The organism is Rhodococcus (subgen. Prescottella) equi (assembly GCF_003013675.1).
Classification (GTDB): domain Bacteria; phylum Actinomycetota; class Actinomycetes; order Mycobacteriales; family Mycobacteriaceae; genus Prescottella; species Prescottella equi.
On record NZ_CP027793.1, the window covers coordinates 2,742,590 to 2,800,260 of the forward strand.

At 69.8% G+C, this 57,671-nt stretch carries 48 protein-coding genes (2 of these 48 running past the window's edge); 31 read left to right on the forward strand and 17 right to left on the reverse strand.

The genetic code is table 11. The annotated features are described in order from the left end of the window. A protein-coding gene (locus C7H75_RS12850) for a lipase family protein (RefSeq protein WP_081206092.1) crosses the window boundary here: on the forward strand, window positions 1-1,162 show its 3' portion. It extends 86 nt beyond the left edge of the window; 1,162 of the gene's 1,248 nt are visible here — the last part of the coding sequence; the start codon falls outside the window, past its left edge; the stop codon is at window positions 1,160-1,162. Window positions 1,163-1,228: 66 nt separating this feature from the next. Here C7H75_RS12850 and C7H75_RS12855 read toward each other — a convergent pair whose 3' ends face one another. Next, the gene (locus tag C7H75_RS12855) at window positions 1,229-1,567 is read right to left on the reverse strand and encodes an RNA polymerase-binding protein RbpA (protein WP_005513150.1); all 339 of its coding nucleotides are present in this window, start codon (window positions 1,565-1,567) and stop codon (window positions 1,229-1,231) included. Between the two features lie 170 nt (window positions 1,568-1,737). On the opposite strand from C7H75_RS12855, the gene C7H75_RS12860 reads away from it, so the two are divergent. From C7H75_RS12860 to C7H75_RS12870, 3 genes are all read left to right on the forward strand, one after another. Then, a complete protein-coding gene (locus tag C7H75_RS12860) occupies window positions 1,738-2,070 on the forward strand; it encodes a hypothetical protein (RefSeq protein WP_022596007.1) in 333 nt (110 codons plus the stop codon). A 100-nt stretch (window positions 2,071-2,170) separates the two neighbouring features. Further along, on the forward strand, window positions 2,171-2,341 hold the full coding sequence (locus C7H75_RS12865) for a hypothetical protein (protein ID WP_005513144.1): 171 nt from the start codon (window positions 2,171-2,173) through the stop codon (window positions 2,339-2,341). A 13-nt stretch (window positions 2,342-2,354) separates the two neighbouring features. Then, window positions 2,355-3,836: a bifunctional aminoglycoside phosphotransferase/ATP-binding protein gene (locus C7H75_RS12870; RefSeq protein WP_233281757.1), complete on the forward strand. Its 1,482-nt coding sequence runs from the start codon at window positions 2,355-2,357 to the stop codon at window positions 3,834-3,836. Here C7H75_RS12870 and C7H75_RS12875 read toward each other — a convergent pair. After that, a complete protein-coding gene (locus C7H75_RS12875; RefSeq protein WP_022596011.1) occupies window positions 3,833-4,801 on the reverse strand; it encodes an Acg family FMN-binding oxidoreductase in 969 nt (322 codons plus the stop codon). The genes C7H75_RS12870 and C7H75_RS12875 overlap by 4 nt on opposite strands. Before the next feature lie 212 nt (window positions 4,802-5,013). Between C7H75_RS12875 and C7H75_RS12880 the strand changes: the two genes are divergently transcribed. Then, complete coding sequence (locus C7H75_RS12880; RefSeq protein WP_081121659.1) at window positions 5,014-5,865, forward strand: universal stress protein; 852 nt, start codon at window positions 5,014-5,016, stop codon at window positions 5,863-5,865. Here C7H75_RS12880 and C7H75_RS12885 read toward each other — a convergent pair. Continuing rightward, entirely contained in the window at window positions 5,857-6,813 is a 957-nt protein-coding gene (locus tag C7H75_RS12885; protein WP_106851424.1) for a universal stress protein, read from the reverse strand. The genes C7H75_RS12880 and C7H75_RS12885 overlap by 9 nt on opposite strands. A gap of 9 nt (window positions 6,814-6,822) precedes the next feature. Next, on the reverse strand, window positions 6,823-9,351 hold the full coding sequence (locus C7H75_RS12890; protein ID WP_106851425.1) for a glycoside hydrolase family 65 protein: 2,529 nt from the start codon (window positions 9,349-9,351) through the stop codon (window positions 6,823-6,825). An 87-nt stretch (window positions 9,352-9,438) separates the two neighbouring features. On the opposite strand from C7H75_RS12890, the gene C7H75_RS12895 reads away from it, so the two are divergent. Genes C7H75_RS12895 through C7H75_RS12910 form a run of 4 tightly spaced genes read left to right on the forward strand, consistent with a single transcriptional unit; the run spans window position 9,439 to window position 13,353 of the window. Continuing rightward, window positions 9,439-9,879: a helix-turn-helix transcriptional regulator gene (locus C7H75_RS12895; RefSeq protein ID WP_013416077.1), complete on the forward strand. Its 441-nt coding sequence runs from the start codon at window positions 9,439-9,441 to the stop codon at window positions 9,877-9,879. A 10-nt stretch (window positions 9,880-9,889) separates the two neighbouring features. Continuing rightward, on the forward strand, window positions 9,890-10,300 hold the full coding sequence (locus C7H75_RS12900) for a VOC family protein (RefSeq protein WP_175280034.1): 411 nt from the start codon (window positions 9,890-9,892) through the stop codon (window positions 10,298-10,300). A 1-nt stretch (window position 10,301) separates the two neighbouring features. Next, on the forward strand, window positions 10,302-10,913 hold the full coding sequence (locus C7H75_RS12905; protein WP_106851427.1) for a VOC family protein: 612 nt from the start codon (window positions 10,302-10,304) through the stop codon (window positions 10,911-10,913). Between the two features lie 49 nt (window positions 10,914-10,962). Then, window positions 10,963-13,353, forward strand: a complete 2,391-nt coding sequence (locus C7H75_RS12910) for an ATP-binding cassette domain-containing protein (protein ID WP_106851428.1) — start codon at window positions 10,963-10,965, stop codon at window positions 13,351-13,353. 1,163 nt (window positions 13,354-14,516) lie between these two features. Here the strand turns inward: C7H75_RS12910 and C7H75_RS12915 are convergent. Continuing rightward, window positions 14,517-14,750 (reverse strand): metallothionein, encoded by a 234-nt coding sequence (locus C7H75_RS12915; protein WP_013416081.1) that lies wholly within the window; start codon window positions 14,748-14,750, stop codon window positions 14,517-14,519. A gap of 430 nt (window positions 14,751-15,180) precedes the next feature. Between C7H75_RS12915 and C7H75_RS12920 the strand changes: the two genes are divergently transcribed. From C7H75_RS12920 to C7H75_RS12930, 3 genes are all read left to right on the forward strand, one after another. Continuing rightward, window positions 15,181-16,206 (forward strand): tyrosine-type recombinase/integrase, encoded by a 1,026-nt coding sequence (locus tag C7H75_RS12920; RefSeq protein WP_233281758.1) that lies wholly within the window; start codon window positions 15,181-15,183, stop codon window positions 16,204-16,206. A gap of 503 nt (window positions 16,207-16,709) precedes the next feature. After that, window positions 16,710-18,083: an MFS transporter gene (locus C7H75_RS12925; protein ID WP_005513132.1), complete on the forward strand. Its 1,374-nt coding sequence runs from the start codon at window positions 16,710-16,712 to the stop codon at window positions 18,081-18,083. A 151-nt stretch (window positions 18,084-18,234) separates the two neighbouring features. Then, complete coding sequence (locus C7H75_RS12930) at window positions 18,235-19,608, forward strand: NAD(P)/FAD-dependent oxidoreductase (RefSeq protein ID WP_081184900.1); 1,374 nt, start codon at window positions 18,235-18,237, stop codon at window positions 19,606-19,608. 11 nt (window positions 19,609-19,619) lie between these two features. On the opposite strand, the gene C7H75_RS12935 is transcribed toward C7H75_RS12930, so the two are convergent. Continuing rightward, a complete protein-coding gene (locus tag C7H75_RS12935) occupies window positions 19,620-20,081 on the reverse strand; it encodes a PaaI family thioesterase (RefSeq protein WP_013416083.1) in 462 nt (153 codons plus the stop codon). Between the two features lie 291 nt (window positions 20,082-20,372). Continuing rightward, entirely contained in the window at window positions 20,373-21,104 is a 732-nt protein-coding gene (locus tag C7H75_RS12940; RefSeq protein WP_064078736.1) for a hypothetical protein, read from the reverse strand. Between the two features lie 171 nt (window positions 21,105-21,275). Between C7H75_RS12940 and C7H75_RS12945 the strand changes: the two genes are divergently transcribed. The 3 genes from C7H75_RS12945 (at window position 21,276) to C7H75_RS12955 (ending at window position 24,699) form a co-directional block, all read left to right on the forward strand. Continuing rightward, entirely contained in the window at window positions 21,276-22,754 is a 1,479-nt protein-coding gene (locus tag C7H75_RS12945) for a FecCD family ABC transporter permease (RefSeq protein ID WP_081184902.1), read from the forward strand. A gap of 104 nt (window positions 22,755-22,858) precedes the next feature. Further along, entirely contained in the window at window positions 22,859-23,854 is a 996-nt protein-coding gene (locus tag C7H75_RS12950; protein WP_226347398.1) for a FecCD family ABC transporter permease, read from the forward strand. Further along, window positions 23,851-24,699 carry an ABC transporter ATP-binding protein gene (locus C7H75_RS12955; protein ID WP_013416087.1) on the forward strand — a complete coding sequence of 283 codons (849 nt, stop codon included), beginning with the start codon at window positions 23,851-23,853 and terminating at the stop codon, window positions 24,697-24,699. The genes C7H75_RS12950 and C7H75_RS12955 overlap by 4 nt, the downstream gene beginning before the upstream one ends. Before the next feature lie 6 nt (window positions 24,700-24,705). Here the strand turns inward: C7H75_RS12955 and C7H75_RS12960 are convergent, their stop codons facing one another. The 3 genes from C7H75_RS12960 to C7H75_RS12970 all read right to left on the reverse strand — a co-directional run bounded on the left by C7H75_RS12960 (window position 24,706) and on the right by C7H75_RS12970 (window position 28,159). Further along, window positions 24,706-26,601, reverse strand: a complete 1,896-nt coding sequence (locus tag C7H75_RS12960; protein WP_069854830.1) for an alkyl/aryl-sulfatase — start codon at window positions 26,599-26,601, stop codon at window positions 24,706-24,708. A 118-nt stretch (window positions 26,602-26,719) separates the two neighbouring features. After that, window positions 26,720-27,331 (reverse strand): AAA family ATPase, encoded by a 612-nt coding sequence (locus C7H75_RS12965; protein WP_106851430.1) that lies wholly within the window; start codon window positions 27,329-27,331, stop codon window positions 26,720-26,722. An 84-nt stretch (window positions 27,332-27,415) separates the two neighbouring features. Beyond that, a complete protein-coding gene (locus C7H75_RS12970) occupies window positions 27,416-28,159 on the reverse strand; it encodes an alpha/beta fold hydrolase (RefSeq protein ID WP_106851431.1) in 744 nt (247 codons plus the stop codon). Window positions 28,160-28,231: 72 nt separating this feature from the next. Here C7H75_RS12970 and C7H75_RS12975 point away from each other — a divergent pair, with 72 nt between their 5' ends. After that, window positions 28,232-28,927, forward strand: a complete 696-nt coding sequence (locus C7H75_RS12975; RefSeq protein WP_081187622.1) for a helix-turn-helix transcriptional regulator — start codon at window positions 28,232-28,234, stop codon at window positions 28,925-28,927. 42 nt (window positions 28,928-28,969) lie between these two features. On the opposite strand, the gene C7H75_RS12980 is transcribed toward C7H75_RS12975, so the two are convergent. From C7H75_RS12980 to C7H75_RS12995, 4 genes are all read right to left on the reverse strand, one after another. Then, on the reverse strand, window positions 28,970-29,590 hold the full coding sequence (locus tag C7H75_RS12980) for an RES family NAD+ phosphorylase (RefSeq protein WP_106851432.1): 621 nt from the start codon (window positions 29,588-29,590) through the stop codon (window positions 28,970-28,972). Next, window positions 29,587-30,120 carry a hypothetical protein gene (locus tag C7H75_RS12985; protein WP_064058886.1) on the reverse strand — a complete coding sequence of 178 codons (534 nt, stop codon included), beginning with the start codon at window positions 30,118-30,120 and terminating at the stop codon, window positions 29,587-29,589. Before C7H75_RS12985 ends, C7H75_RS12980 begins: the two co-directional genes overlap by 4 nt. Window positions 30,121-30,204: 84 nt before the next feature. Further along, window positions 30,205-32,748 carry an MprF family protein gene (locus C7H75_RS12990; protein WP_106851433.1) on the reverse strand — a complete coding sequence of 848 codons (2,544 nt, stop codon included), beginning with the start codon at window positions 32,746-32,748 and terminating at the stop codon, window positions 30,205-30,207. Next, on the reverse strand, window positions 32,745-34,052 hold the full coding sequence (locus C7H75_RS12995; protein WP_106851434.1) for an alpha/beta hydrolase: 1,308 nt from the start codon (window positions 34,050-34,052) through the stop codon (window positions 32,745-32,747). The genes C7H75_RS12990 and C7H75_RS12995 overlap by 4 nt, the downstream gene beginning before the upstream one ends. Before the next feature lie 133 nt (window positions 34,053-34,185). On the opposite strand from C7H75_RS12995, the gene C7H75_RS13000 reads away from it, so the two are divergent. The 4 genes from C7H75_RS13000 to gnd all read left to right on the forward strand — a co-directional run bounded on the left by C7H75_RS13000 (window position 34,186) and on the right by gnd (window position 39,755). Continuing rightward, window positions 34,186-34,638 carry a BlaI/MecI/CopY family transcriptional regulator gene (locus tag C7H75_RS13000; protein WP_106851435.1) on the forward strand — a complete coding sequence of 151 codons (453 nt, stop codon included), beginning with the start codon at window positions 34,186-34,188 and terminating at the stop codon, window positions 34,636-34,638. 27 nt (window positions 34,639-34,665) lie between these two features. After that, window positions 34,666-35,625, forward strand: a complete 960-nt coding sequence (locus C7H75_RS13005; RefSeq protein WP_064058855.1) for a M56 family metallopeptidase — start codon at window positions 34,666-34,668, stop codon at window positions 35,623-35,625. Window positions 35,626-35,914: 289 nt separating this feature from the next. After that, entirely contained in the window at window positions 35,915-38,143 is a 2,229-nt protein-coding gene (locus C7H75_RS13010; protein WP_394342309.1) for a DEAD/DEAH box helicase, read from the forward strand. 151 nt (window positions 38,144-38,294) lie between these two features. After that, window positions 38,295-39,755 carry an NADP-dependent phosphogluconate dehydrogenase gene (gnd, locus tag C7H75_RS13015; protein ID WP_106851437.1) on the forward strand — a complete coding sequence of 487 codons (1,461 nt, stop codon included), beginning with the start codon at window positions 38,295-38,297 and terminating at the stop codon, window positions 39,753-39,755. A 65-nt stretch (window positions 39,756-39,820) separates the two neighbouring features. On the opposite strand, the gene C7H75_RS13020 is transcribed toward gnd, so the two are convergent. Then, window positions 39,821-40,321, reverse strand: a complete 501-nt coding sequence (locus tag C7H75_RS13020) for a nucleoside deaminase (protein WP_013416098.1) — start codon at window positions 40,319-40,321, stop codon at window positions 39,821-39,823. 84 nt (window positions 40,322-40,405) lie between these two features. Between C7H75_RS13020 and C7H75_RS13025 the strand changes: the two genes are divergently transcribed. The 8 genes from C7H75_RS13025 (at window position 40,406) to C7H75_RS13060 (ending at window position 51,316) form a co-directional block, all read left to right on the forward strand. Continuing rightward, window positions 40,406-41,752: a DEAD/DEAH box helicase gene (locus tag C7H75_RS13025; RefSeq protein ID WP_064058857.1), complete on the forward strand. Its 1,347-nt coding sequence runs from the start codon at window positions 40,406-40,408 to the stop codon at window positions 41,750-41,752. Window positions 41,753-41,755: 3 nt separating this feature from the next. After that, window positions 41,756-42,631 carry a DMT family transporter gene (locus C7H75_RS13030; protein ID WP_081206085.1) on the forward strand — a complete coding sequence of 292 codons (876 nt, stop codon included), beginning with the start codon at window positions 41,756-41,758 and terminating at the stop codon, window positions 42,629-42,631. 78 nt (window positions 42,632-42,709) lie between these two features. After that, window positions 42,710-43,735, forward strand: coding sequence for a pirin family protein (locus tag C7H75_RS13035; RefSeq protein WP_106851438.1), 1,026 nt, complete (start codon window positions 42,710-42,712; stop codon window positions 43,733-43,735). 38 nt (window positions 43,736-43,773) lie between these two features. Further along, on the forward strand, window positions 43,774-45,210 hold the full coding sequence (locus tag C7H75_RS13040; protein WP_005513104.1) for a GuaB1 family IMP dehydrogenase-related protein: 1,437 nt from the start codon (window positions 43,774-43,776) through the stop codon (window positions 45,208-45,210). Window positions 45,211-45,498: 288 nt separating this feature from the next. Next, entirely contained in the window at window positions 45,499-46,869 is a 1,371-nt protein-coding gene (locus tag C7H75_RS13045) for a hemolysin family protein (RefSeq protein WP_005513103.1), read from the forward strand. After that, window positions 46,862-47,950 (forward strand): hemolysin family protein, encoded by a 1,089-nt coding sequence (locus C7H75_RS13050; protein WP_022596082.1) that lies wholly within the window; start codon window positions 46,862-46,864, stop codon window positions 47,948-47,950. Before C7H75_RS13045 ends, C7H75_RS13050 begins: the two co-directional genes overlap by 8 nt. Before the next feature lie 5 nt (window positions 47,951-47,955). Then, window positions 47,956-48,834 carry a 3-methyladenine DNA glycosylase gene (locus C7H75_RS13055; protein ID WP_106851439.1) on the forward strand — a complete coding sequence of 293 codons (879 nt, stop codon included), beginning with the start codon at window positions 47,956-47,958 and terminating at the stop codon, window positions 48,832-48,834. Window positions 48,835-48,973: 139 nt separating this feature from the next. Next, window positions 48,974-51,316, forward strand: coding sequence for a LuxR C-terminal-related transcriptional regulator (locus C7H75_RS13060; RefSeq protein WP_106851440.1), 2,343 nt, complete (start codon window positions 48,974-48,976; stop codon window positions 51,314-51,316). Between the two features lie 8 nt (window positions 51,317-51,324). Here C7H75_RS13060 and lplAB read toward each other — a convergent pair whose 3' ends face one another. Together lplAB and C7H75_RS13070 are read right to left on the reverse strand one after the other, a co-directional pair. Then, the gene (lplAB, locus tag C7H75_RS13065) at window positions 51,325-52,374 is read right to left on the reverse strand and encodes a lipoate-protein ligase LplAB (RefSeq protein WP_022596087.1); all 1,050 of its coding nucleotides are present in this window, start codon (window positions 52,372-52,374) and stop codon (window positions 51,325-51,327) included. A 111-nt stretch (window positions 52,375-52,485) separates the two neighbouring features. Next, window positions 52,486-52,842: a VOC family protein gene (locus C7H75_RS13070; protein ID WP_005513097.1), complete on the reverse strand. Its 357-nt coding sequence runs from the start codon at window positions 52,840-52,842 to the stop codon at window positions 52,486-52,488. 583 nt (window positions 52,843-53,425) lie between these two features. On the opposite strand from C7H75_RS13070, the gene C7H75_RS13075 reads away from it, so the two are divergent. The 3 genes from C7H75_RS13075 to C7H75_RS13085 all read left to right on the forward strand — a co-directional run. After that, window positions 53,426-55,609 (forward strand): malate synthase G, encoded by a 2,184-nt coding sequence (locus C7H75_RS13075; protein ID WP_022596098.1) that lies wholly within the window; start codon window positions 53,426-53,428, stop codon window positions 55,607-55,609. 147 nt (window positions 55,610-55,756) lie between these two features. Beyond that, the gene (locus tag C7H75_RS13080; protein WP_081121641.1) at window positions 55,757-57,502 is read left to right on the forward strand and encodes a substrate-binding domain-containing protein; all 1,746 of its coding nucleotides are present in this window, start codon (window positions 55,757-55,759) and stop codon (window positions 57,500-57,502) included. Between the two features lie 2 nt (window positions 57,503-57,504). Next, window positions 57,505-57,671: the 5' portion of a metallophosphoesterase gene (locus C7H75_RS13085; RefSeq protein ID WP_106851441.1), read on the forward strand. 982 nt of this gene lie beyond the right edge of the window; 167 of the gene's 1,149 nt are visible here — the first part of the coding sequence; its start codon is at window positions 57,505-57,507; the stop codon falls past the right edge of the window.

A 57,671-nucleotide genomic window follows, 5' to 3' on the forward strand; every position in this document is an offset into this window, starting at 1 on the left:
CGTCGCGCCCGTCACGGCAGCTGCGCCGGTCACCGCCGCACCCGCCCCGGTGGCGGCCGATCCCGACCCCTTCTACGGCCAACCGACCGACGTCGGCGACCACGCGCCCGGAGACGTGCTGGCGGCACGCCGCATGCCGGCTCTCCCGCAGTTCCCGGGCACCACGGTCTGGCAGGTCCAGTTCCGGTCGACGGGCTCGGAGGGTCGCCCGATCGCCGCGGTGACCACGATCCTCGTCCCCGACGTGCGTGCACCGTCCGGTCCGCTGCTGTCCTACCAGCACATCATCAACGCGCTCGGCACCCACTGCGCCCCGTCCCGGACGCTCTACACCGCCGACCCCGACCTCACGATCCGGGAGGCGCCGGCGCTCAACATCGCCCTCGCCCGCGGATGGACGGTCGCCCTGCCCGATCACCTCGGCCCGTCCAGTGCCTACGGCGCGGCCAGGCTCGGCGGTCAGATCACCCTCGACGGCATCCGGGCCGCGCAACGCGTCCCGGAACTGGGGCTGGCGACGAGCCCGGTCGGCATGGCCGGGTACTCCGGCGGCGGAATGGCCACGGCGTTCGCGGCGGCGCTCGCTCCGTCGTACGCCCCGGAACTGGACATCGTCGGTGCCGCGGCGGGCGGGGTGCCGATGAATCTCGGCAAGATGGCACGAGGACTCGGGACGGCGCCGCACCCCGCGTTCGGTCTCGCGCTCGCCGCGGCCCTCGGCCTCGAACGCGAGTACCCGGACCGCCTGCCGGTGAGCGAGCAGTTGAACGCGCAGGGACTCGCCATGCGGGACGCGGTCGCGGACGCCTGCACCAACGGCATCCTGCTCACCGGTGCCGGGCACAGCGCGTCGGAGATCGCCACCACCACCGATCTGCTGTCCAGCCCGACGGCCCAGGATGTCCTGTCCGACAACAGCATCGAGGACTATCCGGGAGTGCCGACCGCGCCGCTGTTCGAGTGGCACAGTCCGACGGACGCCCTCATCCCGGTCGACTCGATCGACGCCACGCTGCAGCGGTACTGCCGGGCCGGGGCGCGGGTCGAGTCGGAACTGTTCCCGAGCCCGGACCACCTCACCACCGCGGTCCTCGGCGCGCCGCGGGCGCTGGACTACCTCGACGCCCGCTTCCGCGGCGAACCGGCGCCGAGCACCTGCTGACACGCGACGGCGCCGCCACGACAGGTCGTGGCGGCGCCGAGACGATCAGTGTGGAGAGGGAGCCGACTACGCTCCGCGGCGCTTGGCCTTGAGCAGGTCCAGCCGCTCCTTCAGCAGGTCCTCGAGCTCCTCGACGGAACGACGCTCGAGCAGCATGTCCCAGTGCGTACGCGGGGGCTTGACCTTCTTGACTTCGGGCGCAGCGCCCTCGACCAGAGTGCCCTCGAGACCGTTCTTGCACAGCCACGTGCCGGGGATCTCGGCCTCGTCGGCGAAGGGGACGTCGAACTCCTCGCCGTTGTCGCACCGGTAGCGTGCGATGCGGCGGGGCGCCAGGTCGTGGTCACGATCGGTCTCGTAGCTCACCGCTCCGAGTCGACTACCTCGAAGTACGCGATCTGCCATGGTGTGTCCTCTCTTCGTTCGTCACCGCGCCAGTTCGCCGGGGGGCGCACCGAGCGTTCACAACCATCTACAACGTCCCGGACTCCCGGATCGTTCCCGAGACTCCCGTGGATGCGGCCGCACCATCTTACCGGGCAGCCGTCCCGCGACCCGCAGTAAGGTGTGCGTTCATGGCCGCAGCGTCCCGGAGACCCGAATCGTGTGTGTGGTGCGGTCGGGAGGTCGCCCCGGCCGGCATCGGACGGCGCCGCCGCTACTGCCGCCAGTCCTGCCGCCAGCGCGCGTACGAGCAGCGCAACGCGGTCAAGGGCACGTCGATTCCCGCCGACGCCGTGGTGCTCAGCGTGGAGGAGGCCTCCGCACTGTCCGATCGGCTGTTCGAGCTGCGCTGCGCCGCCGAGGACGTCGCCACCGCCGTCGCGGAGGGCGCCGAGGGGCGTGAGCTGTCCGCTCTCACCGAGCGCCTGGTCGCGATGGCCCGCGACGCCGAACGGTTCCGCTGAACCCGACCGTCCCGGCACGCGCGCCCGGAAACGCGTCCGCGCTTACCGAACCGCACTACCGTGGGAGATGTCAGCCCGGAACCGACCGGAGGGAAGAATCATGACGACCCCCGAGCATCACCCGCACGATCCGGCCGATCATCCCCACGTCCACGGCAAGGACTGTGGACACGAGACGGTCCAGCACGGCGACCATGTCGACTACCTGCACGACGGGCACCGCCATGCCGAGCACGAGGGCCACTACGACGAGCACGGCGAAGCCGACTGAGTCCGCAGCGTCGTTGACCGCACAACCGGACCAGCCGTTCGCCGGGCTGCACGAGACCCACTCCGGAGTGGTGATCCTCCTCGGCGACCGCGTCTACAAGATCAAGAAGCCGATCCGTACGGAGTTCCTCGACTTCCGCAGCCGTGAGGCGCGCCTCGCGGCGTGCCGGAACGAGGTCGAGCTCAACCGCCGCCTGGCGCCCGACGTGTATCTCGGGGTGGGGGAGCTCGGCGACCCGGAGGGCGGCGACGGGGAACCGACGGTCGTGATGCGGCGGATGCCGGAATCAGCGCGGCTGTCGACCCTGGCCCGCGCGTCGTCGACCCAATGCCCGTCCGCGGTCGATGCGATCGCCCGGATCGTCGCCGACTTCCACCGCCGCGCGGCCCGCGGACCCCGGATCGACCGGGAGGGGACCGCCGACGCGGTACGTCGGCGCTGGCACGACAACATCCGCGAGACCCGAGAGCTGCCCCGCGCCGTGGTCGCCGAGGACCGCCTGGCCGCGATCGAGCGGACCGTCGACCGCTACCTCGACGGACGCGGCCCGCTCTTCGCGCAGCGGATCACCGACGGCTGCATCGTCGACGGTCACGCCGACCTGCTCAGCGACGACCTCTTCTGCCTCGAGGACGGCCCCCGCATCCTCGACTGCCTCGAGTTCGACGCCCGACTCCGCTACCTCGACCGGATCGACGACATCGCCTGCCTGGCTATGGATCTCGAGTTCCAGGGCAGGCCCGACCTCGCCCGGCGACTGGTGCTCCGCTACCGCGACGCCCTCACCGAGACCGCTCCCGACTCGCTCGTGCACCACTACATCGCCTACCGCGCGTTCATGCGCGCCAAGGTCGACTGCGTCCGGCATCTGCAGGGCCGTGCGGCGTCCGCGGACGACGCGGCGCGCCACACCGCCCTCGCCGAACAGCACCTCGATCGCGCGCGCTGCCGCCTGGTCCTCGTCGGCGGTTTGCCGGCCACGGGCAAGTCCACCGTCGCGGCGCGACTGGCCGAGACCGTCGGCGCGGAACTGATCTCGAGCGACCACGTCCGACGCCACTTGTTCGCCGCCGACCGCACCGCGACGCCCTATCCCGGCTACCGCAGCGGCCGGTACTCGCCCGACTCCACCGGCCGCGTCTACGACTCGATGCTCGACCGGGCCCGAGAGTTGCTCGCCGGGGGCCGCTCCGTGGTCCTCGACGCGTCCTGGACCCATCGGGAACACCGACTGCGCGCCGCCGAGACGGCCGTGGCGGTGTGCGTCGACCTGGTGCAACTCCAGTGCACAGCGCCCGCCGAGCTGACCGAGCACCGGCTGCGGGAGCGGGCCGCTTCCCGCCGGGACCACGACTCCGAGGCGACGCCCGCGGTGGCGGTCGCGATGGCCCACGACGCCGACTCCTGGCCCGCCGCCACGCTGGTCGACACCTCCGGACCGCTCGATGCGTCGCTCTCCGTCGCCGCGGCGGAATGGGACCGCACCCCGGGCTAGATTCCGGCGTCCCGCCACACGTCGTCGACCCGGCGCCGACCCGTCCGCGGCACCTCGTACTCGTCGGCCGACGGCGTCCCCAACCGCACCACGACCTGCGGGAACCTACCGCGAGCCCCGGACGCCGTCGCAGCCTCGCGCACCATCTCCCGGCTGGTCGCTATCTCCGTGACGTGGGTGAGCGGGCACGTCGCCAGTCCCCGGGCCGTCGCCTCGAGCAGCAACTCCGACAGCGCCTCGCCGCATCGCAGCCAGTCCAGCCGGGTGTCGGTGTCGGTGCTCAGGACCGCCAGCGCAGCGCGATCCGCCGTCCCGGGCGGCTCCAAGGCTCCCCGCGGGAACTCCCGGCCGACCGGCACCGTGCCACCGTCCGGCAACACACTCGCGGGGACTCCCGTCTCGTCACAGGAATGCCCTGTCCACCAGAACAACTCGGCCCGGTACGCGGCGTCGTGGCGGCGCACGTCGGCACCGCTTCGGGTGGCTTCGGCCAGCCGGGACGGACCGTCCGCCCCGAGGAACGTGATCGCGACGTCGTGGCGACCGAGCACATCAGCGAGGCCCGCGAGCGCATCCGGAGTGGGCGGACCGAACGCCCGGCGGTCCGTCCACCGGCCCGGGATCGCTTGCCGTAGCGACCGGGTGCGCACCGAATCGGTGCCCGAGACGAACCCGACGGATGCCAGCAACATCGGATTCCCCGGATCGGGCAGCCGATCGATCACCACGCCGAGCCCGTGCTCGGCGACCGCGACCTCGAGATGATGCAGAGCCGTGCCGCAACTGATCACCATCTGCCGAGCCAACGGATCGACGACCGGCAGCGCCCGCATCCGGTCGGCATGCAGTTCCAGGCTCCCGCAACTGAACACCCACGACCACGGCTGGCTGTTGTGCACCGACGGAGCCCGACAGGCGACGGAAACCGCCGCCCGGATCGGCTCGGGAGCCGTTCGGGTGCCCATGCATCGAGTGTGGTCCCACCGGCGTGTCGCGGCAAGATCCGCGCGGCGCAACAGTCCGTCGAGGGCGTCACGGAATCGGGAAAGGAACTATCGGTCGATTCCGGCACCGATGGGCATGACCCGCCACGCGATGCCGGAAACCGCTGTGGGGACCCCGTCCCGGGTGTTTCCTAGGAGGAGTCGACCGAAAAGTCTTCGTCGAGGGGGTCCGCATGGGAACTGCACCGATCGTCGTCGGCGTCGACGGCTCCGCGAGTGCCCGTGACGCGGTGCGCTGGGCCGCGTCCGAGGCGTCCGTGCGTGGTGATCCGCTGCTGCTGGTCACGAGCGTCACCACCGGCGGCATCGGGATGTCGTCGCCGTTCACCGACGACCTGCGCATCGGTGGCGAACACGCGCTCGCGGAGGCCGTGAGTCTGGCCGCGGCCGTCGGGCAGACCGCGACGTCGACGGAGATGGTGACGCTCACCCCCGTCCACGCCTTGATGAACCACGAGGGCACCGCCCGCATGATCGTTCTCGGTACCCGTGGCCTGGGGGAGTTCACCGGCGGACTGATCGGGTCGGTCACCTCCGCGATCGTCCACCACGCCGCCTGCCCTGTCGTCGTCGTGGCGGGGTGGCCGCGGCCGGGCGAGCCGGACTTCGACGGCCCGGTCGTCGTCGGGGTGGACGGCACCGAGACCAGCGAACCCGCGATCGAAGCCGCGTTCACCGAAGCGGCGCTGCACGGAGCCGAGCTGGTGGCCCTGCACGCATGGTCCGATCGTGCGGTCCCCGAGGGAACGCTCGCCGGCTCCTGGTCCGACATCGCCGCCACCGAACAGAGCCGGCTCACCGAGCGGTTGGCACCGTGGCGGGACAAGTATCCGGAGGTGCGCGTCAAACAGGTGATCGTGCAAGACCGTCCGGCGCGGAACCTGCTGACGCGCGGCGCCGGTGCGAGACTGATCGTCGTCGGCAGTCGCGGCCGCGGCGGTTTCCACGGCATGACCCTCGGATCCACCAGCGCGGCACTGCTGCGCACCGTCACCATCCCGTTGATGGTGGTGCGCTCACACTGAGTCGCCGGTCCAGGCTTCGCCGTCGCTCACACCGTCGGAGCTGCTCCGCTCGCCGCGACAGATCATCACCGGGCACGGCGCGTGGTGTAACAGATTCTGACTGGTCGAACCGAGCAGCGCCCCGGTGATCCGGCTCCGGCCCCGGCTGCCCACCACCACGAATCGCGCGCGACCGGCGTACTCGAGCAGCGTTCGCCCCGCACTGTTCTGCTCGAGGACCGTCTCCACCGGGACGTCCGGCCACGCCGCCGAGTGGCCGGACAGACTCTCCGCCACGAGCGCGCGTTCCTCTGCCTCGACAGCCGACCAGTCGACGAGCCGAAAAGCCCCGTACCGCTGGACCGTCCGTGCCGGACCCCACGCGTGTACGGCCACCAGCCGCGCACCCAGCACCGCCGCGTATTCGTACGCCACGCCCACCGCGCGGATGCTCAACTCGCTGCCGTCCACACCGACGACGATCGGACGGTCGTCGGTTGCCGCCGGCGCCCCGCCCCGGCACACCAACACCGGGCACCGGGCGTGGTTGGCTACGCGCTGGCCCGTCGAACCCACCAGCATCGCGCCCACCGTGCCCGCTCCTGTCGCCCCCAGGACCAGCAGACCGGCGCGCGCGCTCAGATCGAGAAGCGTCGCGGCCGGTGGGCCCGGATACTGCGCGAACGTCGAATCGACGTCGGCGAACTCGGCGCTCACCATTTCACGGGCGCGACGCAGCATGCCCTCCGAGTCCGATTCGAGTTTCTCGGTGAACTGCGCCTGGATCAGCACTGCCGCTTCACTCAGATACACCCCTGGGCTGGGGAGCACGTGCACGACGTGCAGGGGAGCGGTTCGGCGCCGAGCCAATCGCGCCGCCCACCGCAGCGCATCGAACGACGACGGCGACCCGTCGACCGCGGCCACCACCGCACCCTCGGCGAAGTCCGTCTCCGGATCGATCTCCATCGAACCTCCTCACGCGTCCGGTGTGGGCTCCAGCGTGCCATCGAAGACGGCGTCGGTGCGGGACCTGCCGTCCGGTCCGCGCGGCACCCGCACCCGGGTGCCCGACGCGAGGACGTGTTCGGTGCCGTCGATGTCGAGTCGGATCGGCGCAGCCTGACTGCGGCGCGTCGAAACCGTCACCGACGCGTGGTCGCACCGCACGTCGATCCAGTGCCCGCGATAGCGGATGTCGAACTCGAGGGTTCGCAGCTCGTCGGGCAGTTGCGGATGCAGCCGCAGAACTCCGCCACGGATCTCGAAACCGGAATAGCAGCGCTGCAGGATGTCGATGCTGCCCGCCATCGCGCCCAGATGGATGCCCTCGCGGGTCGTGCCGCCCTGCGTGTCGGACAGATCCGATTCGAGTGCCTCACCGAGCATCTGCCACGACCCGCGCCGATCACCCCGAACTAGCACCCACGCGTGCGTCACCCGGCTGAGCGTCGACCCGTGCGACGTCCGCGCCAGATAGAACTCGACGGTGGCCGGGATCGACCCCGGATCGAACCGATAGCCCATGTCGCGCACCAGCGCCGCCAGTTCCTCGGCCGAGAACAGGTACAGCAGCATCAACACGTCCGCCTGCTTGGAAGCGCGGTACCGCCGACAGGTGTCGCCCTCGGCCTCGAGGATCAGATCCAGCCGGCCGATGTTCCCGTACCGGGCCCGGTAGCCCGCCCAGTCCAGTTCGCGCAGCGACTCGTACCCCTCGAACTGGGCCGGTAACCCGTTGTCGAGGAAACACAACCGCAACCGCCGTCGCAGATAGTCCCAGTGCTCGATCTCCTCGGTCGTCACACACAGCCGCTCCCACACGCCGGCAGCCTCGTTCTCACCGAGGATCCGGTAGGCGTCGAGCGCCCGGGCCAGGGCCCACGACGTCATGACGTTGACGTACGCGCTGTTGTCGATGCCGCCGCCCGGCCGATCCGGATAGCCGTCGTGGAACTCGTCCGGACCCATCACCCCGCGGATGTCGAACCGATCGTCGGTGGGGTCGTACACCGCCAGACTCGCCCACAGCCGCGCGTTCTCCACCAGCATCTCGGCGCCGAAACTCGCGAGGAAGCCCAGGTCCGCGGACGCCTCCCAGTAGTGCCACACGTTGTAGGCGACCGCGAGCCCCACGTGGTACTGCCGCCGCGAGTGGTCCGCCATCCAGCGGCCGGAACGAGGGTTGAAGAACAGTCGCGGTGTCTCCTCCCGGCCGTCGCTCCCGCTCTGCCACGGGAACAACGCTCCCCGCAGGCCCTGAGCCTGGGCCAACCTGCGGGCCTGCGGCAGTCGCCGGAACCGGTACAGCAGCAGCGCCCGGGTCAGCTCGGGCAACCGAAGATTCAGGAACCCGAACACGAAGATCTCGTCCCAGAAGATGTGCCCGCGATATCCCTCACCGTGCAGTCCTCGGGCCGGCACCCCGACGTCGAGATCCGCGGTGTGCGGCGAAAGCGTCTGCAGCACATGGAAAATCTGTACGTTCGCCGCCAGCCGGGTGCGCACATCGGCGTCGACGGCCACCTCGAACCGCCGCCACAGCGACGCCCAGGCCGCCACGTGATCGGCCAGGATGCGCTCGAACGCGCACGCACCCTGCGCGGCCTCCCGCGCCGCCAGCCCCGGCTCCGAGATCGCCCGATCGTGCGAGGTGAACATCGCGACCGTCTTCTCGATCTCGATACTCCGGCCCGCCTCGACGGTCAGGGAGATCTCGTCGGCAACGGCGTCCGCTTCGAAACCGCGGCGCCGGTCGACCTCGACGAACATCCCGTCCATCCGCACCCGCGTGCGGGCCGCCTGCGCGATGCGGAGACGGGACTGGCTGGTCTCCGCATGCAGCCACACCACATCCGTGCCCGACGGCCCCGTCGTCACCTCGGTCAGATGCCGATCCGCGAACCGGGCCAGATCCGGGACGTTCGTGTTCCGGACGGTCCCGTCCAGCGTCGACCGGATGGTCAGCCGGCCGGACCAGTTCTCCGGCCGCAGCAGCGTGTCGACCACCCCGAGATGCGGGTCCGCCATCGACACGAGGCGACGCTGCCGCAACCGCGTCCGGCGTCCCGCCGCGTCGACCAGCACCGTCTCCCGCAGCAACAGGCCGCCCCGGACGTCCAGACCCACATGGTGGTGAGCGACGGCGTCGCCGCCCCCGGGGGAGAACCACGCCCCGTCGTCGATCCGGAACGTCACGCCCACCCAGTTCGGCAGATTGACGATGCTCTCGTCCTCGTGCCGGACGTCGTCGATCATCGAGTCGAGACGGTTGTAGCAGCCGGCGACGTACGCGCCGGGGTAGTGCACCCCGTCGGCGTGGGACTCCGACAGCGCACCCCGGACGCCCTGGTAACCGTTCGCGAGCGTGAGCAGCGCCTCGCGCCGGCCCTCCACGAGGGGATCGAACCCGAGATACGTCAGCAGCCACGCCCCGCTGTCCCCGTCCGACGCCGTGAGCGAACACAGGTCGCACCCGGGATCGGGTCGTGCACCGACGGCGGACACGGCGTCATTCTCCCACGCGAACCCGCGCCCCGGCCGGATGTGCGGAGCCCTGGGCAAGCCGCGACCCGACGTGGCAGCATCACGCACGTGGCCAGCAGACCCGTCGCAGAACAACAACTGCGCGACCTCGCGCAGCTACGCCGTGTCCGGGATCGGATCGACCGGGAGTACGCGCAACCGCTGGACGTCGAGGCGCTGGCGCGCGGCGTCAACATGTCCGCCGGGCACCTCAGCCGCCAGTTCAAACGCGCATACGGCGAACCGCCGTACGCCTACCTGATGACCCGCCGCATCGAACGCGCGATGGCACTGCTGCGCCGCGGCGACCTGAGCGTCACCGAGGTGTGCTTCGAGGTCGGATGCTCGTCCCTGGGCACCTTCAGCACCCGCTTCACCGAACTCGTCGGCATCTCGCCCAGCGCGTATCGCGACCAGGTGCGCGCCGACGAGGAGATGCCGTCGTGCGTGGCCAAGCACGTCACCAGACCGATCAGGAATCGAGAAGCGCAGACCTCACGCCCCGCCTAGCGTGATCGTCATGAACATCACCATTCACTCCGCCTTCCTCCCGCACACCGACCGCGACGCGGCCCTCGCTTTCTACCGCGACCTCCTCGGGTTCGAGGTCCGGAAGGAAGTGGGATACAACGACATGTACTGGATCACCGTCGGCCACCCCGACCAGCCCGACACCTCGCTGGTACTGCATCCGCCGGCCGCCGACCCCGGCATCACCGACGACGAGCGCCGCACCATCACCGAGATGATGGCGAAGGGCACCTACGCGATCCTCACGCTCGCCACCCCCGACCTCGACGGCACCTTCGAGAAGCTCGCGGCCGACGGCGCCGAAATCGTCCAGGAACCGATCGAGCAGCCCTACGGCATCCGCGACTTCGCCGTCCGTGACCCCGCAGGCAACCTGCTCCGCATCAACGAGGTGCGCTGACATGGTCACCATCGGATCCCTCACCCTCGACGTACCGGACACGTCGGCCGCGAAGTCCTTCTACAACCAACTCGGGGTCGACGCCCACGTGTCCGTCGCCGAGGCGCCGACGCCCGGCACCGGGTTCCGCGGCTACACCCTCTCGCTCGTGGTGTCCCAGCCGAACATCGTGGACGCGTTCGTCGAGGCCGCACTCGGCGGCGGCGCCACCGTTCTGACACCGGTGAAGAAGAGCCTGTGGGGGTACGGCGGCGTCGTACAGGCCCCCGACGGGGCGATCTGGAAGGTCGCGACGTCGTCGAAGAAGAACACCGGGCCTGCCGAACGACGGTTCGACGACATCGTCCTGCTGCTCGGCGTCGACGACGTCAAGGCGAGCAAGCAGTTCTACGTCGACCGGGGTCTGGAGGTGGCGAAGAGCTACGGACGCAAGTACGTCGAGTTCGCCACCGAACCAGGCACCGTCAAACTGGCGCTGTACGGGCGTCGCGCCCTCGCCAAGGATGCCGGAGTCGCGGAGCCCGGAACCGGCGCCCACGGGATCACCATCGGCAGCGACCTCCCGGCCTTCACCGACCTGGACGGCTTCATGTGGGAGACCACCGCGCGATGACGGCACCCTCCGGTAGACATGGAGGCCGCACACCACAGAGGGAGACACGATGACCACGACCGCCCGGCCGGCCACGCAGTCACCGGCGCGGCACACAGCCGACAGCCACGACCTGATCCGCGTCCACGGAGCGCGGGAGAACAACCTCAAGAACGTCAGCGTGGAGCTGCCGAAGCGTCGGCTGACCGTGTTCACCGGAGTGTCCGGCTCGGGTAAGAGCTCCCTGGTCTTCGCCACGATCGCCGCCGAATCGCAGCGGATGATCAACGAGACGTACAGCGCCTTCGTCCAGGGCTTCATGCCGACCCTGGCGAGGCCGGACGTCGACGTCCTCGAGGGCCTGACCACAGCGATCATCGTCGATCAGGAACGGATGGGCGCCAACCCGCGCTCCACCGTCGGCACCGCAACCGACGCCAACGCGATGCTGCGCATCCTGTTCAGCCGTCTCGGGCAACCGCACATCGGCTCGCAGCAGGCGTTCTCGTTCAACGTCGCATCGATCAGCGGCGCCGGGGCGGTCACCGTCGAGAAGTCCGGGCGCACCGTCAAGGAGCGGCGCAGCTTCTCGATCACCGGCGGCATGTGCCCGCGGTGCGAGGGCATGGGCAAGGTCTCGGACTTCGACCTCACCGCGCTGTACGACGACAGCAAGTCCCTCGAAGAGGGGGCGCTGACCATCCCCGGCTACAGCATGGACGGCTGGTACGGACGGATCTTCCGCGGCTGCGGCTTCTTCGACCCCGACAAGCCGATCGCCAAGTTCACCAAGAAGCAGTTGAACGACCTGCTGTACAAGGAACCCACCAAGGTCAAGGTCGACGGGGTCAACGTCACGTACGAGGGCCTGATCCCGAAGATCCAGAAGTCGTTCCTGTCCAAGGACCGGGAGGCGATGCAGCCCCACATCCGGGCATTCGTGGACCGCGCGATCACCTTCCAGACCTGCCCCGACTGCGAGGGCACCCGCCTGAGCGCGGAGGCACGGTCCTCCAAGATCGCCGGGCTCAGCATCGCCGACGTCTGCGCCATGCAGATCAGCGACCTCGCCGAGTGGGTCCGTGGCCTCGACGAGCCGTCGATGGCCCCACTGCTGAAATCGCTGGGGGAGACACTCGACTCGTTCGTCGAGATCGGGCTCGGCTACCTCAGCCTCGACCGACCCGCCGGCACACTGTCCGGCGGAGAAGCGCAGCGCACCAAGCTGATCCGACATCTCGGCTCGTCACTCACGGACGTCACCTACGTGTTCGACGAACCCACCATCGGCCTGCACCCACACGACATCGCGCGGATGAACGACCTGCTGCTGCAGTTGCGCGACAAGGGCAACACAGTCCTGGTCGTCGAGCACAAGCCGGAGGCCATCGCGATCGCCGACCACGTCGTGGACCTCGGGCCGCGCGCCGGGACCGAGGGCGGTGAAATCGTGTTCGAAGGTTCCGTCGACGAACTGCGCACGTCCGGCACCCTCACCGGCAAACACCTCGACGACCGCGCGTCGGTCAAGACCTCGGTCCGGACGGCGTCGGGCGCCCTCGAGGTGCGAGGCGCCGACACCCACAACCTCAGGGACGTCGACGTCGACATTCCGCTCGGGGTGCTCACCGTGGTCACCGGCGTCGCCGGATCCGGAAAGAGCTCGCTCATCGGCGGCTCGGTGGTGGGCCGGGACGGTGTGGTCTCGATCGATCAGGGCGCGATCAAAGGCTCACGCCGCAGCAACCCGGCGACGTACACGGGCCTGCTCGAGCCGATCCGCAAGGCATTCGCGAAGGCCAACGGTGTCAAGCCGGGTCTGTTCAGTGCCAACTCCGAGGGCGCCTGCCCCAACTGCAACGGCGCCGGCGTCGTGTACTCGGACCTGGCGATGATGGCCGGTGTGTCCACGCCGTGCGAGGTGTGCGAGGGCAAGCGGTTCCAGGCCGAAGTGCTCGACTACAAGTTCGGCGGCAAGGACATCAACGAGGTCCTCACCATGTCGGTGGCCCAGGCCGAGGAATTCTTCGGCGCCGGGGACGCGAAACTACCTGCCGCCCACAAGATCCTGGCACGTCTGGTGGACGTCGGGCTCGGCTACATCAAGATCGGTCAGCCGCTCACCACACTGTCCGGCGGCGAGCGCCAACGCCTCAAGCTCGCGACACACATGGGGGAGAAGGGCGACGTCTACATCCTCGACGAGCCGACGACCGGTCTGCATCTCGCCGACGTCGAGAATCTGCTCGGCCTGCTGGACCGGCTCGTCGACTCCGGTAAGACGGTCATCGTCATCGAACATCACCAGGCTGTCATGGCCCACGCCGACTGGATCATCGATCTGGGTCCCGGCGCCGGCCACGACGGCGGCCGCATCGTCTTCGAGGGCACGCCCGCGGACCTCATCGCGGACCGTTCGACCCTCACCGGCAAGCATCTCGCGGAGTACGTCGGTAGTTGAGCATCCACGTCCTACCCATCAATACGTCACTGTGACGTATTGATGGGTAGCTACCGGGACGGCAGGAGAGCGCCCAGCGGACGGGGTCGACCACCGGAGGGCCCGCCGATGCGCCGCGAACTCGACTCGGACGGCGCAGACGTGGCATGGCAATGGACGGCGGGGTCGAATCAGCCGTCCCGAAGGATCGGCGGATCTCGACAGCCGGGCAGCATTGGCTACCCGGTGCGGCCACTCGGTGACGATGCCGGCTGCGCACGGCGCGTGCCTGCGATCCGCCCGGGCGTGCGTGCCGGACACCTGCAGCGCGCAGCCGACCACACGGCGGCGCGGTTCGGTCTCGCAGTTGCCATCAGGTCGATCCGGCTGCGCAGGCAGAATCGTGAAGTCCGGCGGGCTCATCCGCGATATTCATGCCGCGTTATCCCAGCTTCCCGTTTCGCCGATAATCCACATTATGTCAAGTAATCGAGATTCGGGGCTCCCCACGGAAGCCGGGTGGATCCTGATCGGCAGCCAGTGTGGGCCAGCTTGCGCACGCAGCGTCGGCCCACACACGCGGTCCGACGGACCCCGCGCGATCCTGGCCTCCCGCGTGCACAACTGCGCGGGCGGGACGTCAACCTGCGCGCGGCGGCCCACCCACCGCGGTTCGGTACCACTCACAGGCGGCCCCGACGCCGGACGGCCACCGACGCTCATGGCCCGATATCGTGCATCCGAGTCGGCGGCGTCGCCCAGACGCCTGCGCTCTGCGACGACACCCGGTGAGAACGCGCCCGCGCACAAGCACGACATCGCGTACGCAATCCGCGCAGCGCATCCGCACCGGTCGCTGTACTGTGTCATGAGATCCGACCACGCTGCCCCGCCGGTTCCGGCGGACACCTCCACCACCGTCATGGATAATGACGAATATCCATGTCCGCGAGAAGGTTTCGCGATCCCCGACGTTCTGCGCCGGCTCACCCCGAGCGACCCGGATATCCACCGTCCCGCTGGGCTGCGTCGCCGTGATGACGCCGCATCCCGCTGCCTGCACGAACCCGCCCAAGCCCGGGCGGCCGCCGCCGATCCAGAAGTCGGCAGTGCACGTCCGCGGCCGAGTCCTCGGTCACTCCCCTCCCCGCTCGGCGCATACCCGGGGCGCCCCATGCCTCTCGTCAGGCGCGGTCGACGAGTTGCTCGTGGCCGGCGGTTCGCGCGCAGTTCGCACAGCAGAAGATGCGGCTCTCGTCCTCCACGCCGTGCCCGAGGATCCGGCAGCCGCAGTGGGCGCACACCGGCGCCATCGCGTGGGCGGCGCATTCGAAACTGTCGAACACTCCACGCCGGTCCCCCATCACCACCGTGAAGGTCTTGTCATAGTCGTTGCCGCACGTCTCACATTTCGCCATCACACGCCTCCACCCGGGCCGCGCCCGACTGGCACCGTGCCGCCGGGGGCCCTGCACTTGGCGGGCTACCCGCAACCACCGCGCTCCATGCATCGGCGACACCGGCCGAGAACGACGGAACCCCCGCCGCGATGAGTCTGCGGCGGGGGTTCCGGAAGTAGATGGTCAGGCACACGTCGGGGGGTGCGCCTGACCTCCTTCAAAATATCCATACCGTGCGGTCAGGAAAAGGCGCAATGGGGTGAAATCGAGGGTGAAGCCTGTCCGTCCCGCGATCCGTCGTGCGCGAATTGTTCGCCGGGAAGCGAAGTTACGTCGTCCCCCGGCGCCGCCGCTCGTTGTCGTAGCCTGCCGATAAGCTTGTTCGGACGCGAGCCCGCCCCGGCTCCGCGCACGACGCAGCCGCGGAAGGACATTGGAGCAGGCCCACGTGAGCGACGATCGACGACTACTCGAGGCCTGGTTCGCCGAATTCCTGCTGCATCGCAGCACGGCGAAGCCGTCCCCGCACACCCTCAAGGCGTACCGCCAGGATTTCGCGGCGATCAGCGGGTTCCTCTCCGAACAGACCGGGGTGCCCGTATCCGCGTTGTCCGTGGAAGCGATCACCAAACCCTCCATGCAGCAGGCGTTCGCTTCGTTCGCCGCCACGCACGAGGTCGCGTCGATCCGCCGCTGCTGGTCCACTTGGAACACGCTGTGCGACTACCTGTTCTCGATCGACACGATCGTGGCCAACCCGATGTCTGCGGTGCTGCGCCCGAAAGCGCCCAAACGCATCCCCAAGGCGTTGCCGGCGGACGCGGTCACGCGGCTCATCCAGACCTTGCAGGAAGACGACACCGACGGGGTCCGGCCGTGGGGCGAGCGGGACTTCGCCATCATCCTCACGGCTCTGCTGACGGGAATGCGGTCGTCGGAGCTGATCGCGGTCGATCTCGGCGACGTGCGCAGCGCTCCTGATCCGGGCGGTGGCTCGGCGCGCGTCATCCGGGTGCGAGGCAAGGGCAGCAAAGAGCGAGTGGCAACCGCGGAGCCCGCCCTGGTGGCGACGCTCACCGGCTATCTGGAGTCGCGCATCGCGCGGTTCCCGGAGACCACGAAGCGCCGCGTGCCCTCGGGCGCCACGCCGTGGCAGCATTTCCGTTCCACCGATCCCCTGTTCGTCGGTGCGGACGGGACCCGGATCACGCGGGGCACACTGCAATACCGGGTACTGCGCGCCTACCGCAGGGCAGGGATCAACGGTGAGCGCGCCAAGGGTGCGCTGACGCACCAGTTCCGCCACACGTTCGCCACCAACATGGCCGACGAGAACGTCAGCATCTTCACGCTCATGCGGATGCTCGGGCACGAGTCCATGAACACGACGCAGGTGTACACCGAGGGGGCGGGTACCGGCGTGCGCGAGGCCGCCGCCCGCAATCCCCTGTACCGGTTCCTCGATGGGGCCTGACCGTTTGTTTTCACCGATTTCAGCTGTTCCGCCCTCATCGGGTGCCTTTCCCTGAGACACTCGGACCGATCGTCCGGTCGCGGTATCCGCTACGCACGAGACGACCCGGAGCGGACAGGGCGTCCCGTTGAACGGGACCACGCCGCCGTGTCGGCCATCCGCTGCTCAGGCCCGCTACCAGGCAGTTTCCCCGTTTCCCCAGGTCCGCTGTGTTGCGCCGGTCACCCATCGGTCCCACTCAGTGCACATCACTCCGATGCCCCCTCAGTGACGCGCCACACTCTGTGACCAACGGAACAGGACCAGCCCACCCACGGCCGCCGGAATCCGTGTAAACGCGACGATCTCGCGGATTTTCGAATTCACGCAGCACAGCCCGGCATTCGGGCGAGTCAAGAGTCTGGACAACTACTTCAGTGACAGCTACTGCAGATACCCGCGGTCCGTCCGCGGTCCCCGCCGCCACGGGCCGTGGGCGGTACAACCGGCAGCGACCGGCTTGGGTGATCATCACCGTCCTCGTGTTGGTCGAGATCATCAGCGCATTCGAGACGTCGATGGTGTACGCCGCCATCCCGACGTTCATCCGGGAGTTCCACAGCGACGCGGCCACGGTCGGCTGGGCCGTCACGGCGTTCCTCCTCGTCGCAGCCGCCTCGGCAGCGGTCTGCGGCCGCCTCGGCGACATGTACGGACGTGAGCGCGTCCTGGTCGTGCTCCTCGGCGCCGCCGCGATCGGCTCGTTCATCAGCGCGATCGGTGACAGCATCGGCAGCATCATCGTCGGCCGCGCCATCCAGGGCGTGGCGGGTGCGATCCTGCCGCTGTGCATCGGGCTCGCCCGCGAACACCTGCCGGCGAAGAAGGTTCCCGTCGCGATCGCGATCATCTCGGGTTCCGCGGTCGCGGCCGGATCGGCGTCCCTGCTCGTAGCCGGCGTCATGCTCGACCACGCCAGCTGGCACATGATCTTCGTCGTCGCCGCCGTGTACGCGGTGCTGGCGCTGCTCCTGGTGCTGTTCGTCCTGCCGTGGCGTCCGCCGACGGGCACCACGCAGAAGGTGGACTACCTCGGCACGATCGCGTTCGCGCCGGCCATCGCGGCGGTGCTGCTCGGTATCAACAAGTCCGGCGCGTGGGGTTGGACCGACATCAAGACCCTGGGTCTGATCATCGGTGGTCTCGTCGTCCTGGCGCTGTGGGTGCTGTGGGAGCTGCGGGTGACGGATCCGATCGTCAACGTGCGCCTGTTCACCGACCGCAAGGTCGCCCTGACGATGGTCGCGACCATGGCGATCGCGGTGGGCCCGATGGGTATCAGCACCATGATCATCCCGATGATCCTGCAGTCACCCACCACGGCGCCGTTCGGTCTCGGTATCTCGGCCACGAACGCCGGCTGGCTGTCGTTCATCGGCTCGATGTTCGGTTTCGTCTGCACCCCGCTCAGCGGACGCATCTCGCGGGCCGTGGGAGCTCGGGCCTCGATGCTGCTCGGCACGGCACTGTTCACGCTCGGCAGCGCGATGCTCATCGTCTTCCACGACTCGGTGGTCGGCATGGTGGCGATGATCATCACGGTCTCGGTCGCCACGGCGTTCGCCTACACGGCGCTGCCGAACCTGATCGTCGAAGCCGTCCCGGAGAGCAACACCAGCGAGGCGACCGGAACCAACTCGGTGTTGCGCACCGGTGGTCAGGGCATCGGCACCTCGATCGCGACGATGCTGCTGGCGTCGTCCGCGACTGCGGCCGGGGGCGTGGCGCCGACTGTCAGCGGCCTCAACACGGTGGCGACGATGATGGTCGTCCTGGGCCTGGTGACGTTCGGCTTCACCTTCCTGATCCGCCGCGGCAGCGTCTTCAAGGACGCATGACGCACGGGCTGTGACATTCCGCGATGGGCGGTGGGTTCTCCCACCGCCCATCGTCGTATCCGGAGGTCCGCCGAGTTGGCAGGACGATGGACCGGGTGGCGGCTACGGTGACAAGAGACAGCACGTTTCGACGAGCTTCGAGGAGCGTGGGATGAGCAACCCCTCGGCACGACCCGAACGGCACCGAGTCGTCGTCATCGGATCCGGTTTCGGCGGCCTGTTCGCCACGCAGGCGCTCAAACGCGCGGACGTGGACATCACCCTGGTCGCCAGAACCACCCATCATCTGTTCCAGCCCCTGCTGTACCAGGTGGCCACCGGCATCCTGTCGGTCGGCGACATCGCGCCGGCGACCCGGATGGTGTTGCGGAAGCAGAAGAACGTCGAGGTACTGCTCGGCGACGTGGAGTCGATCGACCTCGCTGCAGGCAAGGTCACCTCCCGCCTGCTCGAACGCGAAACCGTCACCGAGTTCGATTCGCTCATCGTGGCGGCGGGCGCCGGGCAGTCGTACTTCGGCAACGACCATTTCGCCGAGTTCGCACCGGGTATGAAGACGATCGACGACGCGCTGGAGTTGCGCGGCCGCATCCTCGGCGCCTTCGAGCAGGCCGAGCTGTCCGACGATCCGGAGGAACGGCGTCGCCTGCTCACGTTCGTCGTGGTCGGTGCGGGGCCCACGGGCGTCGAGATGGCCGGCCAGATCGCCGAACTCGCGAACCGCACGCTGGCCGGAGCGTTCCGGCGGATCGATCCGCGTGACGCCCGGGTGATCCTCGTCGACGGCGCGCCGGCCGTGCTCCCCGTGTACGGCGGCAAGCTCAGCCGCAAGGCCGCCGAGCGACTCGAGAAGCTCGGCGTGGAGATCCAGCTGAACGCGATGGTGACCAACGTCGACGTGAACGGGTTGGTCGTCAAGGACAAGGACGGCAACGAGACGCGGATCGAGGCCCAGTGCAAGGTGTGGTCGGCCGGCGTGCAGGCCAGTCCGCTGGGCCGACAGCTGGGCGAGCAGACGGGCGCGGAGGTCGATCGGGCCGGTCGCGTCCACGTCAATCCGGACCTGACGCTGCCGGGCTACCCGAACGTGTTCGTGATCGGCGACATGATGTCCCTCGACAAGCTGCCCGGCCTCGCCCAGGTCGCGATGCAGGGTGGCAAGTACGCGGCCAAGGAGATCCGGGCGGGGCTCGACGGAGCGCAACCGCAGGATCGACAGCCGTTCAAGTACTTCGACAAGGGGTCGATGGCGACGATCTCGCGGCACAGCGCCGTCGCCAAGGTCGGCAAGCTCGAGATCAGTGGCTTCATCGGCTGGATCATGTGGCTCGTGATCCATCTGATGTACCTGATCGGTTTCCGGAGTCGCTTGTCGACGGTGATCTCGTGGACGGTGAGTTTCCTCGGGCGCGGCCGCGCCCAGATGGCCTCGACCGAGCAGCAGGTGTTCGCGCGCAACGCGATCGACGTCCTGCAGGAGCAGAATCGAACGCGTCACGCGACCGAATCACGCGAAGCGGGCTGAATCCGCTCGGGTCACTTGCCGCCGAGCGCCGACGTCTCGGTGATGTTCTGCAGGCGCACCTGGCCGCGCGCGACGAGACGGTCCTGCTCGTCGGTGACGGTGACGGCCCACAGCTGCTGGGTCCGACCGCGGTGCACGGGGTTCGCCTCGGCGTAGAGCGTGCCCTCGCGTGACGCGCGCAGGAAGTCGGTGTTGTTGTTGACACCGACGACGTGGCCCTTGTCGCCGAGCCAGAGGCTGGCGGCGATGCTGGCGACGGATTCGATCACCGCGCAGTGGACGCCGCCGTGCATGATGCCCCACGGCTGGTACAGCGCCGGGGTCACCTTCCACTGGGCGCGGACGCGGTCCGCGGTCAGTTCGGTGAATTCGAGCCCGAGCGCCTCGCCGAAGCCCTTGTTCAGGAAGGCGTTCACCTCGGCGGGGTCGGATCCGTCGCTCAACCCCAGTGCCCGCTCTGCATCGCTCGCCATGACCTGCTCCATCGCTTCACACGGACGGCCCGGATACGGGCCGTCGACCGAATATGTACCTCGTCATAGTGATCCACCCGTGTCGACGCCGCACGCGCGACCCACCGGAGTCGGTGGCGAGCCCCGGTCGGGGGCCTGCCCGCGGACAAAAAAATTCGGCGGGTTCCGCGCGTTGTGCGCGGAACCCGCCGAGGAAGGGACCGGGAGTCACTGCAGCCCTCAGGACTCCGGCACGGTCCAGCGTTTCGATGTCTCGATTATAGGAAAGGCTGCCCTAATCTCGCAACCCGTTCAGCAGGCCATCGCCAGGGCCGTGCGGGTGCGCACCGGAATGCCCGCGGCCTCGAACGCGTCCAGCAGACCCTGACCGCGGCGTACCGCCACCGCATTCGACATTCCCGTCGCCAACGGGATCCGCGTCACCGCACTCAGCACTGCATCCGCCACCAGCATCGCGAAGCGCGACGTGTCGACCGGAGCGCACAGCTCGAGCGCGCGGCGCACCGCGGTGAGTGAGGTAAGGCATCGATGCGCGGTCCAGACGTGGAGCGCACGCTCGCACGGGAGCGTCACGACTCCCCGCGTGTGCGCCAGCTCGTCGTCGGGAAGCACCCGCAGCGTGGTGTCGACGACAGCGGCCCAGTCGATGCCGTTGTCGCTGTCCATGTGGACCCACAGGTTGTCGACTCCGGGATCCCACGCCCTCCCCTCGGTCACGACCAGAGCGGCGACGCGTCCGACGATCGCGTGCACCAGCGCAGCGGCCACCTGAAGGGCGGCGGCATCGGGCGAATGCAGATCCTCCAGCACGCGCGCGAACATGCGGTCCACGCGATGCGCCGGCTGATGGTCGGAGCCGGCGACGCAGGACGCGATCGGCCACCAGCGCCGCTTGCCTTGATGGGCCATGGTCGCGACGGCGTACACGCGGGGGTAGTCGGGAGAGATCTCCCGTAGGCGGCAACACGAGGCGTCGAGCGCTGTCGTCTCCGAACTGAACTGGATATGCGCAGTCGCGGCCATCGTGCCTCCATCGAGAGTTCGAGTTGATCAACAGAAGCGTAGGCTACCCTTACCTATGATGCGACCGAGGGGTCCACATGTGCCGCACAGCGGATACCGCCCTCGCGCGTTCGGTTAGGCTTCCGTAACCTGACGCTCGATAGCGTTACCTCTCATAGGAGCACCCTGCACGTGTCGACGACCCGCCTCCCGGACGTGACCTCGGATGCGTCGAAGCACCGTGTGCCGAGCGCATACGGCAAGGAAGTGATTCCGGAAGGCCCGGCGCCCCGGTCCCGTCGACTGCTGGCCGACCTGCTCGATCTCGGCGTCGTGGCCATCCCGATCGTCATCGGTTGGTACCTCGTCGACTCCCTCGGCGACGCGAAGGGCGGCGGCCAGGCCGACCGGGTCGTGTTCGGAGGCGCCGCACTGCTGATCGCGGTGGCCCTGCTGGTGTGGAATCGCGGCTTCCGGGAAGGCAATGCCGGCACCACCGTCGGCAAGGGCTGGTGCAGCCTCGTCACCCGGGACGCCGCGACTGGTGCTCCGATCGGAGTGCGGCGCGCGCTGCACCGACGGCCATGGCGCTCGTCCGGCACGGAGGTGGTCCACGAGGCGACCGCCCGCGCCGACGGGTTCACGCCGGTCGTGCCGGACTCCTCGCTCGCGGCGGTCCGCCGCCGCAGACTCCTCGGCCTGGCAGTACTCGCCGCCCTGCTGGTGCTCGTGTTGTTCGCGAGTGTCGCCGTCGGCGCGCGGCCACTGTCGTTCGCCGAGGTGTTCCACGCGCTGTTCTCGTCCACCGACAGCGAGACCGACATCATCGTCCACACGTTGCGGATTCCGCGGACGCTGCTCGGGCTCGTCGTCGGCATCGCCCTCGGAGTCGCGGGTGCCCTGATCCAGGGACATACCCGCAACCCGCTCGCCGACGCCGGTCTGCTCGGCCTCAACGCCGGTGCGGCCTTCCTCGTCGTCATCGCGATCTACGCATTCGGCCTCACCGCGCCGAGCCAGTACCTGTGGTTCGCTTTCGCGGGATCGGCGCTCGCCTCGATCACCGTGTTCGGGCTGTCGTCGATCGGCAACGGCAAAGCCAGTCCGCTGAGCCTGGCGCTCGCCGGTGCCGCCGTCGCGTTCTTCCTCCAGGCCATGACCAACGCCGTCGTCATCCTCGATCAGACCACGCTCGACGGCTACCGCTTCTGGGTCGTGGGCTCGGTCGCGGGCCGCGGCTTCGACATCTTCTGGCAGGTGCTGCCGTTCCTGATCGTCGGCCTGGTGATCGCGATCGCGAGCACGCCCAGCCTCAACGTGATCAGCCTCGGCGAGGACGTCGCCCGGTCGCTCGGCACCAACATCGCAATGTCCCGCACGATCGGCATCGTCGCGATCACGTTGCTGACCGGCGCGGCGACCGCGGCCTGCGGTCCGATCGCGTTCATCGGCCTGGTCGTCCCGCACGTGGCCCGGGCCATCACCGGTCCCGACTACCGCTGGCTGGTGCCGTACGCCGGACTGCTCGGCGGCTTGATGCTGGTGATGTCCGATGTCATCGGCCGCGTCGTGGTCCGTCCCGGCGAACTGCAGGTCGGCATCGTGCTGGCCGTGGTCGGCGCCCCGTTCTTCATCGCGCTCGTGCGGCGCAGGAAGCTGGCCAGCCTGTGAGCGTCCTGAATTCTCTGCCCCAATCCGCGGCCGGCGACAGCGCCAAGGTGCCGTCCCGCCCGGCGCTGCGCATCGGTCCCCTGTCCCTGGTACTGCGACCGTTCATGATCGTCGTGAACGTGGCCCTGCTGGTGCTGCTCTTCCTGCTCGTGTGCATCGGCATCGGCCGCGGCGACTTCCCGCTGTCGATCGCGGAGGTCACCAACGTCCTCTTCGGCGGCGGCTCCAAGGTGCAGCGGTTCATCGTCATGGATCTGCGCCTCCCGCGAGCGTTGGTCGCGGTCCTGATCGGCATCGCGCTCGGCATCTCCGGAGCCATCACCCAGTCGATCGCCCGCAACGCGCTCGCGAGCCCCGACATCCTGGGCATCACTTCGGGCGCCAGCGCGGCGGCGGTCGCGCTGATCGTGCTCGGCGGCGGGGGCTCGTTCGTGGGTCTGCTCGCGACACTCGGCATCCCGCTGGCGGCACTGGCCGGTGGCCTGCTGACCGCCGCGGTGATCTACCTGCTGGCATGGCGGAACGGTGTCGAGGGTTACCGCCTGATCCTGATCGGTATCGGGATCAACGCCATGCTCATCGCCGTCACCGGGTGGCTGCTCATCTCCGCCGACATCAACGACGTCTCCCGCGCCAAGGTCTGGCTCAACGGGTCCATCAACGGCGCCGGGTGGGGCCAGGTGTGGCCGGTGGCGATCGCACTCGCGATCATCGGCGGCTGGGCGATCATCGCGACGTTCACCCTCGGAGCACTGCGCCTCGGCGACGACAACGCCCGCTCGCTCGGCGTCCGGCAGCAGTCCGCACAGGCGAAGCTGCTACTCGCGTCGGTGATCCTCGCGGCCGTGGCCACCGCTGCCGCCGGCCCGGTCGGTTTCGTCGCGCTCGCCGCCCCGCAGGTCGCGATGCGCCTGGTCCGCTCCCCCGGCCCGCCGATCATCGCGTCGGCGCTCACCGGCGCGGTGCTCGTCGTCGGCAGCGACATCATCGCCCGCACGATCCTGCCCGTCGAACTGCCCGTCGGCATCGTGACGTCGGCGCTCGGCGGCCCGTTCCTCCTGTATCTGCTCGTCCGCAACAACCGGAAGGTCTCGGCATGACCACCACGGCTCACCCCGCTCCCGCGCCGCGCCTCGTCGCCGAGAACCTCACCCTCGGCTACGGCGACCGGGTGATCGTCGAGGGACTCGACGTCGAGATCCCCAGCGGCGTCATCACGACCGTCATCGGCCCCAACGGCTGCGGCAAGTCGACGATGCTCCGCGCGCTCGGCCGCCTCCTCAAGCCGCGCTCGGGCACGGTCCTGCTCGACGGCAAGGCCATCACGACCATGCGCACCAAGGACGTGGCCCGCACGCTCGGCATGCTGCCGCAGGCCCCCGTCGCCCCCGAGGGGCTCACCGTCGCCGACCTCGTCGCCCGGGGCCGGCACCCGCACCAGTCGTGGATCCGGCAGTGGTCGTCCGACGACGAAACCGAGGTCGCGCACGCGCTGGCCCTCACCGGCGTCGCCGACCTCGCGGACCGTCCCGTCGACCAGCTGTCCGGCGGCCAGCGCCAGCGGGCCTGGATCTCGATGGCGCTCGCGCAGGGCACCGACATCCTGCTGCTCGACGAGCCCACCACCTACCTCGATCTGTCGCACTCGGTGGAGGTACTCGACCTGGTCGACCGGATGCACGAGGAGATGGGCCGCACCGTGATCATGGTGCTCCACGATCTCAACCTCGCCGTCCGCTACAGCGATCATCTGATCGTCATGTCCGAAGGCCGGATCGTCGCGTCCGGCAAGCCGCAGGACGTCATCTCCGCCGAACTCCTCGCGGACGTCTTCGGGCTCGAGGCCACCGTCATCGACGACCCGGTCTCGGATCGTCCGCTGATCGTCCCGATCGGTACCCGGCACGTGTACGGCGCGGTGGGCGGCCCGCACCGCGAACGGTGAGTCTCGTCAGGGCGTGACGATCGCGAAATCCGGATCCGGGGCGTCGAGGTAGCCGATCAGCTCGGTGAGCTTCGCGGCGTCGCCCTCGACCCCGATCCGGCCCGCGCCGACCATGCCGGCAACGTCGCTGCCCCCGACGACGGCGGCGATCAGGTCCGGGCGGGACAGCGACAGGCGGACGTCGGGCTCGGACGCTTCACCGTCGAGGTCGTAGTGCACGAGCAACCCGTTCCGGAGGTGGGTGCGGTGGTCGATGCCCTCGTCGGTGATCCGCCAGTCGATGGTGATGTCGGCGGCCCATGCGCGGGGCCCGTCGATGCGCAGCGCGATCGCGTCGAAGACCTGCTCCACCGACAGGGCCGCTGCGATGTCCGGGGCGTCCGTCCGTGTGGGCGTGCCCACCGGCCCGTTGCGCAGCTCGTAGGCGCCCATGAGGAAGAAGTTCCGCCACGTCCCGTTCTCCGAGCCGAAGCCCAACTGTTCCAGGGTGTCCGCCTGCAGCGTCCGCGCCTCGGCATGATCCGGCTGGGCGAAGATCACGTAGTTGAGGACCTGCGCGACCCAGCGGAAGTCGCCCTCCGCGTACGACTTCCGGGCCTTCGCCACCACCTCGTCGGCGCCGCCCATGAACTCGACGTGCCGGCTCGCCGCATCGACGGGAGGATGCTCCCACAGGGTGGCCGGGTTGCCGTCGAACCAGCCCATGTAGCGCTGGTAGACGGCCTTGACGTTGTGGCTGACCGACCCGTAGTAGCCGTGCGTGTGCCACGCCCGCGCCACCGCCGGTGGCAGCTCCAAGTTCTCGGCAATCTCGATACCGGTTGCGCCCTGGTTGAGGGCCCGCAGCGTCTGATCGTGCAGATACCCGTACAGGTCGCGTTGCAGCGACAGGAACTCGGTGAGCCGCTCGGTACCCCACGTCGGCCAGTGGTGCGACGCGAACAGCACGTCCGAGTGCGCCGCGTACCGGTTGATCGACTCGGTGAGGTACTTCGACCACACGTGCGGGTCACGCACGAGTGCGCCGCGCAACGTGAGCAGGTTGTGCAGCGTGTGGGTGGCGTTCTCCGCCATGCACAGTGCCCGGCGGTCCGGGAAGTAGAAGTTCATCTCCGACGGCGCCTCGGTGCCGGGCGTCATCTGGAACTCGATGCGGACCCCGTCGATGGTGGCGGTCTGTCCCGTGTGGTCGATGTCCACGGTCGGAGTGAGGAGGGTCGGTGTCCCGGTGGAGGTGGTGGGGCCCAGACCCGCGCCGACGGCGCCGAGCGGTCCGCGCGGTAGAGCGGCCCCGTACATGTAGGCCGCCCGCCGCCCCATCGCCGTGCCCGCGTAGACGTTCTCGGCCACCGCGTGCTCGACGAACCCGACCGGGGCCAGGATCGGGCACCGGCCCGCCGCGACGTCCTCGGCGGTGGTGACGCCCTTGACGCCGCCGAAGTGGTCGATGTGCGAATGCGAGAAGATCACCCCCACCACGGCACGGTCGCCGCGGTGCGAGCGGTACAGGGCCAGACCCGCGGCCGCGGTCTCCTCGGAGATCAGCGGATCGATCACGATCACCCCGGTGTCGCCCTCCACCAGCGTCATGTTCGACAGGTCCAGGCCCCGGACCTGATAGATCCCGTCGGTGACCTCGTACAGGCCCTGCATCGCGCAGAGCCGGGACTGACGCCACAGACTCGGATGAACCGTCTCGGGGCAGTCCTCGTCGAGGAAGGCGAACGAGCCACTGTCCCAGACCACCGCACCGTCGGCGTTCTTCACGACTCCCGGCTCCAGCGCGGCAACGAAGCCGCGCTGCGCGTCGGCGAAGTCCTGGTCCTCGTCGAACGGCATCACCTTCAGCGACTCCGCGTGCCGGGCCTGCACGGTCGCCGTGGCCTGTCCCTGATCGGTCATGAGTTCCCTTCCGCCGCACCGCTGTATCCGAACGCAGTCGCAGCGTGACATCTCGGGCGCGGTCGACGCCTCACCCGGCACGGGTGAACAGGCGCAGTCCGACGCTCGGCAGCCCGTCTCACAACCTGACGTGTCGGATCCCGACCGCCGCCCGGCGCAACTGAAAGCGCACCGGATGCAGGCGAGGGCGTTCGAGCTGCAGATTCAGCCTGTCGCCCAGGTGCTCCACGATCTCGTCGACGGTTCGGGTGTCGGTGTCGACGTGCTCTGCGAATCGGTCGGCGGCGAGTGCGGTCACACACCGGTCTATCTGCTGCATGGCCCAGGTTTCGTCTCGGCCGACGGCGCGCCCGAGCCAGTGCCCGCCGCGCGTCCGGAGCCGACGCCGGAGCGTTTCGGGCGATGCGACGAGCGTGAAGTGCCGCACGTCCACCTCTTCTGCCGCCAGGCCGGTCGTGATCTCGTCGAAGTAGTCGGAGTTCACCAACGTCATCGGCACGATCACCGGACCGGCGTCCGCGGCCACCGCGTCGGCGAGGGTGGCAATGACCGCCGACCGCCACTGGGCTCGGTCCTGGAAGTCGTCCCGCGCGGCCGCCGGCAGCATCTTGTGAATCGCGAATCCGATGAGTTCGGGATCGGCCACGTGCGAGCCCGGGATCCGACGGTGCAACTCGAACGCGGTTTGCGTCTTACCCGCACCGAAGGCGCCGTTGATCCACACCAGCATGGGCCGAGCGTAGCGGTGGACGTTCGGGGAGCCACCCACCGAGACGACCGCCGCAGAACCGCGTATGCGATGGGCCTCCTGAGATCAGTCGACCGGTGACGTCGCTGCTGCGGCGACGATGCGGGCGAGGTCGCCGGGCCGGCTCCACATGGGCCAATGCCCGGTCGGGAGGTCGACGACATCGACGTGGTCGAGTTTCGACACCTCGGCGAACATGGGGTGGCCCGCGTCGGCCCACTCCAGCACCTGCGCGCTCGGGATCGAGCAGCACACCAGGGTGGTCGGGACAGCGAGACGCGCATCGTTGGTGAGCGTCACTTGTCGGCGCAGCACTGGGCCCGGTTCCGGAACGGCCCTGTCGCGAAAGCGCTCGAGTGCCTCGGCGCTCAGGCCCTCGAGGCTGGCCTGCCGACCGAGCTCCTCGAACGGCGGCAGTGGGAACTCGGTCAGGTCTTCGGGCGTATCCGGGGCGAAGACACTGCCGTCGGCGACGGGGCCGCTGTCGACCCACACCACTCGGCGGACGAGTTCAGGATGCCGATCGAGGACGAGACTCACCGGCGCGTTGGCTCCGCTGTGCGCCACGATGACCACCGGCCGGGCCGTGGAGGCCGAAACCTGGGTCAGAATCCGTTCGATCGCGGCAACCTGGTCGTCGAGCGTCCTGGATGCACGGTCGGGGTCCTGTCCGTCGAGCCCGGGAAGCGTCATCGGGAGGGCGCGCCACCCATCGGCAGTGAGGTGTTTAAGCACCTCGTCCCACGCCCAGGCGCCCAGCCAGTGGCCGCCGATCAGAATGAGGGTCGGGTTACTCGCGTTTGTCGTCACACGACGATGCTCTCAGGCCTGCTGGACAACGGTATGTCACCATTTTGGCATGATTTTTCGTCGGGCTGAGCAGTGAAGAGGGCCGAGCGGCTCCACGCCCTGTCCGAGATGCTGCGCCGCAGCGGACCACGGGGATGCACCGCCGAACGACTCGCCACCGAGTTCGGTGTGTCCGTGCGGACGGTCAAGAGAGACCTCGCCGCGCTCGAGAACAGTGGCGCGCTGCTCTGGTCACGCCCGGGCCCCGGCGGCGGCTACGGGCTGGTTGCCCGAAGCACCCTGCCACCGGTGAGCCTGTCCCCCGCGCAGGCGGTGGCGCTGCTGACGGCGGTCTCCGCCGCACCCGATGCCCCCTACGCCGATCTCGCCGCGGCCGGCGTCCGAAAGATCATGGACGTACTCGATCCGCGGACCCGGGCGAAGGCCGACGAGCTCGCCGGTCGCATCTGGGTCGACGCCCCTCCCACGCCGCGCACGATCAAGTCGGCGCTGGAGGAAGCGATGTCCGAGCAGCATGTGGTGCGCATCCGCTACACCTCCCGCGACGGCGACACGACCACCCGGGACGTCGAACCGGTGATGTTCGCGGCCAGGAACGGGCAGTGGTACCTGATCGGGTGGTGCCGACTGCGCAGTGAGATGCGGTGGTTCCTCGTGCCCCGGATCGAGCACGCCACTGCGACCCGCATCCCGTGCAGCGGCCACGGCATCGACGAGATCGGCACGCCTCCCCCGACAGCCCGCCCCGTGAACGGCCACGGCGAGTGAGGCGCTCGATCGGCGTCTGCGACCGGCCCGCCGGACGGTCGGTCAACCCGGCGGCTGCACGATCCGTACGGTGCGCGGCACCGACCCGACGGCGAACCCGCAGCGGCGCGCGGCGGCCGCGAACGGTTCCGGGGCGTCGTCCACAGCCCAGCTTTCCCCCGCGCCCGCGTCGTCGAACAGTGCGGCCGCGTTCGCGGCCGTGCCGGTGGTGAACCGGGTCTGGTAGCGCAGGCCGTCGCACGATCGCGCGAGCGCGACAGCCCACTGCTGCGGGATCGTGTACGGAGTGACGGTGCACAATTCGCGGGTGAGTCCGTAGTCCGCGGCCGCCTCGGCGCAGGTGTCGGCCAGGGTCCGGCGGGCGGGGATGCGCAGGCGGGACAGCACCCGCTCGTCGGCGAACTCGCGGGAGATGATGCCGGCGGTCGCGAGCACCTCGCCGACCGTCTCCCGGATCGCGGTGCGCTCGTCGAACGCGACGTAGCAGGTGCCGCGCGGTTCGACGAGATCGAAGCGGCCTCGCCCCGACGACGCGAACCACCACGGACCGTTGCCGGCCTTGTGTCCGCGCCACAGCTGCCGGCGGCTGGTCAACGACCAGGTGGGGAATCCTGTGAGGGAACGGTTTTCGGGCGAGCCGAGCGCGATTACCTCACGGGTCATGCAGCCCACCGCTGCGCGTCGGCGCGGGCGACGGCCCGGACCGGGTCGATCGGCCCGCCCCCGGTGAGCCAGTCGGCCGCGGACCGGCCGTCCAACCCGTCCTGCGGGGTGCACAGCCACAGCGCGGCCGTCCATGGGTCCGCGGCGGCGCGCAGGATGCGCCACACCTCGACGAGTGCCGGGTGCACGGCGCCGCCATCGGTGAACTGCCAGGTCGGGTACACCCATTGGCCGTCGTCCAATCGGCACGCGATGACCGCGTTGGTCGCGACCTTCTTGCTGACCGCCTGCCGACTCACCCGCCACCACCGGGTCAGTCCCGCGGTGTCGTAGAAGGGACCCACGATCTGGTCGTACACGTGACTGGTGGGCAACGCCGCGGACATGGCGTCGGCGATCGCCTCGACATCGGCGAACGTCTCGGCGGGGACTCCGGCCTCGGCGGCCGCGGCGAACGTGTCGTGTACCCGCTGCTTCAACAGCGCCATCAACTCGTGCTCCTGCTCGATCAGCGATGCCCGTGTCGTCATGGCCCAGCCCTCTCGCGCGTCAACCTTGTCAACCACACCCTGCCACCAGCAAGTCAACCACGTCAACCACCGATCGGAGGTGCGTCAGCGCTTGATCAGCGTCCGCACCAGGCGCACGCTCTGCCCCAGCGACACGTCCGGCAAGTAGGCGCGGCCGATCGCATTGCCGATGCTCGGCAGGGCGACAGGGTCCGGGAAACACATGTACATCGGCTCGTACCGCGGCTGGAACTTCGACTTGAACGCCAGCAGCGACCGGAACCCGTACACCGGTTCGAGAGTCTGGCCGAGCACGTCGAGCAACGAGTCCATCGCCTCCGACAGCCCGGGCCGCACCTCGCTCGGCACGTCCGCCTGCTCGCCGTCGCGCACGGTCGCCAACGGGGCCCCGGACAGGCTCACGAACTCGGCGCCCTCCTGCTCGAGGAGCAACGCCGCCGACGCGATGAGGAACTCCATCGCCGGGCGGAAGGCCTCGGGGGTGCCGCGCCGACGCATGAAGTCCAGCGTCCATCCGACCACCCGGCCGTCCCGGTACACCGGCAGCCACGACGTCACCCCGTGCACGGTGCGCTGCTCGTCGACCGCGATGAGGCAACGCACCTCGGGGTCGTCCATTTCCTGCAGGCCGCCGAGCGTGAACCCCATCTCGGGCATGCCCTTGTCGGCCACCCATTCCTCGGAGATCGCGGTGATCTGGTCGGTGATCGCGAGCGGCGCCGTGGGGAAGCTCACCCACTCGGCGGTGATCCCCGACTTCGCCGCCTTGTTCAGTGCGGTGCGCACGTCCTGGAACTTCTTGCCGGTGAACGCGATCGAGCCGAGATCGAGGACCGTCTCCTCGGCCACCTGCACGCCCACCCAGCCCTGTGCGGTCGCCGCGTCCCGTACGTCCCCGGTCACCGAGTAGAAGCACGGCACCCAGCCGTTCGACGCCGCGAACTCCGCGAACCCGACGACGTCGTCACCCACCCGATCCGGTCGGCCCACCGGCCCGCCCGTCGTGAGCGCCACACCGCCGATCACCCGGTAGGCGACGTAGCTGTCTCCTCCGGCGCCGAACCAGTAGGAGTTGCCGCGCCACGTCGTCATCCAGGCCAGCGCACTACCCGAACCGTGCACGAGGATCTCCCGTGCCCGTTCGGCGGCGCCGGTGTCGGCGCCGTGCGCGGGCCGCAGGAACGAGGCGCCGACGAGCACGCACACCACGACCCAGAACACCACGCCGGTCCACTCGTAGAGCAGTGTCGACGCCCAGTCGTCGGGCAGCAGACGCGGGTCGAGCATCTGCAGGTACACCGGCGGCACCAGCCGCTCCGGGAAGTCCGCGAGCAGCGTCCAGGCGGTGGGGCGACGGTCGAAACCGTTGCGCGCCCACAGGCCCCCGAGTACGTACAGCACACCGAGACCCGCGATCAGCACGGCGAGTTTGCCGGCAAGCCTGCGATAGGTCTTCGACGGCGCCTGCACGTCGAACAGTTTGCGGGTCGCCAACAGCAGCACCACCAGCGCGAGCGGCGTCAGGAACGGCGTCAGTGTCCGGTACACGTTGGGGGCGTCGAGGCCGTAGAAGAGCGACTCCTCGTCGGCGACGTCGATGTAGCGGACCGCGAAGTTCAGCAGCGACAGCGCCAGCAGCAGCAACTGCGCGACGAGCGAGGCGATCCACGCGAACCGGCGGCCGCGGCGCAGCCCGTCGCACAGCACCAGCAGGAACACCGACGGCATCAGGCTGAGCAGGGTCGGGCCGAGCCCGGACAGGCGCAGGTCGAGTTCACCCCGCCGACAGTCGAGGGACGACGAGGACTCCGCGCAGATCTCGCGGACCTCGGCGGTCGTCCAGGGCACCCCGCGGAACAGGTCACGCAACACCGACAGCGGCCCGACCGCGTGCGGCGACAGCGCCGCGAGCATCGTGCCGATCGAGGTGGCGGCCACGACGATCGCGACCAGGACCCGGCCCTCGCGCCGGGTCCCGGAGATCCGCGCGCCGCGGGCGGACCGGTGGACGATCCACGGACCGATACACAGGCCCACGATCACCGCGCCGAGTCGGATCACGTCCTGCAACTGTCCGGCGAACAACACCAGCGTGATCGTGAGAGCCAGCAGGCCCACGCGGATCCGTCTGCGCCACAGCGTGTCCATCGAGGCGCTCGCCGCCATCGCGGCGCCCGCGATCCATGTCGTCGGGCCTACCGCGGTCCCGATGTGCAGCCGGAAGCCCCAGTCCGCGTCGAGCAGTTTCACCGCCGACGCGACGGCCAGGCCCACCAGCGCGCCGGCTACCTGGGTGATCAGCGCCGCGAGCGCGAAGCGCCCCGACCCCATCCGGCGCTCGAGCGGGGCGGCGACCAGGAAGACGAGCACGGTGGCGCCGAGGTAGCCGGCGAGCCCGGGCGCCCACAGACCCGCACTGAGACTGGTCCACAACCGCCAGTGCTCGACGGGACCGATCCCGACGGCGAGATGCCGGTCGACGAACTGACCGGGACCGTGGACGATGGAGTCGGTCGCGAAGCCGAGTACCCACATGACGGCGAGCAGGGTGATGCTGACCGGTGCTCCGGCAGCTCCGTAGCGGAGCAGCTCGTATGTCCGGCGCGCGTAACGGCGGAGCGTTGTCACGAGATCAGTCCCATCCTCTCGGCCAGCCAATCCATCTCCTGCCGTAGCCCCGCCGACCACACCGCGAAACTGTGGCTGCCCGGCACCTCCACGTACTGCACGTCCATGCCCGCGTCCCGCGCTGCCGCGAAAACCTTCTGGGCGCCGCCGCGATAGGCGTCGTCGCGCGTGCCCACGACGATGATCCCCGCCGTGTCCGGATAGCGTCGCGACTTCATCAGATCCAACGGATTCACCGCGACGAACGCGGCCTCGTCACCGCCGAACGCCTGGTCGACGGTCCGTCGGCGGTCGCCGAGCGTCGGTTCCTCCTGACCGGACAGGTCGAGGAACGTCGGGTACACCTCGGGATGGTTGGTCGCCAACTGCAGCGAACACGTTCCGCCGTAGGACAATCCGCCGACCGCCCAGGACCGCGGATCGGGGTCGACCTGCAGGTGCGTCTTGATCCAGGTCGGTACATCCACTGCGAGGTAGCTGGCGACCTTCCCCAGCTGCGAGTCGAGACACAGCGGGTTGGCCAGCTGCGAACCCGTGCCGTCCGGAACGACGACCACCGGGGCGAGTCCGTGGTGTTCGCGCGCGAACGCGTCCATCGTCATCGCGAGCTTGCCGCCGTTGAGCCAGTCCTCCGGGGACCCGGGTTGCCCGGCGAGCATCACCAGCACCGGCAGCAGGGGCCGCGGGTTCGCGAAGTAGGCGGGTGGCAGATAGACGACGGCGTCGCGCGCGGCGAACCCCGACGTCGCGCCGGGGATGGCCACGGTCGTGTAGCGGCCGCTGGCCGGAAGATCGGTGGGAGCCTGCGGCGCCCACGCATCCTCGAGGGGCCTACCGGTGACGACGGGGTCCGTCGGCGGAGGTACCTCGGCGAAGTCGATCCGGTCCGGGTCCGGCAGCCCCAGCGCGGTCCCCACCGTGGGATAGGCGTAGAACACCAGGTTGATCTGCACGGCGACCGCGAGCACGACGGCCCCCGCCGCGAGCACCGTGATCGGCACCCACCACTTGCGAGTGGTGAAGGCGCGCGGGAGCGCCAGCAGCGCCGCCCACAGCCCGATGCCGATCCACACGTACACCGACGTCTCGATCGGGTCGGGGAACGGCTTCGACACCTTCTCGACGATCACCCACAGCAGCAGCGTCGCGGCGACCGCTCCAACCACCGACGCGGGCAGCGCCCAGCGCAGGAACCAGCGTCGCCGACTCGCGAGCAACCAGCCGGCACCGGCGATTCCGCAGACCGCGAGGACGACCGGCAACGGCCCGGAGACCAGCGGCAGTCGATCGAGCCACCCGAACATCGGACCTCCGCGCTGTCGTTTCCCCACCGGTATACCGCCCGGCGCCGCGGTGAGACCGATACCACACCGAACTTCCCGAAGTTACTACCGCCAGTAGTAACCATTCCGGGAGGGCGGTCCGTAGAATCGGAGCATGGCTGGACTCGGCGAGCTCGAACGTGCGGTGATGGACCATCTGTGGTCGGTGACGGAGCCTCAGACTGTGCGACAGGTACACGAGGCGCTGGCGACCCGGCGCGAACTCGCGTACACCACGGTGATGACAGTGCTGCAGCGACTTGCCAAGAAGCACCTGGTGATCCAGCAGCGCGACGACCGCGCGCACCGCTACCTCCCGATGCACGGCCGCGACGAACTGGTCGCGAGCCTCATGGTCGACGCGCTGCAGCAGGCCGACGCGTCCGGTGAGCGTGCTGCCGCGCTGGTCCATTTCGTGGGCCAGGTCGGCGCCGACGAGGCGGCCGCACTGCGTGAGGCCCTCGCCGCACTCGAGGCTGCCGAAGCCGCGAAGTCCGAGCCGGTGGCTCAGGCCGGGGATCCCGTTCGTCCCACCGGGTTGCGCCCGGGCACCGGACGAGCGAGCTGAGGCCCCCGCTGCCATGATCTGTCGACGATGAACGCCACCACGGCGCTGGCCTTCGGGCTGCTCGCGCTCGCTCTCACCGGTCCCGTACCGGCGCTGCTCAGTCGCGCGCGGTGGCCGTTCCGCGCCCCTCGGGCCGCTCTCGTGCTGTGGCAGGCGATTGCGCTCGCAGCGGTGTTGTCCGCGTTCAGCTCGGGGCTCGCGATCGCGAGCCAGCTACTGGTGCCCGGCCCCGACGGCCGCCCCACGACGGAGCCGACCGCCGAGATCGACGCGCTCGGGCTCCCCCTGTGGATCCTGTACGTCGTCGTGTTCGGTCTCACCCTCCTGATCGGCGCCAAGCTGATCTTCTCGATGGTGCGGGTGGGCGTGCACACCCGCCGCCGGCGTGCCCGCCACCGCATGCTGGTCGACCTTCTCGACCGCGGCGACATCTCGACCGCACTCGGAACCTTCCCGGGCGTTCGGGTGCTCGACGCCGCGGAGCCGATCGCCTACTGCCTTCCGGGTCTCCGTCAACGGGTGGTGCTCAGCGAGGGCACGCTGAATTCGCTCAACGACGCCGAGGTCACTGCGATCCTCACCCACGAGCGTTCGCACCTGCGGGCCCGGCACGATCTGGTGCTCGAAGCATTCACCGCCGTCCACCACGCCTTCCCGCGGGTGGTGCGCTCGAAGTCCGCGCTCGGCTCGGTGCAGTTGCTCGTCGAACTCCTCGCCGACGACTCGGCCGTCAAGGTCACCGGCCCCGGCCCACTCGCCCGCGCGCTGGTCGCGTGTGCCGGCTCCACCGCGCCCCGCGGGGCGATGGCGGCCGGCGGGCCCAGCACACTGGTGCGGGTCCAGCGCCTCACCGACTCGGTCGGCGACATCCGGATCGCCGCGGCCGCGTACGTCTGCGCGGCCGCCATCCTCGTGGTACCGACCATCGCCGTCGCGGTGCCCTGGTTGGTGGAGCTCAGCCGGCTGTTCTCGGCCGCGCAACCCTGAGCCACCGAAGTAGCACTGGTCACACCTGCCGCCGCGGATCGTCCACTGCCGACGTCGTCGCGTACACTCGAATGCGGCCGCTGTCGCGGCCCGATCAACTAATTGTGCGGCACACAGCCCCATCTCTCCCGCAAGACGCGTTTCGGATGGCCAAGGTGACATGTGCCCTGGCTCGTCTCTTCGTGCGGCTGCATGACAGCCCGCTCCGCGACGCGCCCTACGTCCGGAGAGGTAATTCCGCGTGACCACTGCTGCCCAAGATTCGTCGGTACAGGAGAGCCAGGACGACATCGTCGTCCCGGCCTCCGTCGAAACCGTATCCCCCGAGGTCGACGAGTCTCCTGAAACCATCGAGACCGAAGGCGCCACCGCCGAGGTGACATTCGCCGAGATCGGCCTGCCCGAACCCGTCGTCGCCGCGCTGGCCCGCAACTCGATCACGGTGCCGTCCCCGATCCAGGCGATGGCCATCCCGGATGCCATCGCCGGCAAGAACATCCTCGGTCGCGCGCAGACCGGTTCGGGTAAGACGCTCGCGTTCGGTCTGCCCATGCTGGCACGCCTGGCTCGCCACGAGGACCGCCCGGCGCCCAAGCGTCCGCGCGCGCTGGTTCTCGTGCCGACCCGCGAACTCGCATTCCAGGTCGTCGATTCGCTCACCCCGTACGCCGGTTCGCTCGGACTCAACGTGCGCGCCGCCGTCGGCGGCACCCCGTTCACCAAGCAGGTCGACCAGCTGCGCCGCGGCGTCGACATCCTCGTTGCCACCCCCGGCCGCCTCGGCGACCACCTGCGGCAGAACACGTGCGTCCTCGGCGAGATCGAGATGACCGCGCTCGACGAGGCCGATCAGATGGCCGACATGGGCTTCCTGCCCGAGGTCCGCACGCTGCTCGCCGACACGCCGAACGACAGCCAGCGCCTGCTGTTCTCGGCGACGCTCGACAACGACGTCAAGACGCTGGTGCGGGAGTTCCTGCCCGAGCACGAATTGCATTCGACGCAGGACGGCCGCGCCTCGGTCACCACGATGGACCACTACGTGCTGCTCGTCGACCGCGGCGACAAGGACGCGGTGCTCGCCGAGATCGCCTCCCGCGAGGGCGGCCGCACGATCATGTTCGCGCGCACCAAGCTGGGCGCCGAGGGCATCACCGAGCGCCTGCGTGAGAAGGGTGTCGCGGCCGAGGCCCTGCACGGCGGCAAAGCCCAGAACCAGCGCACCCGCGTGCTCGAGCGCTTCAAGACGGGCCGCACCCCGGTACTCGTGGCCACCGACGTCGCGGCGCGCGGCATCCACGTCGACGGTATCGACCTCGTCGTGCATGTCGATCCGCCGCAGGATCACAAGGACTACCTGCACCGCGCCGGCCGCACCGCCCGCGCGGGCGAGGCGGGCGTCGTCGCGGCGATCGTGCTTCCGAACCAGCGACGCATGTTCCGCCGTCTGACGGGCATGGCCGGCGTGAACGCGACCGCCGTCCCGGTGTTCCCCGGCTCGGAGGAACTGGCGACCATCACGGGCGCGCAGGCGCCGAGCGGTGAGCCGGTGCGCGACAGCTACTTCCGCAGCGAGCGCGACAGCCGTGGCGATCGCCGTGAGCGCTCCTTCGGTGATCGCGGTCCCCGCCGCGAGGGCGGCTTCCGGGGCAACCGGGACGACCGGGGTCCGCGCCGCGACTTCGGGGACCGTGGCCCGCGCCGGGACGGCGACGGTGGTGGTTTCCGCGGCAATCGCGACGACCGTGGTCCGCGTCGCGACTTCGGGGACCGTGGCCGGGGTGAGCGCAGCTTCGGCGACCGCGACAACCGCTCGTTCGGCAACTTCGGCGACCGCGGCCCGCGCCGCGACTTCGGCGACCGGGACAACCGCGCTCCCCGCCGCGACGGCGACGGTGGCGGTTTCCGCGGTAACCGCGACGACCGCGGGCCCCGTCGTGATTTCGGCGACCGCAACCAGGGTGAGCGCGACCGCGGCCCGCGCCGCGACTTCGGCGACCGGGACAACCGCGCTCCCCGCCGCGACGGCGACGGTGGCGGTTTCCGCGGTAACCGCGACGACCGTAACGACCGTGGCCCGCGTCGGGACTTCGGCGACCGGGACAACCGCTCGTTCGGCAACCGCGACGACCGCGGTCCGCGCCGCGATTCCGGCGACCGTCGCAGCGAGGGCGGCTTCCGCGGAAACGATTCTCGTGGAGGCGATTCGCGCAGCAACGGGTTCCGCGGCGACCGCGACAACCGTTCCTTCGGCAACCGCGACGACCGCGGCCCCCGCCGGGACTTCGACAACCGTGGCCCCCGCCGGGACGGCGACGGTGGCGGTTTCCGCGGGAACCGCGACGACCGTAACGACCGCGGCCCGCGTCGGGACTTCGGCGACCGGGACAACCGGTCGTTCGGCGACCGACGCAACTCCTCGGGTCCGTCCGAGCAGCGCAGCAACGGTTTCCGTAGCCGCACCGAGCGTCGCAGCTACGACGGCTTCGACGGTCCGCACCGCAACCGCAACGCATAGTGCACGGGTCGAGGTGATCGACCGCCCGTGAACCACATTCGGCCCCGGCCGCCCTACGCAGGGCATCCGGGGCCGAATGCGTGTCCGGTGTCACGCCCCGAACAGCGGGGCCGGTTCGCGTCACGGTGGGGTCTCGGGGGAAGCTGTAACCATGACCTCAGAGACTTCTGCCAGCACCGAGGCTGCCCGCGCCCAGATCGGCGTCACCGGGCTCGCCGTCATGGGATCCAACATCGCCCGCAACTTCGCCCGCCACGGACACACGGTGGCCCTGCACAACCGCAGCATCGCGAAGACTGACGCGCTTCTGGCCGAGCACGGCGACGAGGGCGACTTCGTCCGCACCGAGACCATCGAGGAGTTCGTCGGCGCGCTGCAGAAGCCGCGACGCGTGCTGATCATGGTCAAGGCGGGCGACGCGACCGACGCGGTCATCGAGGAGCTCGCCGGCGCGATGGAGCCCGGCGACATCATCATCGACGGTGGCAACGCGCTGTACACCGACACCATCCGCCGCGAGGCGGCGCTGCGTGAGCGCGGACTGCACTTCGTCGGCGCCGGCATCTCCGGTGGCGAGGAGGGCGCCCTCAACGGCCCGTCGATCATGCCGGGTGGGCCCAAGGAGTCGTACGCGGCGCTCGGCCCGCTGCTCGAGTCGATCTCGGCGCACGTCGACGGCACCCCGTGCTGCACGCACATCGGCCCGGACGGCTCCGGTCACTTCGTGAAGATGGTGCACAACGGCATCGAGTACGCCGACATGCAGCTCATCGGCGAGGCCTACAACCTGTTCCGTGACGCGCTCGGCTTCGACGCCGAGCAGGTCGCCGACGTGTTCACCGAGTGGAACGGCGGCGATCTCGAGAGCTACCTGGTGGAGATCACCGCCGAGGTGCTGCGCCAGAAGGACGCCAAGACCGGCAAGGCGCTCGTCGACGTGATCGTCGACGCCGCCGAGCAGAAGGGCACCGGCCGCTGGACGGTCAAGTCCGCACTTGATCTGGGTGTGCCGGTCACCGGCATCGCCGAGGCCGTCTTCGCCCGTGCGCTGTCCGGGTCGCGCGAGCAGCGCAAGGCCGCGCAGGGACTGGCGTCCGGTGAGCTGGGCGCCAAGCCGACCGATGTCGCGCAGTTCACCGAGGACATCCGCCGCGCGCTGTACGCGTCGAAGATCGTCGCGTACGCGCAGGGCTTCGACCAGATCCGTGCCGGCAGCGACGAGTACGGCTGGGACCTGACGCCCGGCGACATGGCCACGATCTGGCGCGGTGGCTGCATCATCCGCGCCCGCTTCCTCAACCGGATCAAGGAGGCGTACGACACCAATCCGGAGCTGACGTCGCTGATCGTCGAGCCCTATTTCCGTGAGGCCATCGAGAACGCGATCGACAGCTGGCGTCGGGTCGTCGTCACGGCGACCACGCTGGGGATCCCGGTGCCGGCGTTCGCGTCGTCGCTGTCGTACTACGACGGTCTGCGCGCCGAGCGTCTGCCGGCCGCACTGACCCAGGGCCAGCGCGACTTCTTCGGCGCCCACACGTACGAGCGCGTCGACATGCCGGGCAAGTTCCACACCCTCTGGAGCGGCGACCGCTCCGAGATCGAGGCCTGAGCAGCCCTGCCTACTGACGGATCGGGGCGGACGCTGCGGCGTCCGCCCCGATCCGTCTGTGACGACTAGCCCTGGTGGAGCCGGCGGTGCAGCAGATGCACGTCGTCGACCAGTTCCGGGATCGGTCCGACGACGGTCACCCCGGGCGCGATGTCCTGGATCGGCAGCGGACGGACGGGTGCCGGCGGCACTCCCATCTCATCGAGCCACGACACCAGTTGCGCGGTGGAGGCGACGTAGACGATGCGGCCCAGGCCCACCCAGGCGTGCGCGGCCGCGCACATCGGGCAGTGCTCCCCCGACGTGTACACCGTCGCGCCGGCCCGTTCCTCGGCGCTCAGGTTCTCGGCGGCCCAACGGGCCAGTTCGAACTCGGGATGCCGCGTGCTGTCGCCGTCGGCGATGCGGTTGCGATCCTCCGCCACCGCGGTGCCGTCGGCGGTCGCGAGCACCGACCCGAACGGCTCGTCACCGGCCAGCAGCGCCTCCGCCGCGAGCTCGACGCAGCGCTGCAGATGCCGGAACTCGACCTCGCTGACCAGTTCGGAACTTCCCGTTTCGGACACCAGTACCTCCTCTTTCGCACGGAACCGCGATTGTGCCACCCCGCGGTAGCCTGTGACTTCACGACCGGAAGGCCCGCGCCACCCATGTCCGACCGTCCCCTCCCCACCTTCGCGCAGCTCGGTCTGCCCCCGATACTGGTGCACGCCCTCGGCCGCGCGGGTGTTTCGGCGCCGTTCCCGATCCAGGCTGCCACCATTCCCGACATCCTCGCCGGACGTGACGTTCTCGGTCGCGGCCCCACCGGGTCGGGCAAGACCCTGGCGTTCGGTCTGCCGCTGCTGGTGCGCCTCAAGGGCGGGGCGAGTCGGCCGTCGCGTCCGCGCGCGGTGGTCCTGGCCCCCACCCGCGAGCTGGCCGCACAGATCGAGAAGGCGCTGGACGAACCGGCTCTCGCGCTGGGTCTACGGACGGCCACGATCGTCGGCGGCGTTCCGTTCAAGGCGCAGGCTGTCAAGCTCTCACGCACCGTCGACGTCGTGATCGCGACACCGGGCCGGCTCGCCGACCACGTGTCCCAGGGGACGATCGCGCTCGACGACGTCCGCATCACCACCGTCGACGAGGCCGACCACATGGCCGAGCTGGGGTTCCTGCCGCAGGTCACCGAGATCCTGGACCGCACCCCGGAAACCGCGCAGCGGCTGCTGTTCTCGGCGACCCTCGACGGCGAGGTGGACACGCTCGTCGCGCGCTACCTGCACGACCCGGTCACGCACGCGACCGCGGAGGCCGTCGCCGCCGTCGACTCGATGGAGCACCACGTGCTGCACGTGCCGCGAGAGATCAAGTACCCCACCGTCGCCCGCATCGCGGCCCGCGAGGGCCGGACGCTGCTGTTCGTCCGAACCAAGGCGGGCGTGGACCGCCTCACCGACGAGTTGCGGGCGGTCGGGATCGCGGCGGGCGGCCTGCACGGCGACAAGCCGCAGGGCCACCGCACCCGGGTGCTCGCCGAGTTCGCCGGCGGGACCCTGCCGGTGCTGGTGGCGACCGATGTCGCAGCGCGGGGCATCCACGTCGACGACGTCTCGCTCGTCGTGCACGTCGACCCGCCCACCGAACCCAAGGCGTACCTGCACCGCGCGGGCCGCACCGCCCGCGCCGGGGAGTCGGGTGTCGTGGTGACGGTGGTGACCGAGGAGGAGCGCGGTCCCGCCGCGAAGGTGATGCGTGCCGCCGGGGTGGACGTCGACCCACTCACCGTGGGCGGACGCGACCGCCGCTGGGAGGCGGTGACCGGCGCCCGCGAGCCCAGCGGAACCCCGGTGCCCGAGCCCGAGACCGCATCCGCGCCACCGAAGAAGGAGGCCCCCGCGGACCGGCGGGGCCCGGGTCCGCAGCGCGGCTTCCGCGGACGCGGCGGGCCACGCCGCGACGGGACCGGCCGTCCCGAGTCCGGGCAGAGCCGCCGTCGGCGCGGCGGGAGCTGACCGATGTCCGGGCTGCCCGCCGCCTCGATCCTGTGCGCGCTCATCGCCGCGTTCCTGTTCGCGTGCGCGTCGGTGGCCCAGCAGACCGCGGCGGCGCAGGTTCCCGAGGACCGATCGCTCATCGCGGCTCTGGTGCGCAGCCCACGCTGGTGGGCGGGCATCGTCGGGGACGGCGGAGGCTACCTGTTCCAGGTGATCGCGCTCGCACTCGGCTCGGTGCTGGTGGTGCAGCCACTGCTGGTGTCGATGCTGCTGTTCGCGCTCCCGCTGTCGGCAAAGTTCTCCGGGCACCGGCTCACCCGACGTTCGTGGGCGCTGGCGATCGCACTGACGGCCGCGCTCGCGGTGTTCCTCGTCGTCGGCAATCCCACGGAGGGCGGCACCGACGCACCGTGGGCGCAGTGGTCGGTGCCGCTGATCACGGTGGTGGTGCTCGTCGCCGGCGCGACCGCGCTCGGGTTGTCGCCGCGGATGGATCCGGGGTGGCGGGCGCTGCTGCTCGGCACGGCGAGCGGCGCGCTGTACGGAGTCGCGGTGGCCTTCACCAAGTACGTCACCGACCTTCTCGAGCACGGGGTAGGACACCTGCTCGGCGCGTGGCAGACCTACGCCCTGCTCGCCGCCGGGATCGTCGGCGTGTACCTCCAGCAGCGCGCGTTCCAGGTGGGGCCGCTGTCGGCATCGCTGCCCGCCATGACGATCGGCGAGCCGGTGGTCGCGATCTTCCTCGGCATGACCGTGCTCGACGAGCGCCTGCAGGTCTCCGGGATCGGTCTGGCCGTCGTCGCCGCGGCGATCGTCGTGATGCTGGCGACCACGATCGCGCTCTCGCGCGACCAGGCCACGCTGCAACCAGAGGCGGAGTCCGTCGCGAACTGAAGGGGAATGCCTGCCCGCCGCCCGGACGTTGAGATCATGAGAAGTGTAACTTTCAACTATCTTTCTCCTGGAGGCACCGTGAGCACCCCCGCCCGCACGGCACAGGTCTTTCGTCTCGGCACCCCGTGGCCCGCGCTGGACCCGTTCCTGTTCGCCGTGCACCACGTCGACCACTACCCGCAGGGGACCGCGGATCTCACTCCCGCCGTCGACGTCTCCGACCGCCCGCTCGGCCAGGACTTCGGCAACCCGTCGGGCTGGAACATGTACCACGGCACCACGGTCCCCGGATTCCCCGCACACCCGCACCGCGGCTTCGAGACGATCACCGTCGTCCGGCGCGGTTTCGTCGACCACGCCGACTCCACCGGCGCGTCCGCCCGCTACGGCGGTGGCGACGTGCAATGGGTGACCGCCGGCGGCGGCGTCAGCCACTCCGAGATGTTTCCGCTGCTGAATCAGGACGGCGACAACGACTTCGAGCTGTACCAGATCTGGCTGAACCTGCCTGCGCGCGACAAGTCCGCACCGGCCGAGTTCACGATGCAGTGGAACGAGGACATCCCCGACGTGGCCCTCGACGGTGCGCGGGTGCGGGTGATCGCGGGACGCTTCGCGGGCGAGGATGCGCCGGCGCCGCCGGCCAACTCGTGGGCGTCCGACGTCACCTCGGACGTCGCGATCTGGCTCGTGGACCTCGAGCCCGGCGCCGTCGTCGAGCTGCCCGCGGCCACGTCGCCGGATGCGCGCCGGGTGCTCTACGTCCACGGCGACGGAGCCCGCGTCCATGTCGACGGCACCGACGTCGAGTCCGGCTGGGGGTACGCCCCCGACGACGGCGCCGCGCTCACCGTGCGCGCCGAGACGGCGGCCACCGTGCTGGTGCTGCAGGGCGTCCCGATCGGCGAGCCCGTCGCGGCCCGCGGCCCGTTCGTGATGAACACCGAACGCGAGATCCTCGAGGCGTACGACGACTACCGGCGCACCGGCTTCGGAGGCTGGCCGTGGCCGGACGACGCGCCTGTGCACGACCGGGACGCCGGCCGCTTCGCCCGCTACGGCGACGGGCGGGTCGAACGCCCGGATCCGGCACACGCCGGATAGCGGGCGCACTCCCCGTCCGGGCAGTACGCTCGGCGACTGTGCAGTTCCTCGAAGGGCAGCGCCCGCCGTACGACCTCACCTACGACGACGTGTTCCTGGTCCCGAACCGGACCGACGTGGCGTCACGCTTCGACGTGAACCTGGCGACGTCGGACGGGTCGGGCACCACGATCCCGATCGTCGTCGCCAACATGACCGCCGTCGCGGGCCGTCGGATGGCCGAGACCGTCGCCCGGCGCGGCGGGCTCGTCGTCATCCCGCAGGACGTTCCGTCGTCCGCGGTCGCCGAAACCGTCGAGTTCGTCAAGAGCCGGCACCTGGTCGCGGACACCCCGATCACCCTCGACCCCGAGGACGCCGTCTCCGACGCACTGACCCTGCTGCACAAGCGGGCGCACCGCGCGGCGGTCGTCGTCGACGGCGGCAAGCCGATCGGGGTGCTCACCGAGTCGTCGTGCGCGGACGTCGACCGGTTCACCCGCGTCGGCGCGGTGGCGGTGCGTGACTTCGCGACCGCTCCGGTCACCGCGACCCCGCGCGAGGTGTTCGGGCTGCTCGAGTCGCGGCACGATCCGCTCGCGGTGATCGTCGACGACGACGGCATGCTGGCCGGTGTCCTCACCCGTACCGGTGCGATCCGGGCCGGCATCTACTCCCCCGCCGTCGACGAGCGGGGCCGGCTGCGGATCGCGGCGGCCGTCGGGGTCAACGGGGACGTGGCCGCGAAGGCGAAGGCCCTCGCCGACGCCGGCGCCGACCTGCTGGTGCTCGACACCGCGCACGGCCACCAGCAGCGAATGCTCGACGCCCTGCGTGCGGTCGCCGCGCTCGGCCTCGGGGTACCGCTCGTGGCGGGCAACGTGGTCTCGGCGCGCGGCACCCGGGATCTGATCGACGCGGGAGCGAACATCGTCAAGGTCGGCGTCGGCCCGGGCGCGATGTGCACTACCCGCATGATGACCGGCGTCGGCCGGCCCCAGTTCTCCGCCGTCGCCGAGTGCGCGGCCGCGGCGCGCGAACTGGGCGCGCACGTGTGGGCGGACGGGGGTGTGCGGCACCCGCGTGACGTGGCGCTCGCGCTCGCAGCCGGAGCGTCGAACGTGATGGTCGGGTCGTGGTTCGCCGGCACCTACGAGTCGCCGGGCGAGCTCCGGATCGACCGGGACGGCAATCGCTACAAGGAGAGCTTCGGGATGGCGTCGAAGCGCGCCGTCGCGGCCCGCACGGTCGAGGATTCCGCTTTCGACCGCGCCCGCAAGGGCCTTTTCGAGGAGGGCATCTCGAGTTCCCGGATGCGCCTCGACCCCCACCGTCCCGGCGTCGAGGATCTACTCGACCACATCTGCTCGGGTGTCCGCAGCACCTGCACGTATGCGGGTGCTCGCACGCTCGACGAACTGCACGAGAAGGCCGTGCTGGGAGTGCAGTCGGCGGCCGGGTTCGCCGAGGGCCGTCCCCTGCCGTCCGGGTGGTGACCCAGCACTGAGCGGGATGTCTGTTTCATCCCGTTCGATTCGCGCCCGATATAGTGGTGGCTTCGTTTCCTGAAATATCGTCGGCGCTGCTTCGGTTGAAACCGACGACATGTGCCGCCCGACAGAGAGGACGCCGGTGCCCGAGGCACCCATACACACGCCCCCCGACGCACAGCCCGTCGCGACCGCTTCGGGCCCGGACGCCGAGTCCGAGGGCTCCTCTAGCGAGCCGGGTGACAAACCCGGCGCCCCCAGCAACTCCCCCTCCCCGGGTCGGGTGGTGCTGACGTGAACGTCGCACTGACCGTCCTCAGCCTGGTCGGCTTCATCGCCTTGACCGCAGGCACCGCCCTCTTCGTGGCGGCCGAATTCTCCCTGACCGCGCTCGAGCGCAGCACCGTCGACGCCCACGCGCGCGGCGGCGATCGGCGCGCCCGGCAGGTCCAGCACGCGCATCGCACGCTGTCGTTCCAGCTGTCCGGCGCCCAGTTGGGCATCACCATCACGACACTGATCACCGGTTACCTGGCCGAGCCCGTGCTCGCGCGGTTCATCACCCCGCTGCTCACCGGCGTCGGGCTGTCCGATGCCACGGCCGGCGGCATCTCGCTGGCCCTCGCGCTGATCATCGCGACGTCGTTCTCGATGATCTTCGGAGAGCTGGTGCCCAAGAACCTGGCGATTTCGAGGCCGCTGCCGACCGCCCGCGCCACCGCGGGGCTGCAGGCCGGCTTCTCGCTGATCTTCAAGTGGGCGATCAACGGGCTCAACGGCACCGCCAACTGGGTGGTCCGCCGTCTCGGCATCGAGCCCGCCGAGGAACTGCGATCGGCCCGGTCGCCACAGGAACTCGGCTCCCTCGTCCGCACCTCCGCCGAGCGCGGATCGCTCGACGCCGGCACCGCGCTGCTGGTGAACCGATCGCTGCGCTTCGGCGAACTGAGCGCCGAGGAGTTGATGACACCCCGCGTGAAGATCGAGACACTCGATACCGACGCCACGGTGACCGATCTGCTCGAGGCCGCCTCGCGCACCGGATTCTCGCGATTCCCGGTCGTCGACGGCGATCTGGACAACACGATCGGTGTCGTTCACATCAAGCACGCGTTCACCGTGCCCGCGGCCCGCCGTTCCACCACCCGGCTGGATTCGCTCGCGCAGGCCGTACCGGTGGTGCCGTCGACGCTCGACGGCGACGCGGTGATGGAACAGGTCCGCGCGGACGGCATGCAGGTCGCCCTCGTCGTCGACGAGTACGGCGGCACCGCCGGCGTCGTGACGATGGAGGACCTCATCGAGGAGATCCTCGGGGACGTCCGCGACGAGCACGACGAACCCGAGATCGACGTCCAGCGGGTGGGCCACAGCTGGGCCTGCTCCGGACTGCTGCGCACCGACGAGGTCAGCCGTGCCACCGGCTACCTCGCTCCCGAGGGCGAGTACGACACGCTCGGCGGCCTGGTGCTCACGTCGCTCGGCCGCATCCCGGTCGAGGGCGACGAGGTGGCACTGCCGGACGCGAACGGCCTGCCCGCCGGCCCCGACGGCCGCGGCTGGATCGCCCGGGTCCTGACGATGGACGGTCGCCGCATCGACCGGGTGTTGCTCACCCCGGTGCCGGCGATCGAGCCGGCGCGGGAGGTGACGCACCATGGGTGACCTGTTCGGTGTTCTGCTCACCGTCGTCCTGCTGGCCGGCAACGCGTTCTTCGTGGGCGCCGAGTTCGCGCTCATCACCGCCCGCAGGGACCGGCTCGACGCGCTGCACGCGCAGGGCAAGAAGCGTGCGGCCACCGTCATCAAGGCCGGCGAGAACCTGTCGCTGATGCTCGCCGGGGCCCAGTTGGGCATCACGATCTGCTCGATCCTGCTCGGTAAGGTCGGCGAACCCGCCATCGCGCACCTCATCGAGGCCCCGATGGACGCGCTCGGCGTACCCGACGCCCTGCTCCACCCGATCGCGTTCACGATCGCGCTGGGTCTGGTCGTCGTGTTGCACATCCTGCTCGGCGAGATGGTCCCCAAGAACATCGCGATCGCCGGACCGGAGAAGACCGCGATGCTGCTGGTGCCCGCGCACCTGGCGTTCATCAAGCTCGCCAGGCCGCTCATCGCGTTCTACAACATCAGCGCCAACGGCATCCTGAAGATGCTGCGCGTGGAACCGAAGGACGAGCTCGACGCCACGGTGTCCACGATGGAGCTGTCCGAGATGATCGGCGAATCCCACACCGAGGGCCTGATCGACGAGGAGGAGCACCGCCGGCTGACGCAGGCGCTCGAGACCGAGGGCCGCACCGTCGCCGACGTCATGATCCCGTCGGCCAAGATGCGCACCGTCCCCTTCCGGGACGGCGGCACCACGCTGGGAGCGGTGGAGGAAGCGGTCGTGCAGACCGGCTACTCGCGCTACCCGGTGCGCGGCGCCGACGGTGCCCTGATCGGCTACCTGCACCTCAAGGACGTGCTCGATCGAATCGCCGACGAGGCCGCCGGACCCGAGACGGTGATCCCGCGCTCGGACATCCGCCGGCTGCCGCTGATCTCGGTGACGCTGCCGCTCGACGACGCGCTCGCCCGGCTGCGCCGCACCAACTCGCACCTCGGTGCGGTGGTCGACGCGTCGGGTGCGGTGATCGGTATCGTCGCGCTCGAGGATCTGGTCGAGGAGTTCGTCGGCACGGTGCGGGACGGCACCCACCGGATCGTCGACGTCGTACCCGGTCAGAAGGCGGTCTGAGAGTAGTGAGTTCGGCAGTTCTGCCGGAAGAGGTGTGGACTGCCCGGCGGGACCGCCACCGAGAGGTGGTGGCGGATCTCGTCGGGCCGCACCTGCAGCGCAAGGCCGCGGGCGTCAAGCATCCCGTGCACGACTTCCTGTTCACCTACTACAGCGTCAAACCGAACCAACTGCGCCGCTGGCATCCCGGGTACGGCACCGCCCTCGCCGGGCCGTCGGCGCGCGACTACCTCATCTACGCCGGCTACGAAACCGCCGACGATCTGGTGGCCCTGTCCCCCGACGTCCTGGCACGGCGTCGCGAGACGGTCGAATTCGTCGCCGAGCTGCTGTCCGCCACCGCCGCCCGGCGCCCCCAGCTGAGCTGCTTCGGTCTGCACGAGTGGGCGATGGTGTACCGCGGCGGCGAGGAAGCGGTGCGGCACGCGCAGGTCCCGCTGCGACTGGGGCACGCCGGCACCGACGAAGTGGTCGAGTCGATGCAACTGCGCTGCACGCACTTCGACGCGTTCCGCTTCTTCACCCCCGACGCGGTCCCCCGCAACGAGGCAGCGCTCACGCGGGACACGCAGGTCGGCCGGGAACAGCCCGGCTGCCTGCACGCGGGCATGGACCTGTACAAGTGGGCGACCAAGCTCGGGCCGCTCGTCGAATCCGAACTCGTCATCGACTGTTTCCGTTTGGCAACGGACGCGCGGGCGTTGGACATGAAGGCCAGCCCCTACGACCTGACCGAGTACGGGTACGAACCCGTCCGCATCGAGACCCCCCAGGGGCGCGCCGACTACGTCCGCGAGCAGGTGTCGCTGGCGGAACGGGCCGCGCGACTGCGGACGCACCTGGTCGAACGGTGCCGGGCACTGCTGGTCACGGCGCACAGTTAGCCATATCCAGCCGTCACGGCCGATGCCGCAGCAGCGCATCGCCGACTACACCGGCACCGGCCGGTTCGTGCGCGGCGCCTCCACCCGGCCCGGCGAGTAGTCTCGGTTGTGTTGATCTGACGGAAACGTAGGTGGCGGAATGGCCGACGTCGACACCCTCGGGCCCCACCAGGCGTCCGGTCCGTCGCCCGGTCACGGCCGACTCCCGGCCGATCTCACCAGTTTCGTCGGTCGCCGCCACGAACTCACTGCGGTTCGTGGCGCGCTCACCGAATGCCGTCTCGTGACGCTCACCGGCATCGGCGGTGTCGGCAAGACCAGGCTCGCTCTGCGCGTCGCGACCTCGGTCCGGCGGAACTTCCCCGACGGCGTGTGGCTCATCGAACTCGCCGATGTCCACGACCCGGACTTCGTCGTCGACGTCGTCGCCACCACGCTGGGGGTGCGCGACTACACCGGCCGCCCACCCCGGGATTCGCTCGTCGAAGCCATGGCCGAGGGGGCCAGGCTCCTCGTTCTCGACAATTGCGAACAGGTCGTCGACGCGGTCGCGGAGCTGGTCCAGACGTTGCTGGAGCGGTGCGCCGGCCTGCATGTCCTCGCCACGAGCCGGGAACTGCTCGGACTCGGCTGCGAGACCGTCATTCCGGTGTCCCCGCTGACCACGCCGAGCCGGGACCGGAGCCAACCGGTGATCAAGGTGTCCCGGTTCGACGCCGTCGCCCTGTTCGCCGAACGGGCCGCCTCCGCGGTGCCGGGGTTCGCACTGACGGACGACAACACCGCGACGATCGCCAAGATCTGCGCCCGGCTCGACGGGTTGCCGCTGGCAATCGAACTGGCTGCGGCCCGCACCCGCGCCCTGTCACCCGAGCAGATCCTGCAGCGCCTGATCGAGCGTCGCGGCCTGCTGACGTGGAGCAGTCGAGGTGTGCCGCCCCGACAGCAGACGCTGAAGTGGAGCATCGGGTGGAGCTACGACCTGTGCACCCCCGAGGAACAGCAGCTGTGGCGCCGGCTGTCGCTGTTCACCGGGAGCTTCGACATCGACGACGTCGAGCACATCTGCGGGGAGGACTGTGCCGGCGACCTGCTCGACATCCTGGCGTCGTTGGTGGACAAGTCGATCATCGTCCGCGAGGACGCCCGCGGCCGGGCTCGCTACCGGATGCTCGACACGGTCCGTGGTTTCGGCCGCGAACAGCTGGACGAGACCGCGGGCGATGTGAATCTGCGGTTGCGGTTCCGCGACTGGTACACCCGGATGGCGCTGGACGCGGAGGCCGACTGGATCAGTCCCCGGCAGCTCGACTGGAGCGATCGGCTTCGCGGGGAACTGCCGAACCTGCGGGAGGCGTTCGACTTCGCGATCGCCGAGAACGACGGAAGCGCGCTGCCCCTCGCGGCCGCCCTCTACCCGTTCTGGATCGCACGCGGCCTGTTCGCCGAGGGCCGGCGCTGGCTCCATCGCGCACTCGACCAAACCCACCGGCAACCGACCACCCTCCAGGCCAAATCGCTCTTCGCGGCCGCGATCCTGGCCGCCTTCCAAGGTGACCTCACGGTCGCCGCTGCCCGAGCCGAGGACGCGCTTGCACTGGAGTCGCCGGCGGCGGACCCGATCGCCCGCGCCTACGTCGCGATGGCCGCCGGGATCACAGCCTTCTGCAGCGGCGACCTCGAACAGGCTCGGGTACGCCTGCGGTTCGCGGCGGACACCCCCGGCGTCGACGCGTATCCGCAACTCCAGCTCGAGGCGCTCAGTCTGCTCGGCTGGGCCCACGTCGGTGACCACACCTCGCAGGCTCTGACCTTCCAGGGCCGCGCTCTCGCCATCGCGCAGGGCCACGGCGAATACATTCATCGCGGCTATTCACTGTGGGCCAACGGAGTCGACACCTGGCGCTCGGGCGATCGCGAGCACGCAACCGAACTTCTCGAAGCGGGACTGCGCCTGACCCGGCAGACTCGCGATCCACTGATGGTCTTCACGTGCCTGCAGGCGCTGGCCTGGCTCGACGCGGAGAACGGTCAGGTGCGACGCGCGGCCGTCGTCATGGGAGCGGCCGACGCCCACCGCCGGCTCGTCGGTAGCAACCCGGTCTTCTTCCCCAATCTGCTCGTTCACCAGAACACCTACGAAGAGACGGTCCGCGAGGCGCTGGACGCGAAGACGCTCGACGCCGCGCACCGTGAGGGTGCATCGATGACCACCGCGGACGCGATCGCGTACACGCTCGGTGAACAGTCCCGCGAGCCGATGCCGGACACGCCCGGTCAGGAGCGGACGGTGCTGACCAAGCGGGAGCACGAGGTTGCCGAACTCGTCGCGGAAGGCCTGACCAACAAGGAGATCGCACAGAGGCTCACGATCTCGCGCCGCACCGTCGACGGCCACGTCGACCACATCCTGACGAAGCTGGGCTTCACCTCACGCGTGCAGGTCGCCAGCTGGATCACAGAGTCGGCGCCGACGGACTGACACCCCGGTCACGGCACCCGATACGTCCACTCCGGGTTGGCGAACTTGGTGTCGACCAGTTGCTGCGCGGCCGCCAACTCGGCGTCGGTGTAAGCGCTGGTAGTCGTGTCGTAGCGGGCGCGGAAGTGCGCGAGGAAGGCGGCGATGATCGCATCGCGCGCCATCCCGGTCTGCGAGCGCATCGGGTCGACCCGTTTGCCGGAGCTGGTGATGCCCTTGTCGGATATCTTCTCCCGGCCGATGCGCAACACGTCGGTCATCTTGTCGGCGTCGATGTCGTAGGCCATGGTCACGTGGTGGACGACCGCACCGGCCGCGAAGCGTTTCTGCGCGGCGCCACCGATCTTGCCCTGTTCGGATGCGATGTCGTTGAGCGGGACGTACCGGGCCTTGATGCCGACGTCGGCGAGCGCGCCCATCACCCACTGGTCGAGGAACTCGTACGAGCGTTCGAAACTCAGCCCGTCGACCAGGGACGTGGGCACCGACAGCGAGTAGGTGATGCAGTTGCCCGGTTCCATGAACATCGCCCCGCCGCCGGAGATGCGTCGCACGATGCCGATACCGTGCCGGGCCGCGGCCTCCTCGTCGACCTCGTTGCGCACCGACTGGAACGAGCCGAGCACCACCAGCGGAGAATCCCAGTCCCAGAATCGCAGCGTCGGGCGGCGCTCACCGGTGGCCACCTCCCGGGTGATCACCTCGTCGAGCGCGACGTGCATCGCCGGGTCCAGCACCACCGGTTCGATGACGTCGAAGGTGTGGTCGTGCCAGCTGGTCGCGTGGCCGAGCGCTCGGCGGATCGCGATACCGACCGATTCGGGGGTGAATCCGATCAGAGCCACGTCGTCGCCGATCTTCTCGGCGATCGCCTGGCCGATTCGGGTGGCGTCGGCGGTGGTCGGCAGCCCGGTGACCGCGGCGACGATGTCCTCGAGTGCGTCGTCCGGCTCGAGGAAGAAGTCGCCGGACAGCGCCACCCGGGACAGCTGCCCGTCCTCCACATCGACGTCGACGATCACGAGCTTGCCACCGGGAACCTTGTATTCACCACGCACGAAAAGAAGCGTATCGGTGAGTGCGACAGGGCGGTGGCGCGGGAACCGGCGACACCTACGGTGTGAGCGACGGCGCAGGCGCCGTGTCACCCGCGGCGGGCTGTCCGCAAGTCACTTGCGCGCGAGCGGGCTGTAGAAGACCAGGCCGTTGCCGTTGTTGTCGTAGACCACCGCGCGGCGCTCGTGGGCGTCGTCGTACGGACCCTTCACGATGGCGCCGCCGCCGTCCTCGATGGCTGTCGCGGCCGCATCGACGTCGGCGGTCTTGATGCCGACGACGACCTTGCCCGGGATCGGGTGGTCGACGGCGGTCGCGAGCGCGATCGTCACCGATCCCCCGTCGAGCGCGGCGAAGTGCGCGCCGTCGCGGAACTTCAGGGTCATCCCGAGGGTCCCGGTGTAGAACTCGAGGGCCTCGTCCAGGTTTTCCACCGACAGCATGATCATCTTGGCGTCGTAGTCGCTCACTTGTGCCTCCGGTACTCGATCGAAACTTCGGCGCGTGCGCCGGAACGGACCCGTCCGGGTCCGCCACGGCCCGCCGCGTGCTCGCTGATCCTCACCCACGACCGGCTCCCGCTCATCCCGACCCGCCGCGGATGCTGCGCACGGGGGACCTGGGGCCCTACCGGACCGGGTCCTCGGGCCCGGCGGACGTGTCGCAACGACGTGTCGTAGCTGAGTCGCTCGTGGGATTCCGCTCACCGCGCACTACGGACCGTTCGTCGCGGGTCGGGCCCGACCGGCCGCGCCCCGTAGCGCGAGCGAAGTGACCAGCCAGTATCATCTGTGCACGATCGGCCAACTCGCCGTTCTTGATCGAGTCTGCATCCGGACGCGAACCGTTCGTCCCACCGCAGTCGGCGCCCACCTCACGCGCCTCAGCTCCCCGAGCTGTATTCGTCGATGCCCTGGCCGCCGCACCGGACTGATCTACTCCGGAAGCTACCGCCGGGTAACATTGTTGTCGTCCCGTTCGGCGTCCGAACCATGTGCCCTGACAGCGGCCGTGTTCCGGGCGCTGCTGGTACCGGAAAAGTGAGGCAGTTCCATGACTGAACGCGTGCAGGTCGGTGGTCTTCAGGTCGCCAAGGTTCTCTACGACTTCGTGAACGATGAGGCTCTTCCGGGCACCGGCGTTTCCGCCGAGGCGTTCTGGGAGGGTGCGGGCAAGGTGTTCGCCGACCTGGCCCCCAAGAACAAGGCACTGCTCGCCAAGCGCGACGACCTGCAGGCGCAGATCGACGCGTGGCATCGCGAGCGGGCGGGCAAGCCGCTCGACGCCGCCGAGTACAAGGCGTTCCTGCAGGAGATCGGCTACCTGCTGCCCGAGCCCGAGCCGTTCCAGGTCGCGACCGAGAACGTCGACGCCGAGATCGCCACGACCGCCGGCCCGCAGCTCGTCGTCCCGGTCCTCAATGCCCGCTTCGCGCTCAACGCGTCCAACGCCCGCTGGGGTTCGCTGTACGACGCGCTCTACGGCACCGACGCGATCTCCGAGGACGGTGGCGCGGAGAAGGGTAAGGGCTACAACAAGGTTCGCGGCGACAAGGTCATCGCGTGGGCCCGCAATTTCCTGGACACGGCAGCACCCCTGGCGAAGGGCTCGCACACCGAGGCCACCCGCTACTTCGTGGTCGACGGCAAGCTGGCCGTCGAACTGGGCGGCGAGGTCGTGACGACTCTGGCCGAGCCGGAGAAGTTCGTCGGCTACCTCGGCGACGGTGACCACCCCACCTCGGTGCTGCTGCGCAACAACGGCCTGCACGTCGAGATCGAGATCGACCCGACGTCCCCGATCGGCAAGACCGACGGTGCCGGCGTCAAGGACGTCGTGCTCGAGTCGGCGATCACCACGATCATGGACTTCGAGGACTCGGTGGCCGCGGTCGACGCCGACGACAAGGTCGTCGGCTACCGGAACTGGCTGGGGCTCAACCGCGGCGACCTGTCGGAGTCGTTCGACAAGGGCGGCAAGACCGTCACCCGCACGCTCAACGGCGACCGCACCTACACCACGCCGGACGGTGAGGAGCTGACCCTGCACGGGCGCTCGCTGCTGTTCGTCCGCAACGTCGGACACCTGATGACGAACCCCGCGATCCTCGACGCCGACGGCAACGAACTGCCCGAGGGCATCCTCGACGCGCTGATCACCAGCGCGTGCGCGATCCACGGCCTGAGCATCGACGACGACCACGGCCCGCTGAACAACTCGCGCACCGGCTCGATCTACATCGTCAAGCCCAAGCAGCACGGCCCCGAGGAGGTGGCCTTCACCACCGAGCTGTTCGGCCGCGTCGAAGAGGTCCTGGGTCTGCCGGCGAACACCCTCAAGGTCGGCATCATGGACGAGGAGCGGCGCACCACCGTCAACCTCGCGGCCTGCATCAAGGAAGCGGACCAGCGGGTGGTGTTCATCAACACCGGCTTCCTCGACCGCACCGGAGACGAGATCCACACCTCGATGGAGGCCGGCGCGATGGTGCGCAAGGCCGACATGAAGAAGCAGACGTGGATCGCCGCGTACGAGGACTGGAACGTCGACACCGGCCTCGCGACCGGTCTGCAGGGCAAGGCTCAGATCGGTAAGGGCATGTGGGCCATGACCGATCTGATGGCCGACATGCTCGAGCAGAAGATCGGTCACCCCCGCTCCGGCGCCAACACCGCGTGGGTGCCGTCGCCGACCGGCGCGACACTGCACGCCACGCACTACCACCAGGTGGACGTGTTCGCGGTCCAGGACCAGCTGAAGGGCAAGCCCCGCGCGACGGTCGACGAGATCCTCACGATCCCGCTCGCCCCGTCCACCGACTGGTCCGACGCCGAGAAGCAGCAGGAGCTCGACAACAACTGCCAGTCGATCCTCGGCTACGTGGTGCGCTGGATCGACGCCGGCGTCGGCTGCTCCAAGGTGCCCGACATCCACGACGTCGCACTCATGGAGGACCGGGCGACGCTGCGCATCTCGAGCCAGCTGCTGGCCAACTGGCTGCGGCACGGCATCGTCACCGAGGCCGACGTCGTCGCGAGCCTCGAGCGGATGGCGCCGGTCGTCGACCGCCAGAACGAGGGCGACGCGTCGTACCGTCCGATGGCCCCGGACTTCGACTCCAACATCGCCTTCCAGGCGGCCAAGGAACTGATCCTCGAGGGCGGCAAGCAGCCCAGCGGCTACACCGAGCCGATCCTGCACCGCCGTCGTCGCGAGTACAAGGCCGCCAACGCCTGATCCTCGCGCGCGCCACCCGCGGCCCCGGCACCGTCACAGGTGCCGGGGCCGCGGGCGGTCGGGACGTCCGTATTCGTCACTAGACTGCGTTCGTCGGGACCGGTCGGGCGCCGGTCCGACGCGGTAGAGAGCAAGGCGGTTTTCCACGTGGGGCAGCATCGCAGTGATCGACGCACCCGCGGCGTCAGCAAGGGACCGGTCATCGCGTTGGTGTCGGTGGTCGTGATCGTGCTCGGCGTCGTCGGCTGGTTCCAGCTCAGGGACCGCGCGAGCAGTCAGGGGACGGCGGCGGCGGGCGCATGCGTCGAGGGCGATATCCGACTCGACGTCGCCGCGGACCCGAGCATCGCCGCCCCGGTCCGCGATCTCGCCGCCCGGTTCACCGACACCCTGCCGGTGGTCCGGGACCACTGCGTGTCGGTGACCGTGTACGACGCTCCGACCGCAGCGGTGACCGAGGCACTCGCCGCGGCGCCGGACGGTCCGTGGCAGGAAGATCTCGGTCCGGCTCCGGCGCTGTGGATCCCGGCGAGCGGCACCGCGATCGACCGCCTCGCAGGGGCCGGCGTGGTGGACGGCAGCCCCAAGCCACTTGCCTCGAGTCCGGTGGTCGTCGTCGCGCCCGAGGACCTCGCGGCGGCGCTGACGGCGTCCGGGACCGGGTGGCAGAACCTCCCCGCCCTGCAGAGCGGCAAGGACTCGCTCGACGGGATCGGCCTGCGCGGCTGGGGCGGTCTGAAGCTCGCCCTGCCGGCCGGACCGGATTCCGCCGCCGCGCTCGACGCCGTGGCCGCCGCGACGGCGAACGCCGGAACCGGCCCCCTCGACGAGACACAGGCAGCGTCCCCCCAGGTGGTCGCCGCGGTCGGCGCTCTCGCCAACGGCAGCAAGGCCATCGACGCCGCACCCGCCACCACCGCCGATGCCGTCGAGCTCCTCGCGGGCCGGTCGGATCCCGCGTCCGCCCCGGTCCACGCAGTGCCCGCCACCGAGCAGCAGCTGTACGCCGCCGGCGACGACGCGCGCGGCCTCGTCGCCTACGCACCGGCGGGCGCGACTCCGGTCCTCGACCACCCCGCCACGATCCTCGCCACGCCGTGGGTCGACGAGACGCGCGGCCGTGCAGCCGCACAGTTCGTCGACTTCATGCGGCAGCCGGAATCGGTACAACAGTTCGTGGACGCGGGGTTCCGCGTCGGGGACCGCACGCCTGCGGCCACCGACCGCACACCGATGCCCGAGCTGGGACAGGTGCTCACCCCCGCCACGGGGCCTGCTGCCACGCGGCTCGCGCAGACGTTCGCGAATCCGGCCGTCCCGCAGGCAACCACGATCCTGCTCGACGTCTCCGGGTCGATGGGCTACACCGACGGAGACGGCACCCGGCTGAGCAACACCGTCGACGCGCTGTCCGCTCGGATCGCGGCACTGCCCGCATCGTCCGACGTGGGGTTGTGGGTGTACAGCCGCGGCCTCGACGGTGCCAAACCGTACCTGGTGAAGGTGCCGACCGGGCCGCTGTCGGACGGCGACCGCAGGCAGCGGATCGAGGCGGCGCTGCGGTCGCTGCGTCCGGCCACCGCGACGTCGACCTACGCGTCGGTGATTGCCGCGCACGACAGTGCGGTGGACGGGTTCGTCGACGGTCGCCCCAACTCGGTGCTGCTCGTCACCGACGGACCCAACGACGACACCTCGGTCGGAACTCAGAAGCTCATGCAGTCGCTGACCGGCGCGGCACACCCCGTGCGGGTCGACGTCGTCTCGATCGGCGAGAACAGCGATCAGGCGACGCTCCGGTCGATGGCGGACCGCACCGGCGGCACGCTGATCGCCGTACCGTCCACGCAGGGTCCCGCCCTCGGGGACGCGTTCGCGAAGACGCTGTCGTAGCCGTGATCCGCATCGCGATCTTCGGGGCCTTCCTCGCGCTGGTCAGCTACTGGGTGCACCGCCGTCTGGTACGCGCGACCGGGCTGACCGGACGGCCGGCCCGCGCCGTCGACGTCACGCTGATCGTGCTGTGGGTGCTGGCGCTCGTCGGGGTCGGTAGCGGTGAGGT

Bases quoted from the DNA above. Each gene is read 5' to 3' on its own strand.
- C7H75_RS12865 (WP_005513144.1), top strand. From the start codon at position 2,171: ATGACGACCCCCGAGCATCACCCGCACGATCCGGCCGATCATCCCCAC.
- C7H75_RS12875 (WP_022596011.1), bottom strand. From the start codon at position 4,801: ATGGGCACCCGAACGGCTCCCGAGCCGATCCGGGCGGCGGTTTCCGTC.
- C7H75_RS12965 (WP_106851430.1), bottom strand. From the start codon at position 27,331: ATGCTGGTGTGGATCAACGGCGCCTTCGGTGCGGGTAAGACGCAAACC.
- C7H75_RS12905 (WP_106851427.1), top strand. From the start codon at position 10,302: ATGGTCACCATCGGATCCCTCACCCTCGACGTACCGGACACGTCGGCC.
- C7H75_RS13050 (WP_022596082.1), top strand. From the start codon at position 46,862: ATGGGTGACCTGTTCGGTGTTCTGCTCACCGTCGTCCTGCTGGCCGGC.
- C7H75_RS12985 (WP_064058886.1), bottom strand. From the start codon at position 30,120: ATGACGACACGGGCATCGCTGATCGAGCAGGAGCACGAGTTGATGGCG.
- C7H75_RS12930 (WP_081184900.1), top strand. From the start codon at position 18,235: ATGAGCAACCCCTCGGCACGACCCGAACGGCACCGAGTCGTCGTCATC.
- C7H75_RS12940 (WP_064078736.1), bottom strand. From the start codon at position 21,104: ATGGCCGCGACTGCGCATATCCAGTTCAGTTCGGAGACGACAGCGCTC.
- C7H75_RS13075 (WP_022596098.1), top strand. From the start codon at position 53,426: ATGACTGAACGCGTGCAGGTCGGTGGTCTTCAGGTCGCCAAGGTTCTC.
- C7H75_RS13025 (WP_064058857.1), top strand. From the start codon at position 40,406: ATGTCCGACCGTCCCCTCCCCACCTTCGCGCAGCTCGGTCTGCCCCCG.
- C7H75_RS12955 (WP_013416087.1), top strand. From the start codon at position 23,851: ATGACCACCACGGCTCACCCCGCTCCCGCGCCGCGCCTCGTCGCCGAG.
- gnd (WP_106851437.1), top strand. From the start codon at position 38,295: ATGACCTCAGAGACTTCTGCCAGCACCGAGGCTGCCCGCGCCCAGATC.
- C7H75_RS12855 (WP_005513150.1), bottom strand. From the start codon at position 1,567: ATGGCAGATCGCGTACTTCGAGGTAGTCGACTCGGAGCGGTGAGCTAC.
- C7H75_RS12915 (WP_013416081.1), bottom strand. From the start codon at position 14,750: ATGGCGAAATGTGAGACGTGCGGCAACGACTATGACAAGACCTTCACG.
- C7H75_RS12885 (WP_106851424.1), bottom strand. From the start codon at position 6,813: ATGGAGATCGATCCGGAGACGGACTTCGCCGAGGGTGCGGTGGTGGCC.
- C7H75_RS13060 (WP_106851440.1), top strand. From the start codon at position 48,974: ATGGCCGACGTCGACACCCTCGGGCCCCACCAGGCGTCCGGTCCGTCG.
- C7H75_RS12880 (WP_081121659.1), top strand. From the start codon at position 5,014: ATGGGAACTGCACCGATCGTCGTCGGCGTCGACGGCTCCGCGAGTGCC.
- C7H75_RS13030 (WP_081206085.1), top strand. From the start codon at position 41,756: ATGTCCGGGCTGCCCGCCGCCTCGATCCTGTGCGCGCTCATCGCCGCG.
- C7H75_RS12910 (WP_106851428.1), top strand. From the start codon at position 10,963: ATGACCACGACCGCCCGGCCGGCCACGCAGTCACCGGCGCGGCACACA.
- C7H75_RS12960 (WP_069854830.1), bottom strand. From the start codon at position 26,601: ATGACCGATCAGGGACAGGCCACGGCGACCGTGCAGGCCCGGCACGCG.
- C7H75_RS12950 (WP_226347398.1), top strand. From the start codon at position 22,859: ATGATCGTCGTGAACGTGGCCCTGCTGGTGCTGCTCTTCCTGCTCGTG.
- C7H75_RS13005 (WP_064058855.1), top strand. From the start codon at position 34,666: ATGAACGCCACCACGGCGCTGGCCTTCGGGCTGCTCGCGCTCGCTCTC.
- C7H75_RS12980 (WP_106851432.1), bottom strand. From the start codon at position 29,590: ATGACCCGTGAGGTAATCGCGCTCGGCTCGCCCGAAAACCGTTCCCTC.
- C7H75_RS12935 (WP_013416083.1), bottom strand. From the start codon at position 20,081: ATGGCGAGCGATGCAGAGCGGGCACTGGGGTTGAGCGACGGATCCGAC.
- C7H75_RS12860 (WP_022596007.1), top strand. From the start codon at position 1,738: ATGGCCGCAGCGTCCCGGAGACCCGAATCGTGTGTGTGGTGCGGTCGG.
- C7H75_RS12900 (WP_175280034.1), top strand. From the start codon at position 9,890: ATGAACATCACCATTCACTCCGCCTTCCTCCCGCACACCGACCGCGAC.
- C7H75_RS13000 (WP_106851435.1), top strand. From the start codon at position 34,186: ATGGCTGGACTCGGCGAGCTCGAACGTGCGGTGATGGACCATCTGTGG.
- C7H75_RS12995 (WP_106851434.1), bottom strand. From the start codon at position 34,052: ATGTTCGGGTGGCTCGATCGACTGCCGCTGGTCTCCGGGCCGTTGCCG.